The sequence below is a fragment of the Enterococcus mundtii genome, assembly GCF_002947535.1.
GTDB classification, from domain to species: domain Bacteria; phylum Bacillota; class Bacilli; order Lactobacillales; family Enterococcaceae; genus Enterococcus_B; species Enterococcus_B mundtii_B.
The window spans coordinates 1-57,671 of sequence record NZ_PUAP01000015.1; the positions used below are offsets into that span (position 1 = coordinate 1).

52 protein-coding genes (1 of these 52 running past the window's edge) are annotated in these 57,671 nt (G+C 38.2%); 5 read left to right on the top strand and 47 right to left on the bottom strand.

The features are described 5' to 3' along the window. Window positions 1-13 precede the first annotated feature (13 nt). The 10 genes from CUS89_RS16045 to CUS89_RS04050 all read right to left on the bottom strand — a co-directional run bounded on the left by CUS89_RS16045 (window position 14) and on the right by CUS89_RS04050 (window position 13,068). Window positions 14-151, bottom strand: a complete 138-nt coding sequence (locus tag CUS89_RS16045) for a hypothetical protein (RefSeq protein ID WP_181055302.1) — start codon at window positions 149-151, stop codon at window positions 14-16. A gap of 112 nt (window positions 152-263) precedes the next feature. Beyond that, complete coding sequence (locus CUS89_RS04010; protein WP_104871118.1) at window positions 264-755, bottom strand: glycosyl-4,4'-diaponeurosporenoate acyltransferase CrtO family protein; 492 nt, start codon at window positions 753-755, stop codon at window positions 264-266. 9 nt (window positions 756-764) lie between these two features. After that, the gene (locus CUS89_RS04015) at window positions 765-1,844 is read right to left on the bottom strand and encodes a glycosyltransferase (protein WP_104871119.1); all 1,080 of its coding nucleotides are present in this window, start codon (window positions 1,842-1,844) and stop codon (window positions 765-767) included. Window positions 1,845-1,859: 15 nt separating this feature from the next. Then, a complete protein-coding gene (locus tag CUS89_RS04020) occupies window positions 1,860-3,356 on the bottom strand; it encodes a phytoene desaturase family protein (RefSeq protein WP_104871120.1) in 1,497 nt (498 codons plus the stop codon). Between the two features lie 260 nt (window positions 3,357-3,616). Further along, on the bottom strand, window positions 3,617-5,146 hold the full coding sequence (gene cls / locus CUS89_RS04025) for a cardiolipin synthase (protein ID WP_104871121.1): 1,530 nt from the start codon (window positions 5,144-5,146) through the stop codon (window positions 3,617-3,619). A gap of 358 nt (window positions 5,147-5,504) precedes the next feature. Next, complete coding sequence (locus CUS89_RS04030; protein ID WP_258082379.1) at window positions 5,505-8,954, bottom strand: WxL domain-containing protein; 3,450 nt, start codon at window positions 8,952-8,954, stop codon at window positions 5,505-5,507. A gap of 5 nt (window positions 8,955-8,959) precedes the next feature. After that, window positions 8,960-10,027 carry a DUF916 and DUF3324 domain-containing protein gene (locus CUS89_RS04035; RefSeq protein WP_104871122.1) on the bottom strand — a complete coding sequence of 356 codons (1,068 nt, stop codon included), beginning with the start codon at window positions 10,025-10,027 and terminating at the stop codon, window positions 8,960-8,962. Window positions 10,028-10,156: 129 nt separating this feature from the next. After that, window positions 10,157-10,969, bottom strand: a complete 813-nt coding sequence (locus CUS89_RS04040) for a WxL domain-containing protein (RefSeq protein WP_104871123.1) — start codon at window positions 10,967-10,969, stop codon at window positions 10,157-10,159. 18 nt (window positions 10,970-10,987) lie between these two features. Next, window positions 10,988-11,341: an LPXTG cell wall anchor domain-containing protein gene (locus tag CUS89_RS04045; protein ID WP_104871124.1), complete on the bottom strand. Its 354-nt coding sequence runs from the start codon at window positions 11,339-11,341 to the stop codon at window positions 10,988-10,990. Window positions 11,342-11,589: 248 nt separating this feature from the next. Continuing rightward, the gene (locus CUS89_RS04050; protein ID WP_104871125.1) at window positions 11,590-13,068 is read right to left on the bottom strand and encodes a helix-turn-helix domain-containing protein; all 1,479 of its coding nucleotides are present in this window, start codon (window positions 13,066-13,068) and stop codon (window positions 11,590-11,592) included. A 201-nt stretch (window positions 13,069-13,269) separates the two neighbouring features. Between CUS89_RS04050 and CUS89_RS04055 the strand changes: the two genes are divergently transcribed. Continuing rightward, window positions 13,270-13,566, top strand: a complete 297-nt coding sequence (locus CUS89_RS04055) for an ArsR/SmtB family transcription factor (RefSeq protein WP_010736298.1) — start codon at window positions 13,270-13,272, stop codon at window positions 13,564-13,566. Between the two features lie 76 nt (window positions 13,567-13,642). Next, entirely contained in the window at window positions 13,643-15,013 is a 1,371-nt protein-coding gene (locus CUS89_RS04060) for an aldehyde dehydrogenase (RefSeq protein WP_104871126.1), read from the top strand. Window positions 15,014-15,234: 221 nt separating this feature from the next. Here CUS89_RS04060 and CUS89_RS04065 read toward each other — a convergent pair whose 3' ends face one another. The 19 genes from CUS89_RS04065 to pfkB form a co-directional block, all read right to left on the bottom strand. Then, entirely contained in the window at window positions 15,235-15,822 is a 588-nt protein-coding gene (locus CUS89_RS04065; protein WP_019724451.1) for a hypothetical protein, read from the bottom strand. 117 nt (window positions 15,823-15,939) lie between these two features. Then, window positions 15,940-16,305, bottom strand: coding sequence for an LPXTG cell wall anchor domain-containing protein (locus tag CUS89_RS04070; protein WP_181055303.1), 366 nt, complete (start codon window positions 16,303-16,305; stop codon window positions 15,940-15,942). A 38-nt stretch (window positions 16,306-16,343) separates the two neighbouring features. Then, complete coding sequence (locus CUS89_RS04075; protein ID WP_258082380.1) at window positions 16,344-16,847, bottom strand: hypothetical protein; 504 nt, start codon at window positions 16,845-16,847, stop codon at window positions 16,344-16,346. A 57-nt stretch (window positions 16,848-16,904) separates the two neighbouring features. After that, window positions 16,905-18,977 (bottom strand): BspA family leucine-rich repeat surface protein, encoded by a 2,073-nt coding sequence (locus CUS89_RS04080; RefSeq protein WP_104871129.1) that lies wholly within the window; start codon window positions 18,975-18,977, stop codon window positions 16,905-16,907. Between the two features lie 625 nt (window positions 18,978-19,602). Further along, entirely contained in the window at window positions 19,603-20,364 is a 762-nt protein-coding gene (locus tag CUS89_RS04085) for a tyrosine-protein phosphatase (RefSeq protein ID WP_104871130.1), read from the bottom strand. Window positions 20,365-20,409: 45 nt separating this feature from the next. Then, complete coding sequence (locus CUS89_RS04090; protein WP_104871131.1) at window positions 20,410-21,378, bottom strand: dimethylarginine dimethylaminohydrolase family protein; 969 nt, start codon at window positions 21,376-21,378, stop codon at window positions 20,410-20,412. 32 nt (window positions 21,379-21,410) lie between these two features. Further along, entirely contained in the window at window positions 21,411-21,695 is a 285-nt protein-coding gene (locus tag CUS89_RS04095; RefSeq protein ID WP_104871132.1) for a hypothetical protein, read from the bottom strand. A 281-nt stretch (window positions 21,696-21,976) separates the two neighbouring features. Then, window positions 21,977-23,407 (bottom strand): glycoside hydrolase family 1 protein, encoded by a 1,431-nt coding sequence (locus tag CUS89_RS04100; RefSeq protein ID WP_104871133.1) that lies wholly within the window; start codon window positions 23,405-23,407, stop codon window positions 21,977-21,979. A 176-nt stretch (window positions 23,408-23,583) separates the two neighbouring features. Further along, entirely contained in the window at window positions 23,584-23,985 is a 402-nt protein-coding gene (locus tag CUS89_RS04105) for a PTS sugar transporter subunit IIA (protein WP_104871134.1), read from the bottom strand. Between the two features lie 13 nt (window positions 23,986-23,998). Beyond that, entirely contained in the window at window positions 23,999-24,808 is an 810-nt protein-coding gene (locus CUS89_RS04110) for a PTS system mannose/fructose/sorbose family transporter subunit IID (protein ID WP_019723647.1), read from the bottom strand. Beyond that, window positions 24,795-25,685, bottom strand: coding sequence for a PTS mannose/fructose/sorbose/N-acetylgalactosamine transporter subunit IIC (locus tag CUS89_RS04115; protein ID WP_104871135.1), 891 nt, complete (start codon window positions 25,683-25,685; stop codon window positions 24,795-24,797). The genes CUS89_RS04110 and CUS89_RS04115 overlap by 14 nt, the downstream gene beginning before the upstream one ends. A 13-nt stretch (window positions 25,686-25,698) precedes the next feature. Beyond that, complete coding sequence (locus tag CUS89_RS04120; RefSeq protein ID WP_104871136.1) at window positions 25,699-26,178, bottom strand: PTS system mannose/fructose/N-acetylgalactosamine-transporter subunit IIB; 480 nt, start codon at window positions 26,176-26,178, stop codon at window positions 25,699-25,701. A gap of 57 nt (window positions 26,179-26,235) precedes the next feature. Next, window positions 26,236-27,213 (bottom strand): tagatose-bisphosphate aldolase, encoded by a 978-nt coding sequence (gene lacD, locus CUS89_RS04125; RefSeq protein WP_104871137.1) that lies wholly within the window; start codon window positions 27,211-27,213, stop codon window positions 26,236-26,238. A gap of 20 nt (window positions 27,214-27,233) precedes the next feature. Next, window positions 27,234-28,412, bottom strand: coding sequence for an SIS domain-containing protein (locus tag CUS89_RS04130; RefSeq protein WP_104871138.1), 1,179 nt, complete (start codon window positions 28,410-28,412; stop codon window positions 27,234-27,236). A gap of 1 nt (window position 28,413) precedes the next feature. Continuing rightward, entirely contained in the window at window positions 28,414-29,157 is a 744-nt protein-coding gene (locus CUS89_RS04135; RefSeq protein WP_104871139.1) for a GntR family transcriptional regulator, read from the bottom strand. Window positions 29,158-29,534: 377 nt separating this feature from the next. Then, a complete protein-coding gene (lacD, locus tag CUS89_RS04140) occupies window positions 29,535-30,518 on the bottom strand; it encodes a tagatose-bisphosphate aldolase (protein WP_104871140.1) in 984 nt (327 codons plus the stop codon). Continuing rightward, window positions 30,515-30,970 carry a fructose PTS transporter subunit IIA gene (locus CUS89_RS04145; protein WP_104871141.1) on the bottom strand — a complete coding sequence of 152 codons (456 nt, stop codon included), beginning with the start codon at window positions 30,968-30,970 and terminating at the stop codon, window positions 30,515-30,517. The genes lacD (CUS89_RS04140) and CUS89_RS04145 overlap by 4 nt, the downstream gene beginning before the upstream one ends. Window positions 30,971-30,989: 19 nt before the next feature. Then, window positions 30,990-32,381 (bottom strand): PTS fructose transporter subunit IIC, encoded by a 1,392-nt coding sequence (locus CUS89_RS04150; RefSeq protein WP_104871142.1) that lies wholly within the window; start codon window positions 32,379-32,381, stop codon window positions 30,990-30,992. Then, window positions 32,381-33,313, bottom strand: a complete 933-nt coding sequence (gene pfkB, locus CUS89_RS04155; RefSeq protein WP_104871143.1) for a 1-phosphofructokinase — start codon at window positions 33,311-33,313, stop codon at window positions 32,381-32,383. The genes CUS89_RS04150 and pfkB overlap by 1 nt, the downstream gene beginning before the upstream one ends. Window positions 33,314-33,468: 155 nt before the next feature. Here pfkB and CUS89_RS04160 point away from each other — a divergent pair, with 155 nt between their 5' ends. Both CUS89_RS04160 and CUS89_RS04165 read left to right on the top strand, forming a co-directional pair. Beyond that, the gene (locus tag CUS89_RS04160) at window positions 33,469-34,221 is read left to right on the top strand and encodes a MurR/RpiR family transcriptional regulator (protein ID WP_104871144.1); all 753 of its coding nucleotides are present in this window, start codon (window positions 33,469-33,471) and stop codon (window positions 34,219-34,221) included. Between the two features lie 407 nt (window positions 34,222-34,628). After that, a complete protein-coding gene (locus CUS89_RS04165) occupies window positions 34,629-35,006 on the top strand; it encodes a DUF7006 family protein (protein ID WP_104871145.1) in 378 nt (125 codons plus the stop codon). A gap of 95 nt (window positions 35,007-35,101) precedes the next feature. On the opposite strand, the gene CUS89_RS04170 is transcribed toward CUS89_RS04165, so the two are convergent. The 7 genes from CUS89_RS04170 to CUS89_RS04200 all read right to left on the bottom strand — a co-directional run bounded on the left by CUS89_RS04170 (window position 35,102) and on the right by CUS89_RS04200 (window position 45,805). Beyond that, window positions 35,102-36,556 carry a helix-turn-helix domain-containing protein gene (locus CUS89_RS04170; RefSeq protein WP_104871146.1) on the bottom strand — a complete coding sequence of 485 codons (1,455 nt, stop codon included), beginning with the start codon at window positions 36,554-36,556 and terminating at the stop codon, window positions 35,102-35,104. A gap of 425 nt (window positions 36,557-36,981) precedes the next feature. After that, a complete protein-coding gene (locus tag CUS89_RS04175; protein ID WP_104871147.1) occupies window positions 36,982-37,191 on the bottom strand; it encodes a hypothetical protein in 210 nt (69 codons plus the stop codon). A gap of 3 nt (window positions 37,192-37,194) precedes the next feature. Then, on the bottom strand, window positions 37,195-38,220 hold the full coding sequence (locus tag CUS89_RS04180) for a DUF916 and DUF3324 domain-containing protein (RefSeq protein WP_258082381.1): 1,026 nt from the start codon (window positions 38,218-38,220) through the stop codon (window positions 37,195-37,197). A gap of 393 nt (window positions 38,221-38,613) precedes the next feature. Then, window positions 38,614-39,924 carry a WxL domain-containing protein gene (locus tag CUS89_RS04185; protein WP_104871148.1) on the bottom strand — a complete coding sequence of 437 codons (1,311 nt, stop codon included), beginning with the start codon at window positions 39,922-39,924 and terminating at the stop codon, window positions 38,614-38,616. A gap of 145 nt (window positions 39,925-40,069) precedes the next feature. Further along, window positions 40,070-40,801, bottom strand: coding sequence for a WxL domain-containing protein (locus CUS89_RS04190; RefSeq protein ID WP_104871149.1), 732 nt, complete (start codon window positions 40,799-40,801; stop codon window positions 40,070-40,072). A 578-nt stretch (window positions 40,802-41,379) separates the two neighbouring features. After that, the gene (locus CUS89_RS04195) at window positions 41,380-42,894 is read right to left on the bottom strand and encodes a peptidoglycan DD-metalloendopeptidase family protein (protein WP_104871150.1); all 1,515 of its coding nucleotides are present in this window, start codon (window positions 42,892-42,894) and stop codon (window positions 41,380-41,382) included. 169 nt (window positions 42,895-43,063) lie between these two features. Further along, window positions 43,064-45,805, bottom strand: a complete 2,742-nt coding sequence (locus tag CUS89_RS04200) for a BspA family leucine-rich repeat surface protein (protein WP_104871151.1) — start codon at window positions 45,803-45,805, stop codon at window positions 43,064-43,066. 539 nt (window positions 45,806-46,344) lie between these two features. Between CUS89_RS04200 and CUS89_RS04205 the strand changes: the two genes are divergently transcribed. Next, entirely contained in the window at window positions 46,345-46,755 is a 411-nt protein-coding gene (locus CUS89_RS04205) for a hypothetical protein (RefSeq protein WP_104871152.1), read from the top strand. A gap of 421 nt (window positions 46,756-47,176) precedes the next feature. Here CUS89_RS04205 and CUS89_RS04210 read toward each other — a convergent pair whose 3' ends face one another. The 11 genes from CUS89_RS04210 to dapA all read right to left on the bottom strand — a co-directional run. Then, window positions 47,177-47,815: an RICIN domain-containing protein gene (locus CUS89_RS04210; RefSeq protein ID WP_104871153.1), complete on the bottom strand. Its 639-nt coding sequence runs from the start codon at window positions 47,813-47,815 to the stop codon at window positions 47,177-47,179. Window positions 47,816-48,297: 482 nt separating this feature from the next. Further along, window positions 48,298-48,564 (bottom strand): hypothetical protein, encoded by a 267-nt coding sequence (locus CUS89_RS04215; protein WP_104871154.1) that lies wholly within the window; start codon window positions 48,562-48,564, stop codon window positions 48,298-48,300. Between the two features lie 242 nt (window positions 48,565-48,806). Beyond that, complete coding sequence (locus CUS89_RS04220) at window positions 48,807-49,088, bottom strand: hypothetical protein (protein ID WP_104871155.1); 282 nt, start codon at window positions 49,086-49,088, stop codon at window positions 48,807-48,809. A gap of 289 nt (window positions 49,089-49,377) precedes the next feature. Then, on the bottom strand, window positions 49,378-50,757 hold the full coding sequence (locus CUS89_RS04225; protein ID WP_104871156.1) for an FAD-dependent oxidoreductase: 1,380 nt from the start codon (window positions 50,755-50,757) through the stop codon (window positions 49,378-49,380). Window positions 50,758-50,878: 121 nt separating this feature from the next. Continuing rightward, window positions 50,879-52,051, bottom strand: coding sequence for a pyridoxal phosphate-dependent aminotransferase (locus CUS89_RS04230; protein WP_104871157.1), 1,173 nt, complete (start codon window positions 52,049-52,051; stop codon window positions 50,879-50,881). A gap of 35 nt (window positions 52,052-52,086) precedes the next feature. Then, a complete protein-coding gene (locus CUS89_RS04235) occupies window positions 52,087-53,181 on the bottom strand; it encodes a M20 metallopeptidase family protein (RefSeq protein ID WP_104871158.1) in 1,095 nt (364 codons plus the stop codon). Continuing rightward, a complete protein-coding gene (locus CUS89_RS04240) occupies window positions 53,141-54,490 on the bottom strand; it encodes an aspartate kinase (protein ID WP_104871159.1) in 1,350 nt (449 codons plus the stop codon). Before CUS89_RS04240 ends, CUS89_RS04235 begins: the two co-directional genes overlap by 41 nt. Further along, window positions 54,487-55,482 carry an aspartate-semialdehyde dehydrogenase gene (locus CUS89_RS04245; protein ID WP_104871160.1) on the bottom strand — a complete coding sequence of 332 codons (996 nt, stop codon included), beginning with the start codon at window positions 55,480-55,482 and terminating at the stop codon, window positions 54,487-54,489. The genes CUS89_RS04240 and CUS89_RS04245 overlap by 4 nt, the downstream gene beginning before the upstream one ends. Before the next feature lie 20 nt (window positions 55,483-55,502). Then, a complete protein-coding gene (gene dapD, locus CUS89_RS04250) occupies window positions 55,503-56,198 on the bottom strand; it encodes a 2,3,4,5-tetrahydropyridine-2,6-dicarboxylate N-acetyltransferase (RefSeq protein WP_104871161.1) in 696 nt (231 codons plus the stop codon). A 1-nt stretch (window position 56,199) separates the two neighbouring features. Then, window positions 56,200-56,919, bottom strand: coding sequence for a 4-hydroxy-tetrahydrodipicolinate reductase (dapB, locus tag CUS89_RS04255; RefSeq protein ID WP_104871162.1), 720 nt, complete (start codon window positions 56,917-56,919; stop codon window positions 56,200-56,202). Further along, window positions 56,916-57,671, bottom strand: the 3' portion of a protein-coding gene (dapA, locus tag CUS89_RS04260; protein ID WP_104871163.1) for a 4-hydroxy-tetrahydrodipicolinate synthase. The gene runs 126 nt beyond the window's last position; only the last 756 of its 882 coding nucleotides appear in the window; its start codon lies beyond the right edge, outside the window; it ends in the stop codon at window positions 56,916-56,918. The genes dapB and dapA overlap by 4 nt, the downstream gene beginning before the upstream one ends.

Consider the following 57,671-nt stretch of genomic DNA (forward strand, 5'->3'; position numbering starts at 1 on the left):
TGGATTTTCTCGCTTATTTTCCGGATGTTCCTAAGTCCTCCAGCAACTCATCAACAGAGCTGAATCCACCATGAATATTGCCATCTTTAGCATCCTTTTTCAAATCCTCATCAATTGAAATATGGATTGGTTTCTTTTTTGTCGTTTCCATGTCATCACCTCTGCTGTTTTTTAACTTTTAAAAAAAACACAAAGACAACGTATAAACAATATAAAAGCAACATACTAAGCAACATAAAACAACATAAATCTGTTTTAATAACCTAATTATTCCTCATTTTTCTAATTAACGCTCGTTCCAATCGTGGCCGATTATAGCGTTGGATCATAATAAATGGAACATTGACAAGAAGCGCATAAAAAACCATGACCCACCCCGCCCATTTTGGATTCCACAAAAAGAAAAGGAACGCTGGCGCGATCAATAGCCAATGCGTCAGCTCTGCTCTTTGTGTTTCGATGATGAATTTCTTCAGTGCGGCGGAATCAGTCTTACCAAGCCTAGATTTATCGAATCCTCGCTTAGCAATCACAGTACCATCTGGCAGCTTATCTTTCCATTTTTTTATCCGAAATTTTTTCTCCCAAATAACTCCTTGCTTTTCAAAAGGAAAGGAACGAAACCAACGACGATTTCTTTCAAAAAAAGTGTCAGCGATTTGACGTACACCAAAGGATATACCCAAGTGGAAAATAAACCAGGCAAGAACGTCAAGCATCACTAATACTCCAGTGGTCAAATGGATCAGTGGCATAAAAACCTCCTAAAGTTTGATTTTTCTCCCTTTCCAAGTCACTGATTTCAAAAGATACGTTTGGATCAACGACCACAAAAACAAGAAAAGAAAGAAGATAAAAAAGAACGGAAAAACGAACAAGAAAATCGGCTTGAAATTTCCTACACGTTTGGCAAATACAATACATTGGAGCACATACAGGCAATAGATGACCAGTGCGAGCTGCCATTGCTCCGTACCCAAAGCCAACACCGAACCAACTCCGCCACTTATCCATAGAATAGTCCCTAACAAAATAAAAGGATTGGTTGCTCTTGAAGCTGTGGCAAAATCCTTTGTCCAGCCTTGGACTAGTTGCTTGAAACCTTCAGGATACATACGAAAAGCGATCAACTCTTTTCCGCCATATAAATGGATAGAGAGACCTGCTTTTTGGAAGCGTTTGGCTAAAGCCATGTCATCTAAGATTCCACTGGGCATATCTTTATGCCCAGCGACTTGGAAATAATCGGTTTTCGAGCATAAGATACACGGCCCGAACGCCCCCGCTGCTTTTAATTTTTCCCCAAACACAGAAAAAGTATTCAAGCCTACTAAAATGATCACATTGAAAATAAAAGAAAACTGTTCATAAAAACGAATGGTCTGATGAAAAGGTTGTAGTGACAGTAGTCCACTATCCCCTCTTTTTTCGTATTCCTGCAATAGTCTTTCCAAACTATTGTCTGTCTGAAAAAATGTATCTGCATCTAAAAATAAGAAGTGCTCACTTTGGGCCTTTGTTGCACCTAACCAACAGGCAGCCGCCTTCCCGTGGTGTTCACGATCATTTGAGTAAACTATTGCCTCTAAGTTCTTGGCGATTTCTGCTGTACCGTCAGTGGAAGCATCATCCACGACGATGATCTCTCGTGGTTGGATCGTTTGCCTTTGGATCGATTGTAGCAATTTAGGAAGCGTATTTGCTTCGTTACGTACAGGAATAATGATTGAAACATTTGTGTCAAAACGTTTTGCAGATGTTACTTTTCCGATGAATGGTAGCCGATAAAAGATACACCAACCTGAAAGCCAAGCGATGAAAAGGACGAGTATTATTAGTAACAAAATAAGCCTTCCTTCCTATACATCCGCTTCTCTTCGGGCAATCTTATCACTCACTTGTTGCCCACTCAAAGTGACCATTGGCATACCTGCTCCAGGATTGACCGTACCTCCAACAAAGTATAAGTTATCATAACGTTCACTATGTTTGGCATGCTTAAAGCCATGGTTTTTCTTGCGATCAGAGACAGTTCCATAGATTGCTCCACGATGTGACAAATAATTTTTTTGGATATCCTCGGGTGTCCAACGATTTTCGTAAACAATATGTTGTCTCAAGTCCGTTAATCCCATCGTTTCTAATTTGATCAAGATACGCTCCCGAAAGGCATCGTATTCTGCCTCTGTAAATGGTTGATCTTGTAAATAAGGGATGTGCGGTAAAATCTTGATATTCTCATGTCCTTCGATGGTTTGAGAAGGATCAGTCTTATTGACATTCACAAGATAGATCGTTGGGTCGTCTGGCAACTGATGCTGATGGAAGTTTTGATCAAAGTTTTCTTTAGAAGCATTTGAAAAGAAAAAATTATGATGGGCTAATTGTGGGTATTCTTTATTAACACCTAGATGCAAGACAAAACCTGAACTTGCTGGTTCAAATGTCTTTTCTAATTTCTCTGTAAACGCTGGTTTTTCATCTAATAATTGTTCATAAGCTGGGATCACTTCCATATTCGAAACAAAATAATCTGCTTCGATCACCGTGCCATCCGCTAATCGCGCAGAACGGATCTGATCATTCTCTACATTTAATTTTTCAACATGAACGCCGGTATGGAACGCTACGCCGAGCTCTTTCCCAAGGTTGACGATTCCTTCAGTAATTTTATGCATCCCACCTGGCACATACCAGATTCCTTGCGCATGCTGCATATAACTCATCATATTTAAAACCGCTGGCGCATCATAAGGAGAGGAACCGACATATTTGCTGAAATACCCTAAGATATCTTGCATTTTTGGATGACTCACTCGTTTAGCGATCCCATCATGCATCGAAGAAAAATAATCAAATCCTTTCAACGCTTTGATCACACCATGTTCTTTTAAAATCTCCATTGTCGAATCAAGCCCTTTGTCAAAATAACCGACTTCCGTGGCCGCATAGATTTCCTTCGCATAGTCTAAAAAATCTTGATACTCCGCCATGTCTTTTTCAGTCAACACCGGATTTTCTTGCGTCATTTTCGTTAAATCGCTGTATAGATCAATCGTTGTGTGATCAGGGAAAAACGAACGCCACTGCAAATCTAACCGTTCGATCGGAATGTAATCTGCCATCTGTTTGCCACTCGTGAGAAACAGTTTTTCAAAAATTTGAGGCATCGTCAAAATCGACGGACCTAGATCAAAACCAAACCCATTTGCTTCTAAACGGTTCAATTTCCCCCCTAGATGATCGTTCTTCTCATATAATGATACATCGAATCCTTCTTGGGCTAAGGAAACTGCTGCAGACAAACCACCAAGTCCACCTCCCAGAACAATGACTGATTTCTGTTTATTTTTCACAAAATCACCTCTTACTTTCTAAGTCTTAAAGCACATTTTCACAGATGAAAATCCGTATGATCCAACTGTTAAAAAACACTTTATATCTATCTCTATAGTAGCATATCTCTAAAAAAACTTATTTTATTGCGCATTGTATTGTTATAAAACAATAAGAAAGGATAAAAGAAAAAACAGAAGAGACAAACACGTAAGAAACGCTTTGTCTATTCTGTCTTAAACTAATGGCTCGTTCTTATACGCTGATTCCGTTGCTTCTATCAAAGTATCGGCACAAACAAGCCACTGATTTTCTCTTTGATTTTCGTCCATGCACTTCGCCGTTGCCATTCGTCTTTTTTGACCTTTTCAGCGCGGGCTAAATCTTCTGTAAAATGGACGTTCAATTCATCGATCGTTTTTGATGGACCATAAATGAACATTGACAGTTCATGATTGAGATAAAAACTGCGAATATCAAAATTAGTTGATCCAATCGTTGCGACCACATCATCAACGATCATATATTTACAATGGATAAATGCAGTCGTATCGTAGATCGACACTTCAACTCCTGCCGATAACAAATCATCAATAAACGAGTTCGTCCCATGAAATGAAATCCCGCGATCGCCTTTTCCTGGTATGATCAATTGCACTTTGATCCCACACCGAGCTGCTCGTCTAAGCGCCCCAAGTGTTTCTTCATCTGGAATAAAGTAAGGCATAGCAATCTTGATCGAATCAACTGCTTTACCAATCAAGTCATTGAAAGAGTCTTTGATGATTCTCTCCTGATCATACGGCCCTCCGTAAACGACCTGTACGATTTCCGAACCTTTTGGTTGTTCCGTTTGTAAGGGAAAATACAGCTCTTGCTGGTTGATGAAATAAGTGATCGTTTCCGTTCCTTCATCGAGAAATAACCAATCATAAACGAAACATTCCTGCAACTCGAGTACAGAAGCCCCTTCGATTCGAACATTCGTATCCCGCCAATAAGAAAACTTTTTCCCGCGTCCACTATACTCATTCCCAATATTCATACCACCAGTATGTGCAATTTTCCCATCGATCACAACGATTTTCCGATGATTGCGCCAATTGGCTTTGTTACTCAGCCATGGTGAATTCAATAGATCATAGGTTCTTACCTCTACACCATTTTCTCGCATCGCATCTAATAACCGATTCGGGAAAGCGATCGATCCGACACTGTCATACATAAAACGTACTTTGATTCCCTGTCGTGCTTTTTCGATCAAAGCAGCAACTAGTTCTTCGCCAGTTTCATCTCCTTTTATAATATAGAAGAAAACATGGACATGATGTGTTGCCTGTTTGATATCTTGCAACAATGAAGCAAAAGCATCCGTTCCTTCTTTTAACAATGTTAATTGATTGTCTTTTGTGGGATACTTTGCGGAAAGATGGAAAATCTCATTGGAAAGATCGTGCTTGGCATGGATGATTTCTGAATGTTCCTGAAGGATTTTTGATACAGTTTGTTGTACAGTTTTCTCGTTAACTAGTTGCTGTTTCGGCAACTTACGTAATCGTGGCTCGCGACCAATCAGATAGTACAGCATGATTCCAACGATCGGTAAAAATAATAACGCTAAGATCCAAGCGATTTTAGAGGTTGCTTCTCTTTGATCAAAAATCACTAAATAGCCACAAAGAAGAAAGGCAAAAATTTCCACGATCAACCACGCATAAATGATTTGATTCAAAAAAATAATCAGCGAAACAGCTACAAGAATCAATAATATCAATAATATTTTGTATTGTTGCAATTTATTCTTTATCATATTTATCTCCATATTCGCTCGCTTCGTTTTTTTGTTGCTTCTTTTTCTGTGCCGATCAACGTTCATGGTGACAGCACACCTTATATAGATTATATACGTTATAGTTACTCTAGTGTAAAGGAATCTCTCGTTTTCTTCGCACTTTTTACAGAAAGTTTTCTACTATATAATAGTGCTTTTCCCCCTCAGTTTTAAGGAGATGAAAGAAGTGAGATAATATTCGTCCTCTCACACTCTCTAAAACTGAGTAAATATATTAAAAAAAGAATGTTAGCAAAAATAAGCCAGAAACCCCAAAAATCTTGGGGTTTTCTGGCTTTTTTTCGGAACAATATATGGCTGTCACAACTCTTTTTCTTTATTGATTTTCTGGAACACTACTTAATTCCCATGTTAACGACGTTGTATATTTCTCAGCTTCTGGATTCGCTCCTTTCGGTACATAGAGACCAACACTCTTATCTGCTGTCTCTGCATCTCCAAAACGATAGATCCATGTTCCAGTTCCTGATGCGCAATCTGCTTGCAATAAGATTTTTTTGGTATTTGGTATGATTCTTTGTATAGTTTCTTCTTGTAGCGTAGGCGCCGTTCCGCCTTGAGCCGTCACTAGCTCCTGATTGAACAACTGAATCTCAGAACCAATCAATTCATGTCCATTTTGATTACTGAATTGTCCATTCTGGGTAACCGATAATTGCCAACCACTTCGCTCATTGTCCGGTCGACGATCACTGATTTGAACATAATTTGGTCGTTCTTCGTTCTCTTTCACTGTCCCATCTTCATTCAACAATCGTTGAGGTTGGGCATAATAGGTTTGTTCATGAACAGAAATAGCTTGTGAGCTAAAATTGAAGGACGAAATAAAGTCAATACTTAGTTGCCCTTGATCTTCTGGCAATTCTGGTTTATTTTCAGGTTCCACTTCTAATTCTGGATCCAAAGGATCTACCGGTGAGAAAGGTCCTACATCCTCAACGATTAATGTCGTAGCCGGTTCAAAAGTTACATCGTGAAATGTTAAGTCAGCGGCTGGGTTGATGTTTCCACGTGCGTTATTGGTTTCTGGCGGATTGATCACACCTGCGGCTTCTGCCGAACCTTCCGCATCTCTTAGAAAGACCTGAATCTCATCGTCTTCTTTTAAAGTTAAGTCAGATAAATTCAGGATAAAGTTACCCTCGTCGTCTACCGTTACATCAGAAGTGTCAAAGATTTGTCCATTATGAGTTGCGGTTATTTCAACCTCTTTGTTTTCAACATACCCCTGAACATGTGTTGCTGTTTTTCCGATGGTATTCAAGGGAAACTCCACTGGTTTTGGTGGGATAATTGGAAAGACGTCAACACTATCTATTTTGATATCGTCCGGTAAACTTGGAACTCCAACTTCACCAACACCGCGAAAAGCAGATAGAACGCTAATCCGATCTCCCTCATTTAAAAGATCCGGTAATTTTACTTCAAATATCCCCTCTCTATCTGCTTCACCATAGATACTATCTACTTTAGTAACTGCTCTATGTGTTTCTTTTTCTCCAGTAAGTCGTTCAATTTCTATCTCTAGTTCTACCTCGCCTTCAAACGCTGATCTATAGTCACTCCCTTCCGGAATACTTACATGACCAAAAATAGACTTATCTGCATTGGTAGGAACTCTTAATTCATCTACAACAGCACGTGCGTTATTTGCACTAATTCTACTATATGCAGTCATTCCAGCCGGTCCAAAAGTACTTGTATTAAATGATTCCGGATCGCTAGTTTTTCTAATAGTATTAAAATTACTTCCCGTTAATTCAAAATCAATCATATTCCAATACTTTTCTGCTTCAAGATCAAAATTAGAACCATTAGCCCATGCTGCAAAATTAGAATTTTTCAAATCAAATATAGAGGATGCCGATACACTGTATATATTGCCTCCGTTTGGACGTGTATTTTTAAAATCAAAAAAAAGTGGATTATCAATAGTTATATTACTAATTGAACCATTAAATATTGCACCTGATGCAGTGCTCGATCTTCCAATTGCTGTAAAACTAGTTCCTTCCCTAACATTGATTTCCATCGAACTGTTTCCACCAATAGCAGGTCCAAAATCAGAGACAATATTTACTTCTGTTCCCACGCCACTCAAATCAAAAACTCCACCATCATTAGCAAATTCTATACCTTGATTCGCCGAATTATTAGGTGATCCGTTTCCACCATTGTACATTTGTAATTTACTATTTCCTTTTACAAAGAATTGACCATCCGCACGAAATCTTACTGCCGGAGCAGCTCCTTCTTCAGCCTCAATAATAACAGTACTATTATTATCTATATCAAATCGAGAACCTCGGCTTGCAGCCCCATAAAATCTAACTGTTGCATCATTTCCATTAAGAAGAGAAGAGTAAAGTTCCATTTTAGAGCCATTGTCTACCAAAATTCTTGAATTCGTAGCAGTATCATAAAGAAGCGCACTAGTTTGAGGGGCTTCTATTTTCAAAGATGCTCCATTGTTAACCTCAATAAGCGATTCATTTGAATCTAGTCTGATAACCCCTCCGTATCTACCAGAGCTTGTTGAAGTTGTATTAATAGAAACTGTAGTGTCTTCATCCGTAATTTGAACTACCGGTAATACGCCTGAAATTTGTGCTAACTTTGCTTGCAGGTCCATTCTTACTTTACTTCCATTTCGAGCAAAAAAATTATTGACTCGGAAGACAGCATCATCACGCGCATTCATAGTCGACCTATAAGTATTTTCGCCACCTATATATCCTGCCTTTGCATTCGGTGCATTAACTAAACCAGATACATTCCCACTTCCTGTATGAACATTTTCAAAATTTAATGTCCATCTTTGACTGTTGGCTGCTGTACCTGTAAAAATTGCTGTAGTTCCCGGTTTTGTTATTGTTATATTTTTTAAAGTAATTGTCGTCTCTACGCTCACTGCTCCAAGTGTGAATCCAGCAGTATTATTGGCAAAATTTATCGACCATCCTTGTCCGTCAATTTCTATATTTCTGTTGATCGTACCTGCCGCTCCAGCGTTTCTGACTATGTCGTTTTCCAAAATAATTTTTTGTACATCATCGTTACTTATGGCTTTTTGAAATTCTTCCCATGTTGAAACACTTACGAAAGGCTCTTTCTCCTTTGTTTGTTGATCCTGCGGAGCTTCTTCCTTAGGCTCATCTACTTCTTCGGATTTCTGATCATCCTCTTGATTTTCTTCTATTATATGTTCTCCCTCTTTTGATTCCTTTTGTCCGCCTAGCTCCTCATCAGGGGAGTCACTTTCTTCAGCTGGAAGTTCATCACTGATCGCTTCTGGCTCACTGATTTTTAGCTGAGTCGTCGTTTCTTCCACCGACAGTTCATAGTTTCCCGCTTTTTCAAATACTAAAGGAAGAACAAATGTATTTCGCGCACGTTTTGACTGAACGATCCATTCATGAGGCTGCTCTCCTTGTTCGATTGAAATCCCTGCTGACGATTGATCTTGGATGAGCGTTGCTTCTTCCGGTAAGACCACTCGTGCCTCTGACACTTCTTGATCAGAAAAGAACGTCACTTGTAGCGGAACTTTTATCGTTCCTTGCAATTGAGATTGAGAAAAGAAAAAGTTAGGATTACTGGATAGTTCTTTTAAGGAGTTTTGGATAGCAGGGAGTTCCACTTGCTCATGTTCCACGCTGTCTATCATGGTTTCTGCGTAGACCATGCCTATCGGTATAGTTACTGTTTGTATCACTAAAATTGTCGTCCCTAAAAAAAGCATCGTTCTTCTTAATCTTGAGGGCATTGTATTCACTCCTTCTCATTACTCTTATTCGGTTGCTCTTTTTTTCTTTTATGGATTAGGTAAAGAATTATTCCAAGCAATAAAACAAGTAACATGATTGAACCAATCATCCACCAATTAATACTCGTATCGATCATAACATCTGCTCGATTCAATGCTCGTGCTTCATCCGCTTCGATCGCAAAGGTTCTTTCCCATTGCCATTCATCTTCCCCAGAACGTGCCGTCATTTTCAATACGTAGTCACCACTGCGAAAACGATCACCTTCCAAAGAAATCGGGAAATTAAAATTGGAATTTGGTGCCATTTGCATCTGTTCTTGACTGGCTTGGTATAGAATCTCTTCTTCGCCCACTTTTTGAACCGTAGCTTCGACTTCTAAGCGATTCACGAAGGTCGGGGTGAAGTTTTGTAGATTCGCACTGATCACATTGCGATAGTTGAGTTGGTCAGCAAAAACATCTAACAACTCTAAATCCGGTTGTACAGCATCTTGTTTGTTGCTCACAACCACACCGATGATATACGCAAAATCATTTTGGATGGCGACACCTTCTTCATTACTCGTTTCTTCTGTTCCTTCTTCTTTGACTTCTGACACCCGTAATCCACCCGCTAATAATCCTTCAAATTCTTCTGTAGGCATGTTCAAGTCAAGCGTAACGGTCTTTGTTTCATTTCCAGCAAGCTCAATAATTTCTGGTTGTTCAATCAACTCAGCCAGCGAATGTTTGAGCGTTGGATCTTCTTCTTCCGCATCTTGTCCGTATTCCACGACCCCCATCACGTTGGTATAAGCAGTATGTGGCGTGATTTTGATTTTTTTGGCTTCTGCGTTTGCGTTTTGTAGTTTCAACGTTAGCTTTTCTGTCGTGTCTGGTGCAAGATTTAATTGAAAATAACGATCATTTCCTGATTTTTGATTTTCTGAGAACTCAGGCGTTACATAAAAATTCAACGTTCCTTCTTCCGCTCCAACCAACATGGGAGCCATCAGGCTGACAATCATGACGAGTAATACGATCCCCACTTGTTGGATTTTATTTTTTCGATATGTACTTGTCTTTTTCATAAACTTACCCCTTTCTTTAAAGGAGGTAGCGCTACAAAATTGTAACGCTACCACATTCACTTCTATAAACTAAAATCGGTTGCTTCTTAATGATTATGATTCGTTATGTTACTCATATTTTTTATCTTGTTAATTTACACCACTAACATCAGGTGTATTGGATAATTCCCAAGTTAGTGTTGATTTGTATTGAGTCGCATCTTTTGCTGTAGAACCCGGAACAAATAATTGGATCGCATTGTTGGTTACCACATCAACCTCATCGTTCGCCTCTTGTGCATCCAAGTCTGCTTGATTTCCCCAAACGACTGAAGATACACCTGCACCTTTATCTTTTTCTGCTTTCATCACTGACACAGCAGAAGCATTTGGCAACAATTTCAATTCGCTCGCATGAGCCGCTGGGGCATTCTCAGGCGTACTTCCTTCATACTGGATTCTTGGATCCAACAATGAAATTTCTGCACCGAGCAATGTATCATTTGTTGTATTCGTTGCTTTAAAGTCGGTCATGCGTACTTGCAGATTCCAACCAGCATTCGTTCCACGGACATCTTGTACTTGCGCAAAACTGACATACGGAACTTTGTTTTCTTCACCAGTTGTCCCCTTTTTTTGTTGTTTTTCTGCAACCATATTGTATGTTCGATCTTGATTTGAAATGACTTGTGAACCGAAATCCATGGTGACAGCTTTCATGATCGATAAAGGTCCTGTTGTTCCCGGTACTTCTGGCTCAATCTCGACATCTGGTTCTTTTACTGGCGGAACAACGACTAGCTCTTCATCTTCATTTGGTGTAAATTCAATCGTTCCATTAGTTGTTACATTACGTACTTCTTTTGATGTTTCTGTGGAACCATCTTCTGCAAATACAGTCATACCTCCGGCAAACACTGTTGATGATAAGGCTGCAATTGTTGCTAATCTAACTAATTTCATTTATACACGTCCTACTTTCTATGATTGTTTTTTCTTTTTGTGTTTCCAAAACCAAAAACTAAGTGTCACTATCACAAGAAAAACCCCTAAAATTATCCAACTACTCATTTGTTGTGCATTCGTTTTTGGTAATCTTCTGTGACTGGCATCTCTCTCCTCTGACGGTTGTTGAGCGATTTCTTTCGGGAAGTCTGGTTTGATTTCACCTTCTGGAGCTGGTACTGGATCTCCAGGCATTTCATACACTCCTGTAAAACCGACTGTCCCCTCTGTTTCAACCGATCGAACCTCTGTCCCATATACAACCAAGGGTGTATAACATTGAATAAGTAACATACTCAGGCTTAGTATGTATTTTTTTTTACGATTCATTTCCCTCCTCCTATAACCTTTCTTACATAAGAGTAATTATCATTACTTTCTGCATAAATAAGATTAACGTAGCGCAAAAAGAAAAGAAATTCATATTTTTCACTAACTAGTGAAGTGGCTTGTTCCCACTTTCACTATGTGACTTTGATAGATTCGCTCTTTTATTTGCACAACAAAAAATCGATGAAGAACCGCGGAGATCAGTTAATCTCTTTAGTTACTTCATCGATTAATGTCGTTTTTGCTTCTTACAGCATACTATTGAGTAAAGGATTCAACTGAGTAAAAATGTTGACCCAATCATTTCTATTAGGGACTCGATTGATCAACAAATAGTCCTTGTTCAACTGGTAATCCAATAAATAAGGATGATAATTCGTTACGATCAAATCAACATGCTCAACGTTCAAACGTTCTTCTGTCAATTCATGTAACGGAACAAACAGCACATGATGCTGCTTCGATAACAGTTGATTGGCTTGGACTTTGATCAACTGAACGAGTAAATGATTACCTTCCAAAAGAAACAACACTGTTTTCTTGCGTGAATAATAAGAGAACAAGATTTCTGTATACATCGTTAAACTTGCTATGATATCTTCTAAATATTTCTCTGAGAAAGACAGAAATGGTTGATTTTTTTGAATAAATTGTCGATTTTTCTCATAGGCTAAACCATAGAGATCTTTGATGATAATAATTTCTTCACTTAATAATTTATTCAGTATTGGTGCCATTTCATTATTGATTTTCCTCCCCAGAAAAAAGGCAGAAAGAAAGGTGGATAATATAGGATTAGTCTTCCGGTCGATGTTGAATAATTGGAAGTAAGATTCAATCACTGGATCTATTTCAGGCCACTGATTATACTTCTCCAAAAAGACAGTCTCTTGCTCGATATGATCAATTGTTCGTTTGCTGATTATGATCAAAAAAAGCCAAATGATTTCATCTTGATGGATCGAAATACCATACTCTTTTTTGATCAGTGGAATCAATTCGGACATCAATAAAAAATCTGTCTCATTGCTAAAATCGATCTCTTTTATCCTACGAGGTAAAGAGATGATATGCCCATTCTTGTTTCTGATCATCGTGATATACAAACAGTAATAAAATCCTGTGACCATGATCCCTGTACCTATCTCATACTTACCAAGACGCTCACCTAACTTATCCAAAAACATTTGGTGGATACTTTCCGGGGGATAGACCGTATACGGTGTTGGCTCTCCTTCATAAAAAAAATCAAAAAAAAACTTGCGGATATTTCCTTCTTTTCCCACAAGGTCCACTGGTTTTAAGCTAAGTGAAAGCTGATATTCTTTTAAAACCTCTTTGATTTGAGCGACTGATCGTAGCATCGTACTTTCTGAATAATTATAGCGATCAGCTAATTCTCCGACAGATACTAGCTCTCCATAAAAAATGTCACTGATAATTTCAAACCAAATCTCCGATTGTAACAATGCTTCTTTGTCTTCATGGTACAGTCGTCGATTTTTTTCTTTAAAAAAATAGCCAGTTGTATTTGACTCAAAAATCGCACTCTCTTCAAAGTAATTTTTCAGTTCACTGACATCTTTTAGTATCGTACGCTTAGAAACACCAAGTTGTTGTGACAATCCGACAATCGTAAACATATTCTGTTGTTCGATCACATTTAAAATCCGCATCCACCTTTCTGTAATCGTATTTGTAATAAATTTTAACTGTAAATCTCGCATTTTTCACACCTCTTTTGCTTTTTATATCTATTCTTAAAAAAAATAGATTGTAAACATGTATATCAAAAAATATGTGAAAATACTAATAATAAATAAGTGAATAAACTGAAAAATAACATGCTTATGATGACTTTACATAACAAGTTGACGAGTTCAAACATATTGTTTTATACTTGCATTAACAAATTGAAGGAGGTCACTATGCGAGAAACATTTTTAGCGTTATTACGCGATTCCACGCCTCTATTTACGACATTACAAGAAGAAAATCGTCAAGAAATCGTTAGTTTGCTAGTAGAAAAAGGTGGTTTAAGTGTGACAGAAATCACAGAAGAAATGTCTATTTCTCGCCCCGCTATTTCTCATCATTTAAAGTTGCTTTTACAAGCAGGGATTGTGTATGTCGAAAAACGTGGCAAAGAGCGGATCTATTATTTAGATGTTGCTTGTATCAAACGTAACTTGAAAGGATTTATGCAACTATTAGAAAAAATATAAAAAGGCTTCGGCCTTTCTTTTTAAATAAATAGGTTCATAAGTTCGAACATATAAATATATTAAAAGGAGAAAATGGATGATCAACCAACTTTTACAGGACCAACAACACTTTTTTGAAACAGGACAAACAAAATCGGTCGACTTTCGTTTGGCGCAATTAGCAAAATTGAAACAAGGGATGAGAGAAATCGAGATTGAATTGACACAAGCTTTGTTCAAAGATCTGCGAAAACCAGCACATGAAGCATACGTGACTGAAATTGGGGTCGTCTATCAAAGCATTTCTATGATGATCAAAAAATTGAAGAAATACGCCAAACGTCAACCCGTTCATACACCGATCTATATGTGGGGAAAAAGCTATCTGGATTATGAGCCTTACGGACAAGTTTTGATCATCGCACCTTTCAATTACCCTTTTCATTTAGCTATTGAACCACTGATTGGGGCGATTGCTGCGGGGAATACGGTTATCTTGAAGCCCAGTGAATTAGCGCCTAATGTGTCCAACGTTTTGACAAAGCTGGTCCGTTCGATTTTTCCCAAAGAATACATCACCACTGTTGAAGGTGGTGTGCAGGTAACGACTGAATTACTTGCACAACGCTTCGACTATATTTTCTTCACTGGTAGCGTTCCTGTTGGGAAGATTGTGATGCAAGCTGCTGCCAAACACTTGACTCCTGTCACTTTAGAATTAGGCGGAAAAAGTCCCGCAGTCGTGGATGATACCGCAAATCTAAAAGTAGCAGCAAAGCGCATCGTTTGGGGAAAATTGCAGAACAACGGACAAACTTGTATTGCACCAGATTATGTTTTAGTATCCCGCAAGCGAAAAGAAGCATTGATCAAAGAAATGATTATTGCTATCAAAGAATTTTATGGTTCTGATATCAGAAATAACACCGATTATGGTCGGATCATCAATGATCGGCATTTTATGCGACTCAACAAGTTGTTGGAAACGGATCAGTCATTCGTGGTCGCTGGTGGTGAAACGAATCGGGAGGACTTATTCATTGAACCGACTTTGATCGATCTCCCTTCCCATGAAGCAGCAAGTATGCAAGAAGAAATCTTTGGTCCGATTTTACCAATCTTGTCATTCGATACGGTCACTGATGCAATCGCTCAAATCAAATACTATGACAAACCATTGGCATTGTATCTTTTTACAACCTCTACTATGAATAAAGAGAGAATCATGTCTGAGGTTTCATCAGGTAATGTCACCGTCAATGATGTCCTGAAGCATGTTGCAAACCATCATTTGCCTTTCGGTGGAGTTGGAGAATCTGGTATTGGCAACTATCATGGAAAGTATAGTTTCTTGACCTTCTCTCATCAAAAAGGAGTGTATGAAAATAGAACGAAATTCAATGTTCCTGGCCTATTCCCACCTTATAATGAGCGTACATTGAAATTACTGAAGCGAATACTCAAATAGAAATCCTATAGTTATAGAGCAAACAAAAAGAGCAAGTAATGGCTATCTTCCATTCGCTTGCTCTTTTATGCTGTATTCTTAGGTTTAAAAAAGTGCCTTTTTCATCCGTCCGTTATCTCAACTTCAATAGGATACAACTTCTATAAATAAATCTTCCCCCAGAAGTATTATCTATCCCCTTCGATAAGATGACAGATTCATTGCTACACGTCAAACTAGTTTTATGGTGCTGGTACTACTGCTTGGAATTGTAAAACCATGTCAAATGTCGGTGTGATCACATCTGCAATATTTGAGTTAGGGATCGCTGTTCCTACAAATCCGAACTCTTTAGTAGGTGCTGTTCCACCTTCAGCTACATTCTTCGTTAATGACATGAAGGATGCTGGCGCACTTAGAGCTGATCCACTTGTAACAATTCGTACGTTGTCGGATTGATCTTCTACATCTAACTCTAACACACTTAAGCTAGATAAGTTAGTCGGGTTAGCTAAACTTGTGATATTGATATTTACATCCCAAGCCGAGTTGTTTGTAACACTGTAAACGGGTGATTGGACCTCTGTATGACCAGAAGCACCAGTTGTGAAGAAGACTGCTGATGTTGGTACAGTCACGTTGATCATTTCATCTGGATTTGTCGGTGGGTTGACCCCTGGATCAACGGTATTATCTAAACCAACACGTCCTGTAACTGGAATATTTCCATTTGGTTCTCCGTTAAAAGTTGTCGCAGCGACAGAAGATGCCCCTCCTAATAATGCTCCGATCATTGCCGCAGTTCCTACTAATCTCATTTGCTTTTTCATTCTTTCATCCTCTTTCCTTTGATTTGTTTTATATCATGCGTCAAAAAACATCCTGCGCATAATGTAACAGCTTCTTATTCATTGAATTGCTTGTTGTAGCTAATCCCGTATGTTGAATTATTTTTTTATTGCATCACTATCACGCTTCGAAAAAAATAACAGGATACTTATCAGCATTAAAATAGCACCTACATATTTTATCCAATTAGATAAAATGCTACCTGTTTTTGGTAGATTTACTCCGGCTTTTAAAGGCCGAGACGTTCGATTAGGAAATCTTGACGTATCTACAACTAAAATATCCTTTTTATTTCCTTCATTTTCTGGCGTAACAGATTCTGCTGGTGGACTTTGATGACCGATTTTCCCTTCTACTCGTTTAAAAAAGGCTTGGTTTTCAGCACTATAAGCACTTTCTGCTAAGCTACCCCCCACAAATAATACAAACCCTACGACGATCAGAAGCTGTTTCATTATGCGCATGATGATGTTTCCCTCCTTGTTAACCATTCATACAGTTCTCAATTTTGAACAATAATCGAGAGTTCTGCTTCTGTGATTCCTTGTCTCTCATTGGTCTCTGGATCATAAATATTGACGCGAGCAATCGCGACGTATTCCCCTTTCTCAAGTGGCTTATCCAACTTTGCTCCAACTATTTGTTGGTTTGGATGAATCGATCCTGATGAATAAATCACTTCATCACTATCTGCTAGTGTGATATCCACAGCAATTGGATAAACATTTGTTCCTGGGTTCACGATTTCGATCGATCCTGTTGCTTCGCCGTTTTCAAAAGTCGCTGTAGGTGCGATTTGTAACGTAAAATAATTGGCATCGGCAATTTCTTGGGCACGCTCTGCAATCTCGATGTCACTTGCATCTCTTAATCCTGGTAAGAGGTCTGCACTTACCATTGGTACTGGTTCCTCTGCTCTAGTTGAAAGGTATAAAAAGACGCCCCCGATGATCAAAAGAAACACCCCCAACACAATCCATTTCTTTTGATTATTTTTCTTTTCCACTGACTCTCCCCCTTCCCTCCGGAAATCAATTGTTTTGTTTTTCATTTCTAAATTACTTTATGGATTAGGAATGAATCGTAAAACCATCGTGAAGTTTGGCTCCACCTGCATGATATCTGCTGGAAGACGATTCGCAGTTCCTGTAAAAGTAAAAGTATTCCATGCTTCTGTACCTACTTCAAACAACCGATTTTCTTGAGCAACTGGTGCCCCTTCACGAATCAATGGGCTGGCTTGTCCCTCTCCAAGAACATTCAACTCATTGACGATCTCCATTTTATTTAAATCGGTTGCTGTGACAACATTGACGTAAATATTGAATGGTGACTCGTTATGGATATCATATTCTGGAGAAATGATTTCCTCGTGATTTGAACTCGCCGTCGTGCTAAATACTGCCGATAACGGGAGTCGCACAGTCATCAATGGTTCTAACTCTTCAAATGTTGCAACGATCCGTGCTTCTTCTATCCCCATCGTAAATATGGTCGTGGCATCATTCACTTGATCGATCGTCCCATCTCCACGTTCGATACGCCAATGAGAAAAACGCCACCCTGCATCCGGTATTGCGCTGATTTCCAATGTTTCACCAATCAAAAGCCTCGTTGGATTCTCAGGAGTAACGTTACCTGCCCCTTCACTCTCAATCGTCAATAAGAATGATCTCGGCTGCCAAACCCACGTATCCGCCATCGTGCGGCCATCATAATTTGCCATCAATGCTGCGCTAGTAAAGATAAATTCACCTTCTGGTTTAGTTGCCGTTCCTTGCCCGATATTCTGCCAGTTTGCAAGATGCGTCGCAGTTTCTGATAAGCCTGGCAAACTTGCGTTACTGTGAAAAGAGAACGCTTCTCCAAGTGTTAGTTGTTCTAATGCCGTCTGTGAAAACATCCAATGCATAGTCGTCACATTTCCTGTATCAAAACTCGAGAGATCAAGTTCCCTTAAACTTCGATTGTCAAAAAACATATAATCCATACGAGTGACATTTCTTGTATCAAAATGGGTGACATCTACTTCCTTTAATTTCGGCATAAACATGAACAAACCACCCATACTAATGACATTACTCGTGTTAAAATTAGTCACGTCGATTTCTGTCAGTTCGTTCATTCCCAGAAACATGCCGGTCATAGATGTCACGTTGCTCGTATCAAAATTGGTGACATCTAGTTCAACTAGATTTCTCATATAACTAAACATATTATTCATTTCCAACACATTCTGAGTATCAAAGTGGCTGATATCTAGTTCTTGTAAATTTCCCATAAACCCAAACATCCAGGTCATATCCGTTACATTACTCGTGTCAAAACTTGAGAGATCTAATTTCACCAAACTCTCCATTCGATAAAACAGACTGTTCATATTCGTTACATTTCTTGTATCAAAATGACTCACATCTATTTCTCTTAAATTGCGCATCTGGGTAAACATACGTTCCATATTTGTTACTTGACTCGTATCTAAATACTCCATTCCTTCAATTGTTTGGACATTTGGTAAATTTTCAAAAAATCCTTGGTTGTGTTCCCCCTGCTCAGCATTCGATAAGACACTATTTCTTGTTCCAATCAAACTTCCCCGTAATTCGATCCTGCCCGTGATGACGATGCTGTTGATCATTTGTTGATTCGCGGACGAATGATTAAAATAATCCTTCGCTTCATAGCGACCACCAACATTATTTTTCTCATCGAAGATGCCAGAACCTAGAGTCAGTGTCCCAGAAGTATCGACTGTCCATGGAATCGTTCCTAGTTGACCAGATTCAATGACTTCAGGATCAAACCCTTCAGTCTCATTAACAAACTCTTCTACATCGCTTTGTTCAATAGTCAACTCAGGCGCTTCTATAAGTTCAGTACTTATCTCCGCTCCCTCATAGGGCCAATCATTTTCAATTTCTTCAAATTGAGAAAACTCTGCTGTTCCGTTTTCTTGCGGAATACCATTAAAATGGAACACATCCTCTTTTAAGACCAATTCCTCATTACTATGTGCTTCTGGTGATCCTTCCGATTCTACGTGAACCGCGATTACTTGCCCAACTGGCAAAAGCATCATCATCATCACAACATTGAAAATCAAAAGTTGTTTTTTCCACAAACCTTTCTTTCTCATGTAGCCACCCACCCTAACTCTATATAAGTGAAAGAATTTGTCATTAATAGCTTATAGTCTACTCAACAAAACAATATATCTTAATCACGTATCTAACCTCTCAGCTATTAATAAAAAAGCTCTTTCTTTCTCAATAATATATCACCTCATTTATTTTTAATCCATTTATTATTTTTTTCTAATTTAGAAAAAATACTGTACTCATGCATGTTTCCTTAATATAAAAGAATGATTAAGTGAAAATAAAATAACATTTAAAAAATATAATAATATCTCAAACCCTTAATCATAATAAACTAACAGCAAAAATTCCATCAAACAAAAAAACAAAAAAACACATCTTTATAATCATTGATACAATGTTATGAATAACCTGACATCCACTTAAATCCCCCTAAAAAAAATATTTATTCTGCAAAGCAAACTGAAAAAAATGGTTTTATCATCAATTACTAATAAAACGAATCACTTTTCACCTGTTCTTTTGATTATTGGAATACAAAAAAACTGACCTAATTTCTTAGATCAGCAAGTCTATCGATACAGTTGATTATAAATGATTGGTTTCTTACAATTTTTTTGAAAAATCAATGTTTTAACTTTCGGAGTAATGAAACATAGCAACTTAACCTTTAAGAAATTGATTACTCATTGCCTGTAAACTTAATTGGTCGATAGCCAAGGCTTGTTTCAAATAAGTTTGGATCGACCCGTATTCCTTTTCTACCACTTGATAAAAACGGTCCAAGTAACTGCTGTCTACATTCAGCGCAACATCTAAAGCAGCTAGATTTTCTTCATTCAAATGAACTTTTTTGGCTTGCGCTAAAATCATCGCATTTTCTTTTTTACGTAGTTCATTCGTGCGTAGATAATCGACATAGATTGCCTTGCGAGGAACGTCTAATGATTCTAATAATAGCAAGGCTGCGATTCCCGTTCGATCTTTCCCAGCAAAACAATGAAACAAAACACTTTCCTCTTGATCCAAAGTGAGTACTTCTTGGAAGAAACGAGCATATCCTTTCTGCGAAGTAGGGTTCAATGCGATATCTTCATATATTTTGGTCATATAGTTCGTGGCTTTTTCAGGTGAGCCGATTTTCACAAAATCTTCCAGCCCAGCACCTTCGTCTGCCACATCTTTCATGATGTCGATATGGATATATTTCGTCTGTGGAACCGTTTTGTCTGGTCGAGCTTGGATTTCATCTTCGCCACGTAGATCAACGATTTTACTTAAACGATAGGTAGTTTCTAAATGTCTAGCATCTGCTTCTGTCAAACTAGATAGTTCACCTGAACGCAAGAAAACATTTGTTAAGACTTCTTTTCCATTTCTATTTTTGATGCCACCGATATCGCGAAAATTTGTGATTTTTACCATTTCTGCAATGACCTTCCTTTTCCCATATTTTAGGATCGTTTCCTCTTAGTTTCTCAGAAGCGGTTGCGTACTGCATCTGAAAGAACCACCAAAGATCCTTGTCAATTTATAGTCAATATACTCGACTGTGATTCCTCGTTTCTCTAATTCTTCACCAATAAAAGTAAATTCTGGATCTGTGATATACGTCGTCTCATTGATTGGTAGTCCGTTCGTCGCCAATCGAGAGGCTTGTGCTAAGGACACATCTACCCGATCCCATTTGCTTAATTGTTCTGGGATACCATTTAAAAAGGCTTCTTCACACACGATCATCAATCGATCTTTGACAAGGCTCAATGCGCAGTCTAAATGCAGGATCGTCGGATGAAGTGGTACCTCAATCACTTCATAGCCAAATCGTTTGACTAGATTTCTTAACCATTGAATTCCCCGAGCATTGGAAGCTAACCCTGAGTTACCCACAAAAACTGTTTTTCCTAACAACAAAACATCGCCGCCTTCTAAGAAAGGCCCTTGTTCTGAATCGATGCCTTGCGAAATATCCGGTTTAGGAATAGAAAAATACAAGCAGTCATTCTCATTCGATTCATTCACGAGTAGCTCACGAATCGGTAGGATCTCATTTCTACGATGTGGGAGTTTCAATGAACCTTCAATCAATAGATCACCGATCGTAAAAAAGGGATCTCGGGTGAAAAAGTTACTGTAGCCATACTCATAGCCTAGCTCTTTTTCAAAAGAGGTCAACTTTCTTGGTAAAAGGACTTCTACTTCATATTTTTCTAGTACTTTTTGTAAATTCTTCCGTTCGACTTCCCAAGCTTTTTGTTGTTCTGGGAAAGCTTCACTGAAGTCTTTTCCCATCACTTCAGGCCCACTAAATAATTCATGGTTTTCTTCTGTCAAGAAATCGACACCCGTTAATTCTTTCGTAGGAAAACCAAATTCAGACTGTGCTAAAACGACCCGTTTTAGCGGTGCAAACTCGCTTTTCACAAAAATATGATCCATCGTTTCTGCTCCTCCTCGATTTGTTCGAATCTTTACAGGAAATAACATGCGAAACCAACCAAAAATACTAAAACAATCAAAGCAATCATTGGTTCGACCCATGTTTTTTTCGAAGAAAGAAAAACATTTTTCTTATTTTTTACAAATCCCCAACCAAACTCTCTAGGGAGTTGCACTTCTAATATCATCCCACCTGATAAAGGCAAGAGTGCCACTTTATATCTGGATTTTGCAAACAAAAACAACGACATAAAATAAAGACCGAATTGGATGATTTTGATCAATCGAATGATTTGGATATTTTCGATTTTTCTCACTATTTCTCTCCTTCTATCCTAGCGGTTATCGTCTAACAATAACACCCTTTCTCTTTTTCTTAGGATATTTTTTAATTATTTGTTTAAAAGAGAAGCCCATTTCGTTACCTCTGCTCCCCAAACCCAACTATCTGTCAGAAGCAACTTTTTTTACTATAACATGAGTTGACTTCATCTAGATCAAACCGATCATAATCGTTGGTTTTGGACTCATAACCTGCAAAATCTCTCACTAAATAGCCCACATCCAGTCGATTGGAGGTGGGCTATTTTCTACCGAATTATTTCATTTCTACGCTTTCACCATTTGTCGCAATCACTTTTTGATACCAGTAAAATGATTTTTTAGGAGAGCGGGCCAATGTCCCCTTCCCTTCGTCATCTCGATTGACATAAATAAAGCCGTATCGTTTACTCATTTCACCCGTCCCTGCACTGATCAAATCAATACAGCCCCAAGAAGTATAACCAATCAAGTCCACGCCATCATCGATTGCTTTCCCCATTTCTTGGATATGTTGAGCAAGATAATCGATTCGATAATCGTCATGGATCGAACCATCAGATTCTACTTTATCGACCGCACCAAGTCCGTTTTCTACTACCATCACTGGAATTTCGTAACGTGAATAAATCTGATTCAAGGTATACCTTAGACCAACCGCATCTACTTGCCAGCCCCATTCGCTTGTTTCAAGATACTCATTAGCCACCCCACCAAATAGATTGCCGCCACTTTTATCTGACCGATCATTCAAGTCATCTGCAATACACGTACTCATGTAATAACTAAACGTATAATAATCGACAACGCCTTCTTTCAGGAGTGCCAAGTCCTCTTTTGTGATATCCACTTCGATTTGTTCTTTTTCAAAGTAGCGTTTCATGTAATAAGGATAGGCACCTTTGACTTGGACATCGCCACAGAAATAATTTAACCGGTCATTCATTTGTTGCGTCTTCAACACATCTAATGGATGACATGTTTTAGGATACATCGTGATATACGCCAACATGCAGCCAATCTGGAAATCAGGATTGATTTTATGTCCAGCAATCACCGCTCGAGCAGAAGCAAGAAAGACATTGTGCAAGGCTTGATATTTTTCTGTTTCCGTATAGGTTCGATTGAATAATCCATTGATTTGTTTGCCATGTTCTAAGACGCCAAAATTGATTTCATTGAAGGTCAACCAGTATTTCACTTTGTTTTTGTAGCGTTCAAAAAGTGTCGTTGCATAGCGTTCGTAATACTCGATCGTTCGCTTGTCTAAAAATCCGTCATACGTTTTTCCCAAATGAAATGGCAACTCAAAATGTGAGATCGTCACGATCGGTTCGATCCCATATTTATGTAGCTCATTAAACACTGCATCATAGAATTTTAAGCCTTCTTCATTTGGCTGTGCCTCATCCCCATTAGGAAAAATCCGTGTCCACGCAATCGATAAACGATAGGCTTTAAATCCCATTTCCGCAAATAATGCGATATCTTCTTTGTAGCGATGATAAAAATCGATGCCTGTGTGACTCGGATAGTAATGATTGGTTTCATCGATCACTAAATCAAATATGCGCCGCTTCCCCATCTCCCGATTACCTGCACGATTGTGATCGCTGATCGAATCTCCTTTACCATTGACATTCCATGCTCCTTCACATTGATTCGCCGCTGTTGCGCCACCCCATAAAAAATTCTTTGGAAAACTCATCAGTCATTGCCCCTTTTCAATTTGATATGATAGTCTTACTGTTATTTTATTATTGAGTATAAAAAAAGACCCAATCAACCACCCAAAAAGGCCGTTGATCAGGTCTAGCTTAACTGAATAATCACTATCCTATCTAAAAAGATACTATTTTTTGTAAACGTTGTCAAACATTGATTTTATTCGTCTTCTTCAGCTAATGAGGCAATCACTTGATTCACATCCAGAATATTCTCTGCACCAGAACGAACATATTCAGGCGGTATTCCGACCATTTGACTATTGATAAACTCGATGACCATTGGCAGATTCATGCCTGCATATAATTCGATTGCTTCGCCTTCCATGATCAATTGGACAATACTATTGGCTGGCGTCCCGCCCATCAAATCACAAAAGACAACATAGTCTTCCAACGAAGAAACCACCGCAAGAAATTTTTCTTTGAAATCCTCTGTTCCTTCTTCTGGCAATAAAGGTACTGTATGAATATGAGCTTGCGGTCCCATGATCATTTCGGTACTTGCCTTTAATCCTTCACAAAGTTGTCCGTGACTGACAAGAACTAACTGTTTGCTCATTTTCAACACTCTCCTATTTTGAGATCACACCTAAAGCGGATAAAACGACACAGATGATCAAGACGATAAAAATCGCTCTTGTGGATGTCATATTCTTTTTGCCTAATAACCAATAGACACCACCAACGATCGCTGCTGGTAATAATTTAGGCAGGATCATATCAATATTATTTTGCATGTTCATCGTCACATCACCAATGCTCGGTGCCCATGAAACTTTTACATTCACCATCGTAGCAACTAATGCGCCGACCATAAACACCCCTAACAAGGTTGCGGCATCTGTGAGGGCTGTTAACCGTGATTGCATCGTGGTTACTAAAGAAATCCCTTCTTTATAAGCAAATTGCAATTGTTTCCAACGAAAGACCATGACTGCGATTTGTGCTACTATCCAGATAAAAATACCCGCGGGGTTCCCATTGATCGCCATATTGGCTGCTAGTGCCCCAAAAATGGTCGGAATCAATGCGGCGAAAATGGAATCGCCAATCGCGGCGAAAGGTCCCATCAATCCAGCCTTCATCCCAGAAACAGTTTCTTTTGAGGCAATACCTTCTTTTTCTTCGATCGCTAAATCGATTCCAGTAATGATCGTATTGAAAAAGTTTGAGGTATTGAAAAACTGTGTATGAGTCTTCATGATTTCTTTTAATTCTGGCGTATCATCCCCATAGATTTTTCGGAGTTGTGGCAAAATCGTATAGAGATAACCTGAACCTTGCATCCGCTCATAATTCCAGCCTAATTGAAAGGTCAACAAGCTCCGGCGGTTGATTTGTGTAAAGTCTTCTTTCGTTAACTTGTAATTAGATTTCGTCATCTTCGATTTCTCCTTCCTCAGAGGTTGTATGAGAACTAGCGACTTGCTGGTTCTCCGTTCGTTGATTGTTTTTATAGCTGATCGCTGCTAAAGAGAAACCGATCATTGCTACTGCCAACATCGGTAGTGAATTGAAGGCTGCCGGTAAATCTTTGACGACACTTGCGACACTCGTGCCAAGCAACTGGACATTTGCGAACAACGTTGCTAACAAGGCAGTGATCGTAAACCCTAGAATCAGATAAGGGAAATGTTTCTTGACTGGTAAATAGCGTAGTAAAATAGCAAAACCAACTGCTGGTAAAACAGCTCCTGCGACAGATAAGCCATCCCCTAACCATTTTAAATCGCCATTTAGCACAGCAACGACATTTTCGACTAGTCCGCCACCAAATGCTAAAGCTAAAAAGACGGGGATCAAACGTGACAAGGACCAAGGAAGAGCACCTAATAAATAATTGCGTTCAATTGCTTGATAATTCATTGTTTCGACATGTTGGTCGATACGATGAGCGAAATACGTATTCGCAAATCGAGCTAAAATATCCAATTGGATCATCAAACTAGCGACAGGAACTGCAATAGCTGCAATTGCCTGTTCTGGATTCATCCCTAATGAGATGGAAAAAGCAGTCGCTAGTATCGTTCCGGAGTTTGCATCGATCCTTGAAGCACCGCCAAATGTCCCAACACCTAGAACGGTCAATTGCATACTACCACCGATGATCAAACCAGCTTGTAAATCCCCCATGACTAATCCGGTGAACAAACCGGCAAAAACGGGAGCACTCATCGAGGAATAAATTTGTAGTTCATCTAAAATCTGATAACCTGCATATAAAGATAATAATAAGATTTGCCACCATTGAATGGACATCTACTTGACCCCCTTATTTATTCAAAAGACTCATAAAGTCTTCTGACTTATCACTTGGTACCATTTGTGCGGTCAAACGGACCCCACGTGCATTTAACTGTTTGAAATCCTCAATATCCTTTTCCACCACATTGATCGATTTGGTGATTGATCTGGTTTCATTTGTCTGAGACATATTCCCTACATTGACTTCCTTGATCGGCACGCCTCGTTCAACAAGTCTCAATAATCGATCAGGCTTTTTTGCGACGATCAGTAAGCGTTGGGAGTCATATTTCCCAGCGAGAATATTCTCTGCGGCTTTTTCAATCGGTAAGACACTTAACTTTACTCCTGCTGGTGTGGCTAATTTCAAGCCACTTTTTTCTACTGTATTCATTGCGACCTCATCATCTACAACTAATATCCGCGTAATCGACAACTTCGTTACCCAAAGATTCGCGACTTGTCCATGGATCAAACGTCCATCGATTCTTACACCAATAATTGCCATTGTTCATTCTCCTTTACAAATAAATTATTCATTCTCAAACCAAAGGTAACGCTTACATTATTTGCCTGTTTTTTGATACCAAGGTGTCGCTGTCTGGTTGATCACTTGATTCAAGTTCTCAATATTCTGTCTACCTTGTGTCCGCAGCCATTTGACGGCTCCTTCTTTCCCAGCATCTACATAAGCTTTGACTCCATCTTTCCAAGTCGCTCTTCCGCACAAGACACCATTGAAGGTGGAACCTGACGCATGAGCAAAGACTAACGTTTGTTGGAATAGTTCAGAAGATACACCAGCACTCAAGAAAATAAATGGTAAATGCGTCGCCTCGCTTTGCGCCTTGAAAAAGTCAGCTGCTTCTTTTTGGCTATAGACGATTTCTTTGTCACCAAAACCTTCCACAAAGTTCATATTGACTGGTACTTCGACTTTCAAAACATCTACTTGGTAACGAGGCTTTGAAAATTCTCTCATCATTTCAATCACTTTATGCGGTTTAACCTTTGCATACTCCTGTGAAGCGCTATCATTTATTCCTGCATCGTAAGAAAGCAGTTCTAAATAAAACGGTCGATCCTCTCCTGCACATTCACTTCCTAGACGTTCAATAAAGACATGTTTCAAATGATTGATTTTTGGATCTTCATCAACGTCATAATAAAGTAAAAATTTCACTGCATCTGCTTGTTCTTCTTTTAATCTCAATGCAGACCAGTCTCCTAATAGATCCGGTAACCGTCCAGGAGTCGATACGTCATATCCCGTTTTTTCATACGCCAAGAGCAAACCAGCGGATCGATCACGTACTTTGGCAGCAGGCAAACCATATTCAGGATCTAATAAAATAGCTGAAGCATAGGGCGTCAACTCCCCAGAAACCAACGCTTTGAACTCAATCAATTGTTCATCTGTGGGTGTTTCTCCTAAAGCCGACAGCATTTTCTTCAATGCCCCCCGCTGATCGATTGCTAATGCACTGATGATGCCGTCTTTTGTTGCTAATTGTTCCATCGCTTTTTTCTTGTTTGGTGTCATCGTTTTTATTGACCTCCTTGTTATTCATTTTGATACGCATGGATCGTCACACCTTTGACTACTCGATTCACCGTTCCTGTCGGTGAAGGTGTGTCCGGCGTATTACCGACTTTGATCGACATCTGAAGAGCAATGATTTGTGCGGTCAGGATCATCACTACGGATAGATAGGCATCGGGTAATTCTAGCGCGATTGGTTCTAGGAAAAAGTTGGTTCCAGAAAAGTCTCTTTGCGTCGATTGAGCAATGGCTAACACCTTTGCGGCAATATCATTACCATTGATTTCTTCCAAAATATCTAAATCATAGTTGCGTGTGTACTCTTGGTTCGTCACAAACCCGATCACTAAAGTTTGCTCATTGACAAAGGATTTTGGTCCATGACGAAAGCCCATCGAAGAATCAAAGATCGTCGCAATTTTTCCAGCAGTCAACTCTAAGATTTTCAGCTGTGCTTCCCTTGTGGCGCCAGCCAAGCTACCTGAACCAAGGTATGCGACGCGATTGAACGGTACTGCTAACACTTGGATCAGTTCTTGCTCTCTTTTCAGAACATCTTTGCCGATATGACTCAAGGAAGTGACATACTTTTGTTTTGTTTCTTGGCTCGTTTGATCAAACAGCCAAAGGGCACTCAATAACATACAAGTAAAACTACCTGTCATGGCAAAGCCAGCATCATTTGCTTTTTTTGGCATCAACAACAAGAAATGTTGCGATTGTTCACGTGCGACTTGTGCTAATTGTCCTTCTTCTGCACACGTAATCGCTAAATGGAACAACGTATCCACGACTTGATCGGCGATTTTGACCGCTGCCAGACTTTCCGGACTATTGCCACTTCTAGCAAACGAAATCAATAATGTGGGTTGATCAGGAAACAAATACTCTCTTGGAGAAGCAACAATATCGGTCGTACCAAAACTATGAAAAGCAAATCGTTTGGTATCTCCATGTTCATTCAAGTAAGGAACAAGCGTATCGCCTACATATTGAGAAGAGCCTGCACCGGTAAAGATGACTTGGATTTGTTGCTTGTTTGCCTGTTTTTCAAGTGCATCAAAGAAAAGGGCTAATTCATTTTTCTTCTCTTCTAAGATTTCCACAACCTCTTCCCACAGATCCGGTTGTTGCTTGATTTCTTCTGTAGTGATCCTTGCACCTATTTTTTCTAATTCATCCTTCGACAGTTCAAACATATTATTTTCCTCCTAGATTACTCCGAACATGACGGATCTTATAATGGAATTGGTCTGCTCTTGCGACACTATCTGTGTATTCGATGATCTCGTTCTTGCTATTGAAGGTCGTCCGTTTCAAATGTAAAATCGGTGCCCCATCGCATATATGCAGTAATTCGGCATCATTCGCGTAAACAATACTGGCGTAGAATTCTTCTTCTGCCACTTGGACATGTTGATCAAAATCTTCCAGAAAAACATCATACAAAGGCTTGCTTTCCAAAATCGGCAAATCAAGGCCAAGAAACAGTTTTGCTGGTAAATAAGACCGTTCAACCATCAAAGGGACATCATCCGCTAAACGTAGCCGCTTGATTTTGAAGATTGCTTCTCCTAGATTGAGATTCAAGCGTTCAGCCAACTGCTTTGTCGCTGCTTGTTTTTCAAAAGCTAAAATAATCGTTTTCGGTGTACGCCCCAATGCCAACATTTCTTCTGTGAAGCTGTACGCCCCTGCTAGACTCGCTGCTTGATGCGATAAGTCACTGACAAACGTTCCTTTTCCATGTTTTTTATAAATATAGCCAAGTGTTTCTAATTCCTGCAATGCCAATCGAACCGTCGTCCGACTCACACCATAGTACAGACATAACTCCCTCTCAGACAGCAATTTATCGTGAGGGATCATTTCTGCCTCAATTTGTTTCTTTAGTACATCAACTAGTTGATAATATAACGGTTTCCCTTTACGAGAATTTTCCATTTCTTTACCCCTTCCAACTGGTTATAACCACAAGACAATCGTAAAGTAATAATAACTACCTGTCAACATAAAAATCACTAATAAACCGCTATATAACAACGTTTCCGCCAACTATATATAAAAATAATTTAAATACCTCGAAAATACCACTTAAAATAAAAAAACAGCATAATCCTCATAAAAAGAAACATAAGGTGTATCATTAAAAAGCTTGTTTATTCTTGAAAATTTATAAAATAATGAGCAAATCAAACGGTTCTTTTTCTGGTACTCCGCCAAATTCCAACGAAAAATAACTAAAAAAAAAGAAACACTTCAGTTCCTATGTCTAGGCGCTCAAAGCGTTTCTCTTTTGCTATTTCAAGAAGACTAACCAACTAGCGACTAATCTTATTTTGCCAAGGCGAGGCTGTCTTCATCAAGACTTCATTTAATTCTTCAATGTTGTTTCTCCCTTGTTCAGCAAGCCATTTTTTTGCCGCCTGTCTCCCTTGATCCGCAAAAGGTGCCACGCCACCTGCCCATGTAGCTCGCCCACACAAAACACCATTGAACGAAGAGCCAGCGTTTTTGGCAAAGTGTAACGTTTCTTGGAATCCTTCGGCACTGACACCTGCACTCAGAAAAATAAACGGTAAGTCAGTGGCTTGGCTTTGCTCGATAAACAAAGCGGATGCTTCTTGCTTGGAATAAATGATTTCTTCTCCAAAACCTTCAACATAAGTCATATTGACAGGTACTTCTACTTTTAAAACATCCACGTTGAACCTTGGCTCTGAGAATATTTTCATCATTTCAATGACTTTTTTCGGTTTGATCTTGGCATATTCCTTGGAGGTCGTATCTGGGATCGTTGCATCATAGGATAGCAATTCTAAAAAGAAAGGAAGATCTTCCGCCAGACATTCTGAACCGATTCTTTCGATATATGCCTGTTTCCGTTCATTGACTTCTTCGCTTTCGTCTACATCATAGTAAAGCAAGAATTTGCAGCCATCTGCTCCAGCTTCTTTTAGTCTTTTGACTGACCAAAAAGCTAAGGTATCTGGCAAACGTCCAGGTATCGTTGTATCATATCCTGTTTTCTCATAAGCCAACAATAGTCCAGCTGTCTTGGCGCGTTTTTCGGCAGCGGGCAACCCATATTCTGGATCTAAAAGAATCGAAGAAGCAAAAGGTGTCAATTCTTCGGATACAAGTTCTTTGAAATGGATCAAATCATCCACTTTGACCTCCGCTTGATGTCTCGCCATCATTTTTTTCAATGCCCCTCTTTGGTCAATCGCTAAAGCCCCGATGATCCCGTCTGGATTACTCATGTTTACCAATGCTTGGTATTTCCCCTCTGATACTTTCCTCATTTTTTCAACATCCCTTCTAACTTAGACTCAATCAAGCCAATAATTTCTTCTTGAGTGGAAACCGCAATAAATGTTTGTTTAAAGCCATCATCCATCAACATTCGTGCCATTTGCGAAAGAAGCGCCAAGTGACTGGTTCCTGCTTCTGCAGCTGGAATAAACAACGCAATCACATACTTGATCGGTTGACCGTCTAAACTATCCCAGGCGACTGCATTCGTTAATTTCAAGATGATGATCGTTGGTTCTTCTATACTTTCACTTTTCGCATGAGGGATCGCAAAGCCATCCATCATACCAGTTGTTCCTTCTGCTTCGCGTTGTTTCAAGCCGTTTTTGACCGCCAGTTCATTGGTCGCTTTTCCTACCTCAACGATTTTTGTTGAAAGAAACTCAAACACCGCTTCACGAGTATTCGCCGCTACATTGGTATAAACAAATAAATTTTCCATCAAATGAATCCTCTCCCTTTCACACACTCAGTGACTTTCTTTTTTGAACCAAGCCTAGCAATACTCCGCCTACGATAGAGCCAGCAAGAATCGCAAGAACCCACAGTAAGCCATGTGTCACTACTGGTAAAACGAGAAATCCGCCATGGGGTGCCGGCACTTGCACACGAAAGAAATAGGTCAATACAGCGGCAATCGACGAACCAAGCATCATGATCGGCAAGACACGAAGCGGATCTTTAGCCGCAAAAGGAATCGCACCTTCCGTAATATGTGTTGAGCCTAGAATGAAATTCACTAGACCAGCATTCTTTTCGTTTGGCTCGAAATATTTCCCAAAAAGCAAGACAGCAAAGCCAGTAATCAACGGCGGAGCAATGCAGGCTGCAGAAACTCCCGCCATAAAGCTAGTATTTCCTTGTGCTAACAGGGCAGTTCCAGTAACGTAGGCTGCTTTATTGATCGGACCACCCATATCGAACGCACACATACAACCGACGATCATCCCTAAGACTAAAGGACTTGAGTTTTCAAACCCTGCTAGAAAATCCATCATTCCTTCATTGATACTAGCCATCGGTCCTGAAATGACTGTCATGATCAATCCAGTAATCAACACCCCTAGTACGGGATATAAGAAAATTGCTTTTAAACCATCTAGTGTTTTAGGCAAAGGTTTTAACACTTTTATTAATCCCAATACCACATACCCTGCCAAGAAACCTGAGATAATCCCACCTAAAAAACCTGTACCACCATCTGAGGCAATCAATCCGCCGACAAAACCAACAACCAGTCCAGGACGTTTTGCAATTCCTTCAGCAATAAACGCGGAAAGGACCGGCACCATCATACTCATCGCAAAACCACCGATTCGATTCAAACTCGCAGCAAATTCATTGTATTGCGCATTGGCAGGATCAGCAGAATAAATCCCCCATAAAAAAGAAATGGCGATCAAGACTCCTCCACTGACAACAAAAGGCAACATGTGGGAAACACCATTCATCAAGTTCTTATAGATGCTGTGACCAATACTCTGTTGCGTATGTTGTTTTTCCTTATCTCCTTCCGCTGTTTCGATTGTTTCAGAAATCACTCCTTCACCGTTCAAAGCCGCAGCAATCAATTGATCGGCTTCTTTGATCCCTTTCGAAACAGACACATCAATGATCCTTTTCCCAGCAAATCTTTCAGGCTGAACATCTTTATCCGCCGCAATAATCACTGCTTCCGCTTCAATGATTTCTTGATCTGTCAAACGATTTTCTACCCCTACTTGACCATGGGTCTCCACCTTGATCGAAATGCCTTTTTTCTTTGCTGCCTGTTCCAGTGCTTCTTGTGCCATATACGTGTGGGCGATACCTGTGGGACAACCAGTTGCAGCAATTAATCGATACTTAGCCATTATCTGAATTCCTCCTTATGAATGGTGATTTCTTTTTTCAACTCTGCGACATCTGTAAAATCAGTCAATCCTTTTTGAAACGCAGTCGAGCTGCCCGCAGCTAAACTGTTCTTGAAACAATCCGCACTATTTTCTTCTTTGATCAAGCCTGCCAGAAAAGTGGCTAGTAGTGTATCCCCGGCACAGGCAGTATTGACGACTTTTCCTTGGGGGGCGTTTCCTGTCAAACAATAATTTTCGTTCACATAGATCCCACCAGCTCCACCTAATGACAGCAATACATTTTGTGCACCTGCGGCTAATAGTTTCTTGCAATAGTTTACATATTCCGTTTCTGCTATTTCTTCATCAAACCATTCTGCCAATTCCTGCTCATTCGGTTTCAGTAAAAATGGTTGATACTTTAGACATCGTTTAACGATTTTAGCACTCGTATCTAAGATCAAGCGCACTTGATTCTCATGACAGATTTTACTGATCATTACTAAGATTTCTTCTGGTACCCCTCTTGGCAGGCTCCCAGAAACACAAAGATAATCTCCAGCTGACAAATGACTGATTGTCTCAAGCAATTCTTCCATCGCTAACTGGTCGATTTCTGGTCCACGATTGACCAACTTGTATTCACTTGATTCCTCATTCACTTGTGTAAATACGTTGATGCGAGTCATTCCAGGTATAGAAACAAAATGAGCGTCGATTCCTTCCTTCGTCAAACATTCCTCAATATAAGCCCCAGTAAATCCTCCGCTAAAGCCCAACGCAGTATTTGGTATCCCGAGTTTTTTTAAAATCAATGAAACATTGACACCTTTCCCATTTGCTTGGATGTCATCATCGATTGAGCGGTTCACGACATTCGGTTTGAGTCGTTCCACTTCAATAAACAGATCAATCGCCAGATTCATCGTACATGTATATACGTTAGCCACCTGTATCCCTCCTCACTTTATCTACAGTATGACCTGTTTTTGGATGTACATGTTTTCTAAATAAGCGGAATTTTAGGTAAATGTTTACAAAATAAAACTCATCCGAGTAAGGGTTTACATCAGTGGTAGAATAAAAAGAAAAGGGGGAGGAGTACATGGAACATAAATTGAGCGAGGCAGAACATTTTTTATGGGAGTATATGATGAATCACATCCAAGAAATCCCAAATCTCTCGATTATCAAACTAAGCGAACGAGCCAACGTATCCACTACGACTATTGTTCGTACCATGAAGAAAAAAGGGTACGAAGGTTATACTTCTTTTAAGCACCATTTAAAGGAAAAGAAGAATACCACCATCAATTTTGCTACGGTCGACAAAGTAAATGAAGAAATAAAAACTTCCATTCTAAAAAACGAACAGGAAGTCGTGCGTACCATCAATCTATTGGATACAGGAGTAATCGAAGATGCGATTCAAAAAATCTGGAGTTCACAAAGAATCATTATCTTTGCTAGAGGATTTTCAGAAATGATTGGGGAAGAAATACAAACAAAATTCCAACTACTCGATAAATATTGTGTCCTTCATACCGATCCAAATATCATCAAAACCGTTAGTCGCAAACTGCACAAAAAAGATGTCGTTCTTTTTATTTCCTTAAACGGCGAAACAGAAGAACTCGTAGCAGCAGCGGAGAATTGCTACCGCGAGGAAATCAGTTCGATCCTGATCACCGCCTCACGGGAAAGTCGCTTGAACCGCTTAGCAGAATTATCTTTGATCGGCTTCAAATCCGAAATCTCTTTTTTCCCTGAATATGAAGTCCGCTCTCGCCTGCCACTTTCTGTGATTGCGCGGATCTTGCTGGACTCGTATGCGATACGGGTGAAGAAGGGGGATTGAGGAACAAGTGTAAGAAGCATCAATCACCGAAAATGTGAAGTTTTTTCGGTGATTGGTGCTTCTTACACTTGTTTTTTTTTGCTAATAATCCGATAAATCATTGCTGAATTTCTTGAAAACGCAAGTAGCTTGTTCATTAAGAGCTATAAATTAGATATAAAAAGATTCTTTCATTTTTAAGAATATAGCTAGTTACTCACTATTACCCATTTTTCAGTCATATTTAGTTACCTTCTTTGATATTATCAAAAGAATAGGTTTCCTTTATTTTCAATGATTTCAATGGAAGCATTATTTATTATCACTAATTTATTTCGTCCTCTTAACAAAATAAATAAAATAAAATTTATAAATAAGTTATAATGTATTTAATAAAACAAGATCTATCTAGAAGGAGGAATCCGCACATGACTTTGCAAGATTTTTCTAAACTAAACAAACATGAAATAGAATTTATCGAACGTTGTGCACATTTAAAACACGCAGCAAAACAAAGCAATGACATGACTGTGTTTGAATACATCAAAGAATTAGAAAGAAATTTAGAATTCTTACTATGTAAGTTGTCTTCTGAAACCTTTTGGGAGTTATTTCCAAAAATTCTCGGAATTGATGCAAAACTCACACTCTTAGAGAATTTTTTATATTCTGATTTAACAACGTCTATCAACGGTACCTCCTTGATTACTTTAGTAGAACAAGATTACAAAACCATCAATCAAGAAAATTATGATTATACTGTCAATGATACAGTTCCGGCTTCTTTTATTTTTTGTGTGGATTAATTGCTCAATCGAACATCTGTCACACCATTCTTTAAATACATACTAAAAAGCCACCTTCCCAAGCAGAAGATGGCTTTTAGTATTCAAATATTCAATCATTGCCAATTATAAATGTACAAAAAAATATTTTTGATATCTTCAAATAAAGTACTTTTAGAAATTGCAAATAAATTTAAACTTTGTTCCTCATTCCGTGTGACCAATGCTCGCTCACAGACTATGATATGTGGCCATTCTTCTGCATAGATTGGCACATCTTCGACAGAATAATACATCGTATTATCAATAACATGATAATCCATATTCAACCAACGAGTGATATTCTCTCGATAGATCACATGGGATAGCTCATCTTCAGCAACAATGATAATTGCAAACTTATCTTTTCTTTTTTTCACCAAACTCGATTCGATTTCAGAACATAATTTTTCTAATGCCGTGTCATTAAATCTAATTTCATAATACGAATCAAGTTCATCAATCCATTGGGTCAATATTTCCTTAAGCTTATAAAATAACTCTAATTGAGAGTCACTAAGATAGTAATGTCTTTCAACATTATAGGTTTGGATGTTATACCACATAGTACTTAAAAAATTCATAAAAGGTTTTTCAAACAATATATTATTGCTTAAACTTACATCAAAATTATCTTCTAGCAGTTTAATTAATTTCTTGACCGTATCCGGTCGGCTTTCTATAAACAGGTCACGTCTTTTCCGATAATTCATATTAACAATCAAATAGTTATCTGTGTTCAAATCGATTGAGCGATAAATCGACACAAAATACGCAACTTCCTGGTCTGATATGGTTGAATCACTTAAAACAAGAGAGGCGATATCTCTAATTTGGTTAAAAATGATCGATTCCTTTAAATAGGAGAATTCATTTTCAGAATATTTTAAAACACTCTTATCTTTACGTACCAAAGATAAATAAGCCGAAAATACTAAAAACTGATATTCTCGTTTATTTATTTCATAATTATTTGCTAAGCGATGCAATACTTGATCGACAAAAATACCTGCGCGTTTAAATAACTGTTTATCTATCACTTGATCCAGCATATCACAACGCATCCAAATCGATAACATCACAAATCGATAGGCTAATTCATTATCAATGATATTCCCATCTACATCCATGATATTCGCATCTCTAAAATAGGCTTCCACAGCTTTTTTTATTTTGAATGCTTTTGCCACCGATACAAATTCTTCTTCAACAATTGTCAAATAACTTGTATCTCCCATCAAATACCAAGAACAAACTCTTAAAAAACGTGACTCCTTGTAAAGTTCTTTTATCAAATCATACCTGGAGATCGCCGTATAAAAAGAGATTTCAATAGTCGTACTACTTGTTTCATGATAGTCGATATAGTCTTCTAAAATGATATTGATTTTAGCAAAATCTCGTTTCACTGTATTGAATGTGACGTTTAATCGTTTTGCTACATCTTTTACAGAGAGTGTTTTCAATTCATAAAGATATTCTGTTAACTTGACTTGTCGCACGATATCTTTTTCAATAAAATTTTCGATCATGTTGTTCTCCTATCATTTTTGTATTTCTCACATATTTTTCAGCTGACCTCAAACCATCAGGAGCATAAAATCAGCCTAGAAATATATGGAGGATCAATTTAGGTTAAACCTACTTTTCGCAAATAAAAAATAAAAGTGAAAAACTTTAAAGGATAAATGAATAGTTTCATCACACATTTTAATCAGCTTGCTTTTGTATTTTCGGATTACTGTGTTAACCACTTAAATACATAAAATATAGAGAGAAACTACTCTTAGTTTACCATGATTCCATCAACAGTATAAAATTATATCCTTTGATAATTAACTATGAGTAGAATCAATGGTAAGATGTCCATAGAAATGGTTGTATTCACTTAAAAAATTAAACACATAGAAAAATCGCTAGAAATTCGATTCCTAGCGATTCCCTAAATACCAATTATTTATAGTTGTGCATGTACGATAAAGATATATGCAATTCCTACAATTGTTAAAGAGAAAGCGGACAACAAGGTCAAACCATTAATGATATATGTTATCGTGTTACGTTCATTTTCTATCAAGTGTTTTTTATAATTTCCTAACATCAAGTACCCATTGAATACAACTAAAATCAACCCAAAAACAATTAGAAAAATCCCTGTATTATACATTGTCTATTCTCCTTTATATTTTTTGATTGTTAGATAAATTGTACCGATGACACTGATTGCTACTAGAATCACCATCAACAAGGTTAGCCATTGTGGAATATGCACATGGAAGACAGACTCTTTGTTGATTTCTTTAGCCTTATCTGCTTCAATTGTAAACTCTTGTTCAAGCGGCCATTTCTTTTCTCCACTAGTGACTGTTGCTTTAAAGACATATGTTCCAGGCTCTAAGTCTTTCTTTCCCCAATCAAAATGGAACGGTAAAGTTGATTGCGGTGCAATTGATACATCTGACATTTCTTGTTCGATGATCGCTTTGTCTGAACCTTTTTTCACGATTTTCCCAGAAACATTGGCTTCAGAGAAGATATAAGGTTCTGGATTTAAAATATTCGCGCTGACGATCTTTCTTCCATCAAACAATTCCGCCTTCACACCGTCTAACGAAACTGTTTCATTACGATAAAGATCGACTTCATTTTCATTTGTTACAGCTACTCCCAAAGTATATGCATAGGTATTCCCAACAGTGATCGTGCCTTTTTTCTGTTTGCCACTTTGTTCTGCGGCTTTTTCTGAAACATTGATCCCACCTAAAATGACCCCGTTTGTTTGTTCAGCAGGCATCTTCAATTTTAATTTTGTTACAACCTCTGAGTTAGCAGGTACTTTCACTTCATTGCTTTCTGGTGTTAAGATCGTTGACAGTGGTGTCTTTAACGCTGAATGGTTTTCTAAATCGCCACTATAGTCAATGATCCCATTGGAATTCGTATTTGCATCTGTCACCCGTACATTCAACGTGATTTCTTTATTCGAGGCATTCATCAGCTTCACTTCCAGTGTATCCTCTGCGGAAGGATCTTCATGCAGGTAAAAGTAACTGATATTCTCATCGATTTGATGCGCATTTGTGACTCCTTCAATTGTGAAACCTGTTGCTTCTTCTGCTTGTGCTCTAACGGGAATCAATGACATTCCCACAAATAAAATAGTCAGCAATAATGCTAAATGTTTAATTGATTTCATGTGATTTCATCCCCCTAATTTTTTTTACACATAGAGCATACCTCTTTTTTAAAAATTATTTTTTTTTTATTTTCATGTAAATCTGGAATCAGTGACATAGATGAAAAAGTTAAGTGGATTTCTTTTCTTCCTCTCTAAAATAGGCTGCTAAACTAAAATACAAACTCACTTTAATATGTTTAATGCATAACAATATAAACTTTTATTTTCAAAGTAAATGGTGTTTATTATTAGTATTATTTTTTATTTATGAACTATGTATGTATAAGGATAGTCAACGTGAATTATGAAAAAAGACAAAGTACTTTCTTAGTACCTTGTCTTTTCGTTATTATAAATATATCCCCCGAAAAAGAATTATCTTTGTAATAATTAGTTTTATATTGATTTTTATTACTCTTTTATAGTTTTTAAATCAAGGTTACTATCAACCATATACTTCAGGGTTAATTCATTCCCCTTGTTATTTTTTCCATTGCTTTTATAAGATTCAGGATAAGTTTTTAGACGACGCCCCTTACCTTCTGCGTGATAGATTTCTATGATATCTCCTGGTTGAACTACAGCTGATTTAGTGTAAATTGCTCGATTATCATTCCCTTGTATATGTTCATCTAGTACGATAATATCATCACGTTTCACAGTAACTCTCATATAATCTTGATTTTTAAAAAAAGGATGTGGACCTTGTTGTTCAATTTTATGGAATAAGATTTCAGCTGAACTATTAGTAGAATCTTTGAAATAACACATTTTACCAAAAGAAATATCATAGAATCCTTTTCCAAACCATTCAATAAAATGTCCCTCTACATACTCTGAGAAGTAGGTTCGATTATAATCCTGTTGATCTTTATTTTGAATCTTCTCAATTGATTGTTTAGCTAACTTAACTTGTTCGCTAGTGATGTTTTTTTTCAATTCTTTGCAATTTCCATCTTTAAATAAGTTGCGTATTTCTTCTGTTAGATAGTTTTGCTTCATTGGTGTATTTGCTAAATTCCATTGTACAGTTCCACTAATTGTTTGTGCTGGTACTTTGCTAGCATCCGGGATGTTCAAAGTTACATTTCCTAATTCTAAATCATAGACACCATTCACAAATTGTCCATTAGCAGTGTGCATGATTGTCTTTTCTTGGGTTGTCACATCGATCGTATTATCTTCAGCCTTTTCCACTTCATTTTGACCATATTTTTTTAATTGATCTGTCAATTCATTTTCTTGAAATGAGGATGTTCCATCATTGATATTTCGTTTAACGTCTCCATTGATAGGAACTGTTAAACTGATTCCTTGATATCCATTATTAATAGATATGTTATGTTTTACGTTTAAACTCCAGTGCTGAGTATTTTGTCTTCTTTTGTCCTTTACCCCAACATTATAAGTTTTCTCATTCATAGTAGTCGTTATTGTTTGTTTTTGGACATCATCTTTCAATTTTGTTGACCCAAAATCAAAGGTTTCAGGAATATAAGAAATACCTAAATAACTTTTAGTGTTTCCAGTTTTTTTGTTTAAATCACTTGGAGGATTAGGATCATATCCACCATCTGCTGATAAACCTAACTCTCCAGATACAGGCGTTTGGGCTTTACAAAGATCAGCTGAATTCATTTCATTAGCAACTGCATAATTAGAACCTAAAACTAATAAGCAACTTAATGAAACCATTTTTAATAAAGAATGTTTAAATTTCATAGTTTTCTCCTTTCATCAAATCAACTTTTTAACCTTAATAAAATAGATCAGGTGACTCTTAATTGATGAGTACATTCCTGATCTATTCTCATGAATCACGGAAAGCACCGTTGATTGCAATTATCAGATTGACGATACTTAAATATTATTCTGCAGCGTTTGTTAAAGTCCAAGTAACAGTAGTACTTAGATTTTGTGCTTTTACTTTACTTGCATCTGGGATGTGTAATTCTACTTGTGGTAACTCTAAATCGTATACACCATTAACAAATTTACCATCAACTGTTTTCATAACATTGCTATCAATTGTTGTAATAATTAAGTTACCATCAGTAGTAACCTCTTTGCTAGAGCCATCTTTCATTACTTGATTAATTAAGTGACCTGGACTGAATTCATCTGATCCATTATTGATATTGCGCTTTACTGAATCTGCTTGTGTTCCAGTCTTAATAGAAATTCCCAAATCTGCTTGATCAATCGGATTTGATAATTTTGCATTTAAAGTCCATTTGTTACTTGTTGAGCGTCTTTTATCCTTAACTGCTACATGAAACTTATCTGAGGAAGTTTGATTTTGCATTACAATATTTTGCTCTGTATTTGTATCAGCTAAATTGATTTCTTCTCCAATATTAAATGTCGTTGGTTTATATGCAATTCCAAAATAAGAAGTAGAAATCCCTGTTTTATCATTTAAGCTGCTTGAAGGAGGGTTAGGATTATACCCACCTTGATCTGATAATTCCAGTTGTCCTGTCACTCTTGTTTCAGCACTTGATGGTTCTGGATTATTCTCTGTTGCAAACACCCCAGTTCCACCTAATAAAGATCCTAATAATAAAGTTGTTCCAAATAGTGCGATGTGTTTTTTCATTTTCCATTATCCTTTCTATTTTTTATTTTTTTCTCTTAACAGTGCAATCTATTTCGTGCACCTCTTACGGTTTACACTATAACCGATTGTCTACTACTTTTTTTTTTTGAAATTTATTTCTTATCTTTCTTTTTTTACATAACTTATAAAATAAGAGAATGCGTACAAAGCTTAGTAAACACAAGAAAAGATCGTATTTTATATCAAAATTTAATGTACTTGTTATCAAGAATAGGCGTGTCAGATAGATTTTTATTGCTGTGATTTTCTACTTTTTTTCTTGTTTTCTTTGTTTAGAAAAAAAGACTATTGAAAGATTCCAAAAAAATTTCTAGCCTTACATACTAAAAAACTTGATACTGACTATTACCTTGAGGTTATAATTGAAATTTATCATGTCCATCTTCAAATTAGTTTACCTAACATGGATTAAAGAATGGACTATTTTCTAATTGCAAATAATTTCGAAATGAACCTATGATGTGATGGTAAAAAGGTGTTGACCTCAAATTATATATAATGAAAGATCACTACGAAAAAGTATCTCCCGCAGTGATCTTTCGTTACTATCGAAGAATTTATTTGAGAAGCAATAAAGGATCAACTAATTTATCTTTACTTAAACTTGTGTCTTGGCATACTTCTAAGTGCAAGTGCGGTCCTGTACTGTTTCCTGTTGAACCGACATAACCGATCAATTGACCTTGTTTGACTTCTTCTCCGACTTTAGCTAAACATTTTGCTTGGTGGGCGTATAAAGTGGCGGTTCCATCTGCATGTTCGAGCATGATATAATTTCCCCAAGAATCATGGTATTCGGATTTTCTGACGATTCCATCCTTGACAGCGTAGATCGGTGTGCCTTGTGGTGCTGCTAAATCGATTCCTCGATGGAATTCTCCACCTCTTCCTCCAAATGTGCTAGTTAATGTATAGTCCTCCAAAGGGCAAGTGAATATTCCAGTCTTTGCTTCTTTCAATGATGGATGGTCATATTCTGTCAATTCATAGGTCACGATCAAATTATTTAATTTTTTGTGGTAGTTTGTATCTGTTGCATATTTGCCAGTCAAAAATTTTGTTGCCTCTTGATACTTGGAGGTTTTCGATTTCCAAGCGCCAGAATAAAAATCTTTATCTCCCGTGATCCCTTCTTTTAGTAATTTCGCATAATCCTTCAATGATTCTTTGTATGTTTCATATTTTCTAAATTTAGCTTCCACGTTATAAAGTTGCCCATTGCCATTATCTTCTTGCGTAAGAAATGTCACACTCTTTCCTTGATACGCCCCTTTCATACCAAAAAGGTTGTAATTTGGTTCTTGACTTAACAAGCTTTGCCCTGAAGCTGATTCTAAAATTGCTTGAGCAATCATCACTGAGGCGTATAAATCATTTTCTTCGGCTACTTTTCGGGCATCTTCTCCGATTTTTTTGATAAATGATTCAGTCACTTTGTTTTTTTTCCCTTTTATGCCTTCTTCGATTGATGATTCATCATGTGCACTTACTGATTGATTCCCGTTAGTGACTGGTAAAGAAGTTGGAGATTCTACTGTAGACGGAACCTCATTGACTGATACTTCCGCTGTTTGCTCCCTTGTTTGTTTTGTGGATTGAGTATTGATAGTTGGTGTAACACTTTGATTCGTTTTTTCTGAGCTGTCTTCTGTGACAATCTCCTTATTAATTGTATCTTTTGTATCTTCTTTCACTGGTTGTTCTTTTTCCGATTCGTGACTACTTTCATCTTTGGTTGGCTTCTCCAAATTGCTCTCTTCGTTGCTTGGTCTAGTGATTTCTGCACTATCCTCTGTTTTGTCTTGATCCTCCGCTTTGTTTGGAACTTCAACACTTGATTCTTCCTTATCTTGATCCGTTTCGTCTTTATTTTCTCCACTATCTACAGTAGCGTCTGATTGATCTACCGTATCGATCGAATCTTGATTTTCAGGAACCAATTGTTCTGATCCAGTAGTCACTTGAGTTTCATTTTCTAAATGGGAGGAAGCTTCAACAGGAATACTTCCCAATAATCCTAAAACTTGTGTGCCAATCAATAATGATGAGAGTATTTTTTTTGAGTATTTCATGTTTATTCCCCTTTCCATTTTTCTGTCATCCTATATGTAACACGTTTATTAAAAATAATTTTTTATATTATTTCTTAGGATCTTCAAGTACATAAAAAAAAGGAAAATCTAACTTATTGGGTGATGAATAAGTCAGATTTTCCTGTATCAACAAGTAATTTCTAGTAGTTTATTGAGGGGCATTTGTAAGATTCCATACAACATTTGCTTGGTATTTGCCATCTTTAACTCTTTCTGTTTCTGGAATGACTAGCATTGCTTCCCCTAAATCATAGTCATAGATATCGTCGTGTGTTTTTTCTTGATTGGCTTCTAAAATTTTAGTCGGCATTTCTGCTGTGACTTTGATTTTTCCTTCTTCAGCAGAAGGAATACGTACTTCATCATCAGCATCCACTAAATCAGTTTTTGCGTTGTACTCTGTCTCATTATCATTTTTATTCTTCTTGATGTTCTCACTAGTCCCTTCAAATTGTAGATAGGCATCATCGATTTCATCTGCGCTCCATTTCAATTGGCTTGTGAGGTACCAAGAACTTTGACTTTTTGAAATATCTCTGATACCGACATTCAGGGATTCTGTCTTGGTAAAAGGAATGGTTTGTTCCCCACCGTCTAAAAGATCCCTATAGGGCAGTGAAAATTTTTCAGGTAAATAAGCTAAACCTATTTCACCTGATGTATCCAGTTTTTTGTTATCTACAGAAGTATTACATGTCATATTTTTCCAAATAGCTGTATAAGTTGTAGTTAATAAATCAATACTTGCATCTTTTTGTTTGTTTTCAGGCGTATGCCATCCTCTAAAGATTGCATTGGTTTTGATTGGTACTAGTTGATTCTTGAATTGTTCAAATGTTCTTTCTGTTAATTTCTCTGGTGTGACCGCACAAGTTGTAAAATAAAATTTCAATGGTTTTTGATCCTCAAATATTCCTCCTTGTGCATCAAATGTGACTGCTTGTAACGGTGTTTTTTGATCTTGTTCATATGGATATTTAAGTAACGAGTCGTCATTTGTCACAATCAATAGTTCTTGTGGATCACCGGCAAACATGTCGATCGCATTCGTTACCTGATCCATATCAAATTGTGTAAGATCAAGAATCTTAGGTAATTTTGCTCCTTGGAACATACGGTCTGTATTGACTAGGCTAGGCGTGTTGAAAGAACTTAAATCAAGTGATTTTAATTCTTGCTTAACGATGCAGTTATAGAACATTTCTTCCATGGTTTGGACCGCTGTGGTATCAAAATTAGTCAAATCCATCTGCTTTAGTTCATTACAATTGTAAAACATGCGAGCCATATCAGTGACTGATTGGCTATTTACGTTCGCTAGATCCACATCACTCAATTGTACACAGCCATAAAACATGCTATTAAAACTTTGGGCTTTTGACATATTTAAACCTGACAGATTTACTTTCTTCAATTGATTGCACTCTTTGAAGAATTCACTAAAATCTGTCACTTGGCTCACATCTAATCCTCGTAAATCTACTTCAGTCAATACTTGGTTACGATAGAAAGCCTGTTTTAAATCAGTGTCTTTGATTTTTACTTTTTTATCGTTTTTTTCCACAGCTACAAATTTTGTGATAGTTTGTGGGATGACTGTTGGATTGATATCTTCTAAAATGACTTGTTTGCCATTGATTTCTCCAGGAATTTCGATTTCAGTGGCAGAACCCTTATAACCAGTCAACAAAATTTCTGTTGCTGTTTCTGTAAACGTCCAATCGATATCTTGCCATTCAGCCACATAAATAGTTCCTAAAAGGTCCAATACGTTCTCTACTTTTGTCTCTTGTGTTCGATTTTCTTCCCACCCTGTAAATTCTGTTGCAAATCCTGTTTTAGTTGGAATTAACTTGGATTTATAGTCAGCAAATGTTTCAAGTGCGATTTTATTTGGTCGATCTACACATTGATCAAAATATTCGATTTGTTGTTGATTGTTTGAAAAGCTACCACCATTGGCTTTGAAAGTGATACCTGACAAAGGAGTACGGTTGGCTTGTTTTTCCAAGTCTAACGCTAAAATTTTTGCATCCTCAGTCAAAACTAGCAGTTCTGAAGGGTTTTCTGTTGTAAACATCTGATCGATCTCTGTATCTTCTTTTGTAGTGAAACTGCTTAAATCGATCACCTGGAGTTGTTCACAACCATAAAACATTTCTTGCATATCATCGACTACAGAAGTGTTGAAATTTTCCAAGTCGACTTCTGTCAAATTTTCACAATTTTTGAACATCTGACGCATCGTTGTCACTTTTTCTGTGTGCCATTTTGCTAAATCTACTTGTTTTAGTTTCTCACAATTTTCAAACATACTTGAAAAATCAGTGACATTCGCTGTATCTAAACCACGTAAATCTACTGTTTCTAACTGTTGGCAATCTTTGAATGCTTGGCTTAATGACATATCTTCAAGTAACACCCGCTCATCATCGGAGGCATTGATGACTAATCGTGTGATATCTCTTGGAATAACCTGCTTGTTAAGTGCTTTTAAAACAACTTGTTTGCCATTGATTTTGCCTACTAACGAAATTTCTTTTGATTGCCCAATGTATTTTGTTAATACGATTTGATTGGGCGTCTCTTCATATCGCCAGTTTTTATCTAAATAAGAAGGGTCATTCGTTCCTGCCGTCTTTTCAACAGAGCCTACAGTTCTTTGTTCTGCACTACTAGATGATTGACTCTTTGTCTCTTGTGCCTTTACACGTAACGATTTTGTTTCTGAGCTTTCTTTAGTTGCTGTACTGGAATCTGAAAATAATTCCTCTAGATCTCCGTTATTAGTTGGCGAAAGTTGATTTTCTGTATACCCGGGTACAGGAGTAGTCATTATTTTGAGTGCTAAAGCTGCTATGAATGTACCTGTCAGATATTTGTATTTCATGATCTTTCCTCCCCTATTACTTCATCTTGTTTATCTTCTGGAACATTCCTATGATTTTATCAACTAAAGATTAGCATCACCTATACCTCTCGTTTTATTTTTTTTTTATAGTTTCATGCCATTATTTTACATAAAATAAATCCAGTTATTTTTTTCTAGAGAAGGTACTTGTAAACAATGCTTTTCTTCTCTTTGCGCTTCAACTGTTTTATTCTAAAAATGCTCTGTTGCTGTTATTGGTCCGTAGAAGGTAGTGTGACGACGAAAAATAGCCTCTTTATGTATCGATTTTAGGAAATTGAATAGAATCAACTAAAAATAATTTTTTTCTATAAAAAGGATCATTGTGTGCATTTTATAATATTAATTGATGAAAATGACTTTTCATCAAACAAGCAACTATAAAATATAGATGATTTCATGTTGAACATTCCCCTATTCTACAACTATATTTTATAGTTGCTCTTTTTTATCATTCTCCCATTCTAAATATTTTAAACTGTGGATGATAAATAAAATCATAGAAAGGAATGGAAAGATTGAGCAATAAATTTTATTGGGAACTTGATCCTGTAAAATTGGTTGAAAAAAATGAAAACTTTCTATTCAATCTTTTTTGTAGCTCATGTTACCAACAAGTGTATACACAAATCAGCACGTTAGCTGAAATCTATAGAATTGAATCGGAATCTATCAAGGATTTGATTCAAGAAATCAATGCCGAGAACTTCTACATGACGATCCGCTCCATTTTTGAAAAAGAAGCACTGTTATCTGAGATTTATTTTTATTTGATGGAATATGATTGGGATTGTAGCAAAGAAGATTTTACTGAAGATATTCTACAAGTAGTGAAAAGGGATTATTTATCCGACTATTGTTGGAAAATAGAAAATACATCAGAAACAGATTATCCTAAATTATTGATTGAGTCGATTCTCCAAACATAATAAATAACTGTTCCTTCCAAACAGGTCACCTTCTTAAGCAACTGCTGATAAAAAATCGACCACAAAATTTGATAATAATTTTGTGGTCGGTTTTTTTAACTAACTTAGGAAAGTTCTCCCTACTACTTTTTCATCTGTTTATTGATAATCATTGCTAGAAAGATCAAAAATAATTTATTTTTGAAGTGCTTTTTTCCTACTATAAGAAATCGATACAAGTCTCCTGTTTCTTTATGTAACCCATCACCCCTTAACATCTACGTAGAGATAATCTAACTCTGGATTCTTTTGGATAATTTTTTTATACAGTACAAGTTTCTTCTTGTTTTGTAAAAAAAGATTCCACCGCCCCTTGCTATGAGGGGTAGGTGAAATCATTTTTTAAAATTATTAAAATCTATCTTACTATTTTTAGTAAATATTATCGTGATAAATAGAAAGTTTGAATGACATTTGAATTATGTGGTGAATATTCTTTACAAATCAAACGTAATGGGCTACCTAATTCACTGCAATCCCATATATGAACAGATAAGTAACGACCAGTTGCCATATTACAGATGCGATATCCTCCTGTTGTTCCTGGAACAGGAATAAGTTGCCATTTAGTACTTAAATGGTTTGGTTTTGGTCGTTGACCTAATACATAGTATCTTTGCTCAGGAGTATAAGCAGAATCTGGGTAACGGACAAATGGTTTTGATTCATCCACATAGAAGTAGTTACCTGGTAACTGGATATTGTATACACCAGGTACATCGGTTGGTAAAAAGGTCACTTTCATATTGGAAGTTCCTTCTTTAGGATAGAAGAAATTGTCTGCCCGTAATGGCGCCATCAAAATTCTATCAGTATCAGGAATGAATTGTTTTGATGTCCATAAATAGTATTTAGTTTTAGGTTGTAAGGTGACAAATTGGTCTTTTATATCATTAAAATATTTATATCCAACGGCTGCTTCTGCTTTGTGAGTACCTGCAAAAACCATTGGAACAAAGGCTACCAGCACAAACAAAAGTTTAATAAATACACTTTTTCTAAAAGAATGTGATGCTAACATACTAATTATTCTCCTTTTATTTACTACTAATTTCATGTGCACAATCCACTATCGATTTGTAAATGTAGAAAAAGATTGTGGTTATCTTCTATGAAAAATTTTTCGCTACATGTGTTCTTTATCCAATATCAGCGTTATTGAACTGGTATTTCTTTCCTCCTTCCACTTATTAATCATCGATAAGTTATAGATAAAGATTTATGTTACGAATTATCCGATTGTATTGCTTGCGAAAAAATATCAAATGGTTTAAACACTTTTTCACTATAAAACAGACGTTCATCTTTTATCGTTCATCTGATATCTCTTAGGCAATACATGTTCTTTCATAGAGGTGCAGTTTGGATTATAAAGAATAAAAGAAAGTAATTTTTTTTTATTTTTCAAATTAAATCCTATAGATTTTTATTTTGAAAAATTTCTTTTTAATTATGTATAAATAAAAGAATCAAGCTGAAAAAATTCGCCATTCAGGCTCTTAATCACCACGCCAAAACAAAACAAATAATAGAAACTACAACCGTCAAAACAAATTCAACCTTCACTTCCGTTCCATACGTTTGATTCGGTAGATAGATGGCTTTTCGTTTTGATTGATAAGGGATCTTAGGGCGGTTGGGTTGGGCAGACTCAATAAGTATCGATAATAAAATCAGTGTTAAGTAAATAGTATTTTGTTGTGCTGCAAAATAGATGCTTGAAGCTAATAAAATAAAACTAGTTCCTTTGAGTATTCTAGCGTAGGTCATTATTATCTCTCCATTCTATTCTTCTATTTGTAGATTTTCTGTCCTGTTTTCTAACTATTTTCTATTATTATTATTTTTATACCTCCACATGACAATCAATAGAATCGTCATCACTAGATAGGAGGTGAGAACAATTATTTGACTCACTCTTTTCACCTTCTCTAAAATTCTCATACGATCGATACTTTTATGTATTCATTTTTATTACTAATAAATAGACGTGGTTCAAATTATTCAAGTTACTAAAAATGATACAATTCTAATTCCAAAATGGAGCAAATCATAAGAACTAAAATCGTGGGAATCAGCGCAAACATCACTTCCGTTCTAGATGTTTGATTCGGTAGATAGATTGAATTTTTTCCCGATTTGTAAGGAGTTTTAGGTTGGTCGGATTGGGTATATTCAATAAATAGTGATAGCATAATCAGTGTGGTATAGATCGTATTTTTCATTGCAGCAAAATAGATGCTTAGTGCCAATAAACCCAGTTGGATTATTTTGATTATTCGAACGTAGGTCATCTTTCATCTCTCCATTCTATGTATAAATAGTAACCGGTACCTCTCTACAAATATATGTACGTAAAGCACTAAAATATTACTTTAACAAATTAAAATAACTTCCAACTTAATCATATCAAAAAATATCAAAAAATTTTATTTCATTCCTAAAAAGCTGTTTTAACAACATAATCGTTACTACATTCATTCGTCTAATCAAAAATCTATGAACAAATAAAAAAACGGAACAACAGGCAGAATGTTTCCATCCACCTGTTATTCCGTTTTTACTATTACTTAAATTTAGTTTTTACTCCACAAATGGCTCTTCACCTAGTGCTTGTTGTGCCGCTAAGTTTAGTAAGCTCCATTGACGGTCGTGTCCTGGTTGGAAGAAGAAGTCTGCTTCTGCCAAGTCTTCGATCGTTAATTTTTGTTGGATCGCTAGCGCTAAGACATTGCCTTGAGGCGTGATGTCTTTCGTTGATAATACCGCGCCACCTAGCAATTGATGCGTAAATGGGTCATACGCTAATTGCACGGCTGCTTTCGCATTGCCAAATTCTTCTGGTACGAATTTTGGACGGATCATATCTTCGTAGAAGGAAGTTTTGATGGCTACACCAGCGCGATCAGCTGTGAAGCTGTTCAAGCCACTTGCAGCAAAGTGATAGTCAAACACACGTAACGCAGATGAGCCAACTAAGCCGCCAAATGGTTTGCTTGGTGTTTGCTCAAATAAGTGTTGAACGACATAGCGTGCTTCTCGACGTGCCACTGTTGCTAATGCGATCGGCACCTTTTTACCTGCTGGGATTGAGTAGGCAAGTGTTGCATCTCCTACTGCATAAACATCAGGTAAGTTTGTTTGTAGGTATTCATCTGTGATGATCCAGCCACGTTCATCTAAATCAACGATGCCTTTCAACCATTCGGTATTCGGTTTGACACCGGCAGCTTGGATGATCAAGTCTGTTTCGATCGTGCCACTATCTGTTTCGATGGCTGCTACTTTACCGTCACCTGTGAAGGCTTTGATATTCACGCCAGTTTTGATGTTCATACCTTTTTCTTTTAAGTGCGCTTCTAAGATATCTGTCATTTCCTTATCTAAGTAAGTACCTAAAGGACGATCGATCATATCTAATAACGTTACTTCTTTCCCTGCATTCAAGAAAACTTCTGCTGCTTCGATCCCGATGTAACCTGAACCGATCACTGAAACTTTTTTCACTGCTGGGTCTGCCATGCGTTCTTTGATTTTCGTTGCCCAATTGTAGCCACGCATCAAATACACATTTTCCAAGTCTGTTCCTGGAACAGGTAGTGAGTTTGGTTTGACACCTGAACTCAAAATCAATTTATCGTAAGCATACTCTTCCGTATGTCCATCTTCTTTACGTGTAACTGTTACTGTTTTTTTATCTGCATTGATTGTCTTAACTTCGTGGTTATTTAAAATCCCCACATTTGGTTGCGGAAAGTTTTCTGGTCTGAAATTGCGGACATCATTCACACTAGTGACTTGATCCTCTAAATATAATTCCATGCCGCATGACATAAATGAAACATAGTCGCCTGCTTCGAACAAAGTGATATCAACATTTTCTCCGTATCTAGAGAGTAATTCTAAAATGGATTGATGACCTCCATGTGATGCACCGACAATAACTACTTTCGTTTTTTCCATTGACAAAAACCTCCTCATAACAATTGTTTAGAAACATCCTAAACATTTTCACGATATCATTCATCCTCTGATAAAGCAAATGAAAAGGCTTGCCTAAAAAGTAAGTTTCGTTATTTTAACATTATTTTTGCAAATCGGATAAAAATGTACCGATACGTTTACAAGCTTCTTGTAGATCGTCCATCCCACTTGCATAGGAAATACGGATAAACCCTTCCCCTTCTGGTCCAAAAGCTGAACCAGGGATACAGGCAACCTTACCTTGTTCTGCGAGTGCTAAACAAAAATCCCACGAGTTCATCTGGATCGTTTCTGGCAAGCGACAGAATAAATAAAATGCGCCGTCTGGTTGTGAGATTTGAAAGCCTAATTCGGTAAGTTGCGGCAATAGATAATCTCGGCGTTCGACATAGCGGGCCTTCATTTTTTCCCCTTCGTTCATGCTCGTTGTCAATGCTTCGACCGCAGCTTTTTGAGAAATCGTTGTGGCAGAAGTGACTAAATATTGGTGGACTTTGATCAATTCATCGATCACCGGTTTTTGGGCGAAAAGAAAGCCAATGCGCCAACCAGTCATAGCATGGGATTTAGAGAGTCCATTCACGACAATCGTTTGTTCAGGCAAGTACGTAGCCATCGATACATGATCCCCCACGTAATTCAACTCTGCGTAAACTTCATCACTGATGACAAAGACTGGATGTTGATTCAAGACTTCTGCAAGTTTGCTCATTTGCTCCGCAGATAATAATGTTCCAGTTGGATTACTTGGATAATTCAAAATCACTGCTTTGATTTCGTCTCCGTATTTGGCAAACGCCTCTTCTAGTTGTTCTGGCTGACAAATAAAGCCAGTGTCTGATGTATCGATCGTGATCAATTCGGCGCCTGCTAGATCAACGATTGGTTGATAGCCGGGATACGCAGGTGCCGGGATCAATACTTTATCTCCTTCTTCTAAGACCGCTAATAAAGCTGTCGCGATCGCTTCTGTGGCACCGATCGTTGTCAGTACTTCCGTTTGCGGATCATAAGAAAGACCGTAACGTTCTTTTTGGAAGAAACAAGCTGCTTCACATAATTCTGGTAAACCTCTCATCCCGGTATAATGAGAATAGTTTTCTTTGATGGCTGTGATCCCTGCTTCTTTGACTGCTTCAGGTGTTGAAAAGTCTGGCTCACCTAATGTCAGTTTGATGATACCCGGAATGCTTGAGATTTGCTGATCGAACATGCGGATCTGTGAGACTTCGATTTTAGCCAGCCTTGGATTAAAACGATGGTGTAGATTCATAGACTTCTCCCCTTTTGGTTACTATCCTTATTTTTTCAGAAAAGTTCCTTGGTGTAAAGGATTGTTTGGTACCATTCCAATCCTTTTTCTAAAACAGCCATGTCAAAATCAAAGGTTGCATCATGCAGGGCTGGTGTATCGCCTACACCTAAGAAGAAAAAGACACAAGGATAGTGTTCCGTATAAACGCCAAAATCTTCTGCTTGTAAGACAGGCTCAGCCAACTCATGTAATAACTCTGAGTGGGCAAGTGCTGCATACAACTGTTCATCGTTACGTACAGCAGGATACCCATCGTTATAACGAAATGAGATTTTCGCTGGGGAAGTTTGTTGGAATTCTTCTGCTAGTCGTGCTAGTTGCATCTTTAAATCTGTTTGGGTCTTACGACTGTATGAACGAATGCTGCCTGAGATCACGACTTCATTCGCTAAGACATTGCGGATCGTCCCACCTGTGATCTGACCAAATTTCAAGAGATGTTCAAGGTTCTCTGGCAGAGATTCATCAAAGTCATAGACTTGTTTCATAAAACGCACAGCTGCTTCTAGACTGTCGATACCTTGACTGCTTGAGGCGATATGCGCCGACCTACCTTGGACAATGATATCTGTTTCACTACTTTGCGCCATCAACGCACCTGGTCGTGAAAATACTTTCTCTTCTGGTAAACCTGGCCATAAATGAAAACCAAAGATTGCCTGTACCTTGTAATGTTCCAACAGTCCAGAACGGATCACACTTTCTGCCCCACCAGCAATTTCTTCTGAGGGTTGAAAAATCAAGACGATATTGTGGTGCATCTCTTGACGGTGCGTGGCAATATAATCGGTCAATCCTAAGAGCATCGCCATGTGACCATCATGTCCGCAGGCGTGCATGAATCCTGGGTGTGTAGACGTAAAAGGTAACCCTGTAGCTTCAGTGATGGGCAATGCGTCGATATCTGTCCGAAAAGCAATCGTTGTGTCTTGTTGCTGATCAAAATAAACCAATAAGCCTGTCTCATCGATTTCATGGATCACGCCACCGCAGTTTTTGATTTGTTCGTAAAGGTATTCTTTCGTTTTAAATTCATGAAAGCCAAGTTCAGGAATTTGATGTAACGCCATTCGGTGTGTTGCCAACATGTCGCCTCACCATCCCTTCATAGATTCCTTTTACCACGGTTTCATATTGTGCATTGGGTACGCCGATGATCAAATTCAACTCTTGCGCACCTTGCGATAAAATCGAGGTCCTGATTTCTAACTCATTCAAAATCGATAATACTTTCCCAGAAAGTCCAATTGGTTCCTTATGTGGACCGCCTACAACAGAAATCAAAGCCAAGTCTTCGATGATCTCGATTTCCTCTACGCCTAATTCCTCACGTAATTCTTTCGTGATCAAAAACAATTTATCCATGATCAATTCCGCCGAAACGACGACGCCGATATTGTCGATGCCAGAGGGGATATGCTCGATCGAGATGCCATGTTTTGCAAAAATACTCATGGCTTTCCAAATAAAACCGATTTCGTCTGACATATGTCGTTTGAACAAGGTGATTGAAAGAAAGTCTTTTCTTCCTGCAATCCCCGTCAACCCATTTTCTTTTTCGACTTCATGATTTGAGATTTTTGTTCCATGGTCATTCGGTTGATTCGTGTTTTTGATTTGGATCGGGATATCTGCTTCTTGTACGGGAAAAACCGCAGATTCGTGTAAGACATTGGCACCCATATAGGCCATTTCTCGTAACTCACGGAAAGAAATCTCTTCAATGACTTTCGGTGAGTCGATGATTCTTGGGTCTGCCATCATGATGCCTGAAACATCCGTCCAATTTTCATAAAGATCTGCCTGTAAGGCACTTGCTAAAACGGAGCCGGTAATATCACTGCCCCCACGGCCAAGTAATTTTTCTTTTCCTGCTGGGTTGGCGCCATAAAATCCTGGGACAATCAACTTTTGCTGTTTCTGATAGGTTTCACGTACTGCTTGCTCTGTACGAGGAAAGTCGATGCCTCCTTCATAATCAAAGTAGATCAGCTCACTCGCATCTGCAAAGGTATACCCTAAATATTCCGCCATCAATCGTGCGGTCAAATATTCTCCGCGACTGACTAAATAATCGATCGTCACTTTTTCCTGTTTTAGTTGTGTTTCGATCGTGGTTAATTCTCTTTCAATCAGAAAGTCGAGTGACAGAAGATCCCTTACTTGAATAAAACGTTCCGTGATCCGTTCCCACAATGGCGTCCAATCAACCTTGTGTTGAAGATACGCATGGATCAAATAGAGTAGATCGGTCACTTTGTCGTCTTCGTCGGTTCTTTTTCCTAGAGCGGAAACCACAACGACTTCTCGACTAGGATCAGCTAGCACGATCTCACGGACTTTCCGGAACTGTTCTTCATGAGACATCGAGCTTCCACCAAATTTTGCGACTTTCATGAAAGGACCTCCTCTTGAAGAAGCGCCAAAGCAATTTGCACCGCGTTAGCCGCAGCGCCTTTGCGGATATTGTCAGCTACGGTATAAAAGAGCAAGCCATTTTCAACCGATAAGTCACGGCGAATACGCCCAACATATACTTGATCTGTGCCTCTTGCTAATGTGCTGGTGGGATATTGGTGTTCTGCTAAGTTATCGACGACCAAAATCCCTGGAAACTGACTGAAACAAGCACGGATCTGTTCCAATGAAAATTCCTTTTCTAACTCGACAGCAATCGAGACACCATGGCCATTTTCGATGGGAACACGCACACAAGTCGCAGAAACAGGTAAATCTGGTTGATGCAAGATTTTTTTTGTTTCATTGATCATTTTTTGTTCTTCTTTGGTATACCCATTTTCCATTGGGCGATCGATTTCTGGAATGACCGTTTGACTGATGTCATGAGGATAAAAAGTGGCTGGTTCACCAATTTTTGTCGCCTGTAGATCAGCGATCCCTTGTTGCCCTGAACCTGAAACAGCTTGATACGTCGTGTAATTGACACGTGTCACACCAAACGTATTCTGTAGTGCTTTCAGTGGTAAGACGGATTGGATCGTCGAACAATTTGGATTGGCGATCAATGGATCTAACGTATGATCCTCTAGATTTACTTCAGGGACGATCAACGGGATCATAGGATCTTCTCGCCACGCCGAAGAATTGTCGATGACTACTAAGCCGGCTTGACGTGCAATCGGACCAAATGTTTGAGAAACGGATGCTCCAGCTGAAAAAAGCGCCAAATCATACCCAGAAAAAGAAGTCTCAGTCAGTTCTTCGACGACATACTCTTTTCCCTTAAACACAGACAGACTCCCCGCAGAGCGTTTGGATGCTAAAAGCTTGAGTTTTCCTACTGGAAAATCGTACTCCTCTAATACTCTTAACATAGTTTGACCGACTAATCCCGTCGCTCCGACAATACAGGTATCTATTTCGCGCATGTTTTTCATCCTTTCTTTGTCTACAATTCTCTTAGTGCTGCAATCAATGCGGTATTTTCTTTGGTTTGGTCATCTTTTATTTTTAATACACGTGCCGGCGTACCACCAACGACTGTTTCAGGTTCAACGTCTTCTAAAACGACTGCACCTGCTGCGACGACTGCATTCTTTCCAACACGAACGCCTTCGACGATCACTGCGTTCGCACCAACTAATACACCATCTTCGATCACTACTGGTTGAGCGGAAGCTGGCTCAATGACCCCAGCTAGCACAGCGCCGGCACCGATATGACAATTCTTGCCGACAGTCGCACGTCCACCTAGGATCGCTCCCATATCGATCATGCTGTGATCCCCGATTTCAGCACCGATATTGATCACAGCGCCCATCATGATCACTGCTTGATCTCCGATGGTCACTTGGTCACGAATGACAGCGCCTGGTTCGATCCGAGCGTTGATGTTTTTGATATCCAGTAAAGGAACGGCACTATTTCTAGCTGTTTGTTCTAGTTCGATCGCTAAAATTTTCTCCGCTTCTTTTTCTAGTACCGGCGCAATGTCTTTGTAATCCCCAAAAACGATTGGACTGTGCGCTTCGCCAAATACTTTCGCGTTTGGAAACTCAATGGGTTCGGAAACATTTAAATAAACTTTGACTGGGGTCTTTTTTTCTGCTGTTTGAATAAAACGAATGATTTCTTGTGCGTTCAAATTAGGCTCCTCCTCTAGGTCCAAATAGATCTTCTAATTGATAAAAACCAGCTGACTGTTCAGCCAACCAGATACTTGCTTGAACTGCCCCTTCTGCAAAAATGCGATTTGAAAAGGCTTCGTGCTTCACTGAAAGAACTTCATCTTTGGTCGCAAAAAGGACTTCATGTTCTCCCGGAAAAGAGCCTGCACGTAGGCTATGGACACCGATTTGTTGGTCTTCTCGTGGTTTGTCTGCCCATTGATAGACAGGCGTCAGCTCTCGAACAGATTGTAGTGTTTCCACTAAGCGCTTGGCTGTGCCAGAAGGTGCGTCTTTTTTTTGGCTGTGATGTTTTTCGATCAATTCGATCTGCCAGCTGGCTAAGTCTTGAGCTGCTTGTTTGATCAAACGATTCATCACCATGATCCCTAATGAAAAATTAGCACTGTAGAGTACAGGGATCGTTTGAGCCGCTTGCGCGATTTCAGCAAATTGCTCTTCGGTATAGCCAGTTGTGCCAATCACCAGTGGGACTTGGCGGGCTTGGCTGTATCGCAAGATTTTATCCAAACTAGCTGGATGAGAAAAATCGATGATGACCGCTGGTGTCTGAGCAAATGATAATTCCTCCGTTAATTGCAGTGATTCGGTCAACATCATTGGTTGATGTTGATATTCTTCGGTAACTTCTGCAATTCGCTTGCCCATTTTTCCACTTCCGATAATCCCGATATTCATATGCTTGCCCCTCCGTTTTCTGCTAACAGCGCGATCAGTTGTTGCTTTTTCTCCTCGCCTAATTCAAGCAGTGGCAGTCTTAATGGTCCAGCAGGTAAACCTAAGTGATTCATCGCTGCTTTCACTGGAATTGGATTGGTTTCACTGAACAAGGCATTGATCAACGCTAAATGAGTCAATTGTTTTTCTTTTGCTGAATGGCTATTTCCATCCAAGTAATCATGGACTAATTCATGGACTACATTTGGTTGGATATTCGCCCAAACACTGATCACACCGATGCCACCAATACTTAGTATGGGTAAAATCAAATCATCATTGCCACTGTAAAGCGCAAAATTCTCATTAATCAGTTGTGCGACTTCCATTGTATAGGACATATCACCAGAAGCTTCTTTGATGCCGATGATTCGTGGATGCTTCGCTAGTTCCGTTAATACAGGTAATGAAATCGTCATGCCTGTTCGTGACGGTACGTTATATAAGATGATTGGTAGAGAGGAAGCGTCTGCGATCGCTTTAAAATGAGCCAGTAAGCCTGCATCGCTCGTTTTATTATAGTAAGGCGTGATCACTAATAATTGGTCTGCCCCTAGTTCTGCAAAACGTTTGACTTTCTTGATCGTTTTCGCCGTCGCATTCGACCCTGCGCCAGCTATCACAGGAATACGTCCATTGACTTTTTCAACGGTGAATCGTACGATCTCTTCCTCTTCCTCCTCAGATAGTGTTGGTGATTCACCAGTTGTTCC

What these genes read in the sequence shown, in the direction of transcription:
- CUS89_RS04160 (WP_104871144.1), top strand. Translation starts at nt 33,469, where the DNA reads ATGGAACATAAATTGAGCGAGGCAGAACATTTTTTATGGGAGTATATG.
- CUS89_RS04170 (WP_104871146.1), bottom strand. Translation starts at nt 36,556, where the DNA reads ATGATCGAAAATTTTATTGAAAAAGATATCGTGCGACAAGTCAAGTTA.
- CUS89_RS04190 (WP_104871149.1), bottom strand. Translation starts at nt 40,801, where the DNA reads ATGAAAAAACACATCGCACTATTTGGAACAACTTTATTATTAGGATCT.
- CUS89_RS04080 (WP_104871129.1), bottom strand. Translation starts at nt 18,977, where the DNA reads ATGAGAAAGAAAGGTTTGTGGAAAAAACAACTTTTGATTTTCAATGTT.
- CUS89_RS04090 (WP_104871131.1), bottom strand. Translation starts at nt 21,378, where the DNA reads ATGGATCATATTTTTGTGAAAAGCGAGTTTGCACCGCTAAAACGGGTC.
- CUS89_RS04085 (WP_104871130.1), bottom strand. Translation starts at nt 20,364, where the DNA reads ATGGTAAAAATCACAAATTTTCGCGATATCGGTGGCATCAAAAATAGA.
- CUS89_RS04235 (WP_104871158.1), bottom strand. Translation starts at nt 53,181, where the DNA reads ATGTTGGCAACACACCGAATGGCGTTACATCAAATTCCTGAACTTGGC.
- CUS89_RS04165 (WP_104871145.1), top strand. Translation starts at nt 34,629, where the DNA reads ATGACTTTGCAAGATTTTTCTAAACTAAACAAACATGAAATAGAATTT.
- CUS89_RS04210 (WP_104871153.1), bottom strand. Translation starts at nt 47,815, where the DNA reads ATGTTAGCATCACATTCTTTTAGAAAAAGTGTATTTATTAAACTTTTG.
- CUS89_RS04245 (WP_104871160.1), bottom strand. Translation starts at nt 55,482, where the DNA reads ATGCGCGAAATAGATACCTGTATTGTCGGAGCGACGGGATTAGTCGGT.
- CUS89_RS04065 (WP_019724451.1), bottom strand. Translation starts at nt 15,822, where the DNA reads ATGAAAAAGCAAATGAGATTAGTAGGAACTGCGGCAATGATCGGAGCA.
- CUS89_RS04045 (WP_104871124.1), bottom strand. Translation starts at nt 11,341, where the DNA reads ATGAATCGTAAAAAAAAATACATACTAAGCCTGAGTATGTTACTTATT.
- CUS89_RS04175 (WP_104871147.1), bottom strand. Translation starts at nt 37,191, where the DNA reads ATGTATAATACAGGGATTTTTCTAATTGTTTTTGGGTTGATTTTAGTT.
- CUS89_RS04070 (WP_181055303.1), bottom strand. Translation starts at nt 16,305, where the DNA reads ATGCGCATAATGAAACAGCTTCTGATCGTCGTAGGGTTTGTATTATTT.
- CUS89_RS04010 (WP_104871118.1), bottom strand. Translation starts at nt 755, where the DNA reads ATGCCACTGATCCATTTGACCACTGGAGTATTAGTGATGCTTGACGTT.
- CUS89_RS04050 (WP_104871125.1), bottom strand. Translation starts at nt 13,068, where the DNA reads ATGCGAGATTTACAGTTAAAATTTATTACAAATACGATTACAGAAAGG.
- lacD (WP_104871140.1), bottom strand. Translation starts at nt 30,518, where the DNA reads ATGAGGAAAGTATCAGAGGGGAAATACCAAGCATTGGTAAACATGAGT.
- CUS89_RS04105 (WP_104871134.1), bottom strand. Translation starts at nt 23,985, where the DNA reads ATGAGCAAACAGTTAGTTCTTGTCAGTCACGGACAACTTTGTGAAGGA.
- CUS89_RS04130 (WP_104871138.1), bottom strand. Translation starts at nt 28,412, where the DNA reads ATGTTTGAACTGTCGAAGGATGAATTAGAAAAAATAGGTGCAAGGATC.
- CUS89_RS04040 (WP_104871123.1), bottom strand. Translation starts at nt 10,969, where the DNA reads ATGAAATTAGTTAGATTAGCAACAATTGCAGCCTTATCATCAACAGTG.
- CUS89_RS04060 (WP_104871126.1), top strand. Translation starts at nt 13,643, where the DNA reads ATGATCAACCAACTTTTACAGGACCAACAACACTTTTTTGAAACAGGA.
- CUS89_RS04135 (WP_104871139.1), bottom strand. Translation starts at nt 29,157, where the DNA reads ATGGAAAATTCTCGTAAAGGGAAACCGTTATATTATCAACTAGTTGAT.
- CUS89_RS04220 (WP_104871155.1), bottom strand. Translation starts at nt 49,088, where the DNA reads ATGACCTACGTTCGAATAATCAAAATAATCCAACTGGGTTTATTGGCA.
- lacD (WP_104871137.1), bottom strand. Translation starts at nt 27,213, where the DNA reads ATGACACCAAACAAGAAAAAAGCGATGGAACAATTAGCAACAAAAGAC.
- CUS89_RS04185 (WP_104871148.1), bottom strand. Translation starts at nt 39,924, where the DNA reads ATGAAATTTAAACATTCTTTATTAAAAATGGTTTCATTAAGTTGCTTA.
- CUS89_RS04120 (WP_104871136.1), bottom strand. Translation starts at nt 26,178, where the DNA reads ATGGCAATTATTGGTGTAAGAATCGATGGACGTTTGATCCATGGACAA.
- CUS89_RS04055 (WP_010736298.1), top strand. Translation starts at nt 13,270, where the DNA reads ATGCGAGAAACATTTTTAGCGTTATTACGCGATTCCACGCCTCTATTT.
- CUS89_RS04145 (WP_104871141.1), bottom strand. Translation starts at nt 30,970, where the DNA reads ATGGAAAATTTATTTGTTTATACCAATGTAGCGGCGAATACTCGTGAA.
- CUS89_RS16045 (WP_181055302.1), bottom strand. Translation starts at nt 151, where the DNA reads ATGGAAACGACAAAAAAGAAACCAATCCATATTTCAATTGATGAGGAT.
- CUS89_RS04215 (WP_104871154.1), bottom strand. Translation starts at nt 48,564, where the DNA reads ATGACCTACGCTAGAATACTCAAAGGAACTAGTTTTATTTTATTAGCT.
- dapB (WP_104871162.1), bottom strand. Translation starts at nt 56,919, where the DNA reads ATGAATATCGGGATTATCGGAAGTGGAAAAATGGGCAAGCGAATTGCA.
- CUS89_RS04150 (WP_104871142.1), bottom strand. Translation starts at nt 32,381, where the DNA reads ATGGCTAAGTATCGATTAATTGCTGCAACTGGTTGTCCCACAGGTATC.
- CUS89_RS04035 (WP_104871122.1), bottom strand. Translation starts at nt 10,027, where the DNA reads ATGAAAAAGACAAGTACATATCGAAAAAATAAAATCCAACAAGTGGGG.
- CUS89_RS04100 (WP_104871133.1), bottom strand. Translation starts at nt 23,407, where the DNA reads ATGAGTTTTCCAAAGAATTTTTTATGGGGTGGCGCAACAGCGGCGAAT.
- CUS89_RS04240 (WP_104871159.1), bottom strand. Translation starts at nt 54,490, where the DNA reads ATGAAAGTCGCAAAATTTGGTGGAAGCTCGATGTCTCATGAAGAACAG.
- CUS89_RS04030 (WP_258082379.1), bottom strand. Translation starts at nt 8,954, where the DNA reads ATGCCCTCAAGATTAAGAAGAACGATGCTTTTTTTAGGGACGACAATT.
- CUS89_RS04115 (WP_104871135.1), bottom strand. Translation starts at nt 25,685, where the DNA reads ATGTCCATTCAATGGTGGCAAATCTTATTATTATCTTTATATGCAGGT.
- cls (WP_104871121.1), bottom strand. Translation starts at nt 5,146, where the DNA reads ATGATAAAGAATAAATTGCAACAATACAAAATATTATTGATATTATTG.
- CUS89_RS04225 (WP_104871156.1), bottom strand. Translation starts at nt 50,757, where the DNA reads ATGGAAAAAACGAAAGTAGTTATTGTCGGTGCATCACATGGAGGTCAT.
- CUS89_RS04180 (WP_258082381.1), bottom strand. Translation starts at nt 38,220, where the DNA reads ATGAAATCAATTAAACATTTAGCATTATTGCTGACTATTTTATTTGTG.
- CUS89_RS04110 (WP_019723647.1), bottom strand. Translation starts at nt 24,808, where the DNA reads ATGACGAAATCTAATTACAAGTTAACGAAAGAAGACTTTACACAAATC.
- CUS89_RS04200 (WP_104871151.1), bottom strand. Translation starts at nt 45,805, where the DNA reads ATGAAATACAAATATCTGACAGGTACATTCATAGCAGCTTTAGCACTC.
- CUS89_RS04195 (WP_104871150.1), bottom strand. Translation starts at nt 42,894, where the DNA reads ATGAAATACTCAAAAAAAATACTCTCATCATTATTGATTGGCACACAA.
- CUS89_RS04230 (WP_104871157.1), bottom strand. Translation starts at nt 52,051, where the DNA reads ATGAATCTACACCATCGTTTTAATCCAAGGCTGGCTAAAATCGAAGTC.